Source organism: Cupriavidus sp. YAF13, assembly GCF_052113425.1.
GTDB lineage: Bacteria > Pseudomonadota > Gammaproteobacteria > Burkholderiales > Burkholderiaceae > Cupriavidus.
Genome location: NZ_JBFRDD010000012.1, coordinates 1 through 56,212 on the forward strand (window position 1 = coordinate 1; position 56,212 = coordinate 56,212).

At 66.2% G+C, this 56,212-nt stretch carries 51 protein-coding genes (1 of these 51 cut by a window edge); 29 read left to right on the forward strand and 22 right to left on the reverse strand.

Features of this window, described 5'->3' with window-relative positions; genetic code table 11:
• Positions 1-189 precede the first annotated feature (189 nt).
• From AB4061_RS12240 to pdxR, 6 genes are all read left to right on the forward strand, one after another.
• On the forward strand, positions 190-1,551 hold the full coding sequence (locus AB4061_RS12240; RefSeq protein WP_441634266.1) for an amino acid permease: 1,362 nt from the start codon (positions 190-192) through the stop codon (positions 1,549-1,551).
• A gap of 310 nt (positions 1,552-1,861) precedes the next feature.
• Positions 1,862-2,272: a nuclear transport factor 2 family protein gene (locus tag AB4061_RS12245; protein ID WP_441634031.1), complete on the forward strand. Its 411-nt coding sequence runs from the start codon at positions 1,862-1,864 to the stop codon at positions 2,270-2,272.
• A 37-nt stretch (positions 2,273-2,309) separates the two neighbouring features.
• A complete protein-coding gene (locus AB4061_RS12250; protein WP_043356390.1) occupies positions 2,310-3,749 on the forward strand; it encodes an NAD(P)/FAD-dependent oxidoreductase in 1,440 nt (479 codons plus the stop codon).
• A gap of 110 nt (positions 3,750-3,859) precedes the next feature.
• Positions 3,860-5,116 (forward strand): SorA family sulfite dehydrogenase catalytic subunit, encoded by a 1,257-nt coding sequence (gene sorA, locus AB4061_RS12255; protein ID WP_441634033.1) that lies wholly within the window; start codon positions 3,860-3,862, stop codon positions 5,114-5,116.
• Between the two features lie 11 nt (positions 5,117-5,127).
• Positions 5,128-5,787 carry a SorB family sulfite dehydrogenase c-type cytochrome subunit gene (sorB, locus tag AB4061_RS12260; RefSeq protein WP_441634035.1) on the forward strand — a complete coding sequence of 220 codons (660 nt, stop codon included), beginning with the start codon at positions 5,128-5,130 and terminating at the stop codon, positions 5,785-5,787.
• A 136-nt stretch (positions 5,788-5,923) separates the two neighbouring features.
• Positions 5,924-7,438, forward strand: a complete 1,515-nt coding sequence (gene pdxR, locus AB4061_RS12265) for a MocR-like pyridoxine biosynthesis transcription factor PdxR (RefSeq protein ID WP_441634037.1) — start codon at positions 5,924-5,926, stop codon at positions 7,436-7,438.
• A gap of 46 nt (positions 7,439-7,484) precedes the next feature.
• On the opposite strand, the gene AB4061_RS12270 is transcribed toward pdxR, so the two are convergent.
• The 4 genes from AB4061_RS12270 to AB4061_RS12285 form a co-directional block, all read right to left on the reverse strand.
• Complete coding sequence (locus tag AB4061_RS12270) at positions 7,485-7,790, reverse strand: NIPSNAP family protein (RefSeq protein ID WP_441634039.1); 306 nt, start codon at positions 7,788-7,790, stop codon at positions 7,485-7,487.
• An 85-nt stretch (positions 7,791-7,875) separates the two neighbouring features.
• On the reverse strand, positions 7,876-8,430 hold the full coding sequence (locus AB4061_RS12275; protein ID WP_441634041.1) for a cysteine hydrolase family protein: 555 nt from the start codon (positions 8,428-8,430) through the stop codon (positions 7,876-7,878).
• Between the two features lie 81 nt (positions 8,431-8,511).
• A complete protein-coding gene (locus AB4061_RS12280) occupies positions 8,512-9,840 on the reverse strand; it encodes an SGNH/GDSL hydrolase family protein (RefSeq protein WP_441634043.1) in 1,329 nt (442 codons plus the stop codon).
• Between the two features lie 48 nt (positions 9,841-9,888).
• The gene (locus AB4061_RS12285; RefSeq protein WP_441634045.1) at positions 9,889-11,091 is read right to left on the reverse strand and encodes an MFS transporter; all 1,203 of its coding nucleotides are present in this window, start codon (positions 11,089-11,091) and stop codon (positions 9,889-9,891) included.
• A 151-nt stretch (positions 11,092-11,242) separates the two neighbouring features.
• On the opposite strand from AB4061_RS12285, the gene AB4061_RS12290 reads away from it, so the two are divergent.
• From AB4061_RS12290 to AB4061_RS12300, 3 genes are all read left to right on the forward strand, one after another.
• Complete coding sequence (locus AB4061_RS12290; protein ID WP_441634047.1) at positions 11,243-12,151, forward strand: LysR family transcriptional regulator; 909 nt, start codon at positions 11,243-11,245, stop codon at positions 12,149-12,151.
• A gap of 108 nt (positions 12,152-12,259) precedes the next feature.
• On the forward strand, positions 12,260-15,724 hold the full coding sequence (locus AB4061_RS12295) for an adenylate/guanylate cyclase domain-containing protein (protein ID WP_441634048.1): 3,465 nt from the start codon (positions 12,260-12,262) through the stop codon (positions 15,722-15,724).
• The gene (locus AB4061_RS12300; RefSeq protein WP_441634050.1) at positions 15,721-16,368 is read left to right on the forward strand and encodes an HD domain-containing protein; all 648 of its coding nucleotides are present in this window, start codon (positions 15,721-15,723) and stop codon (positions 16,366-16,368) included. Before AB4061_RS12295 ends, AB4061_RS12300 begins: the two co-directional genes overlap by 4 nt.
• Here the strand turns inward: AB4061_RS12300 and AB4061_RS12305 are convergent.
• Both AB4061_RS12305 and AB4061_RS12310 read right to left on the reverse strand, forming a co-directional pair.
• Complete coding sequence (locus tag AB4061_RS12305; protein WP_441634052.1) at positions 16,349-17,380, reverse strand: patatin-like phospholipase family protein; 1,032 nt, start codon at positions 17,378-17,380, stop codon at positions 16,349-16,351. The two genes, AB4061_RS12300 and AB4061_RS12305, sit on opposite strands and share 20 nt — an antisense overlap.
• 137 nt (positions 17,381-17,517) lie before the next feature.
• Positions 17,518-17,769 (reverse strand): MerR family DNA-binding protein, encoded by a 252-nt coding sequence (locus tag AB4061_RS12310; protein ID WP_441634054.1) that lies wholly within the window; start codon positions 17,767-17,769, stop codon positions 17,518-17,520.
• Between AB4061_RS12310 and AB4061_RS12315 the strand changes: the two genes are divergently transcribed.
• The gene (locus AB4061_RS12315; RefSeq protein ID WP_441634277.1) at positions 17,674-17,943 is read left to right on the forward strand and encodes a hypothetical protein; all 270 of its coding nucleotides are present in this window, start codon (positions 17,674-17,676) and stop codon (positions 17,941-17,943) included. The two genes, AB4061_RS12310 and AB4061_RS12315, sit on opposite strands and share 96 nt — an antisense overlap.
• A 22-nt stretch (positions 17,944-17,965) precedes the next feature.
• On the opposite strand, the gene AB4061_RS12320 is transcribed toward AB4061_RS12315, so the two are convergent.
• Positions 17,966-18,739: a TetR/AcrR family transcriptional regulator gene (locus tag AB4061_RS12320; protein WP_441634056.1), complete on the reverse strand. Its 774-nt coding sequence runs from the start codon at positions 18,737-18,739 to the stop codon at positions 17,966-17,968.
• A gap of 114 nt (positions 18,740-18,853) precedes the next feature.
• Between AB4061_RS12320 and AB4061_RS12325 the strand changes: the two genes are divergently transcribed.
• From AB4061_RS12325 to AB4061_RS12345, 5 genes are all read left to right on the forward strand, one after another.
• Entirely contained in the window at positions 18,854-19,150 is a 297-nt protein-coding gene (locus tag AB4061_RS12325; protein WP_441634279.1) for a hypothetical protein, read from the forward strand.
• Positions 19,122-19,184 carry a hypothetical protein gene (locus tag AB4061_RS12330; protein ID WP_441634267.1) on the forward strand — a complete coding sequence of 21 codons (63 nt, stop codon included), beginning with the start codon at positions 19,122-19,124 and terminating at the stop codon, positions 19,182-19,184. Before AB4061_RS12325 ends, AB4061_RS12330 begins: the two co-directional genes overlap by 29 nt.
• A gap of 34 nt (positions 19,185-19,218) precedes the next feature.
• Entirely contained in the window at positions 19,219-19,650 is a 432-nt protein-coding gene (locus tag AB4061_RS12335) for a VOC family protein (RefSeq protein ID WP_441634058.1), read from the forward strand.
• Between the two features lie 151 nt (positions 19,651-19,801).
• Entirely contained in the window at positions 19,802-22,309 is a 2,508-nt protein-coding gene (locus tag AB4061_RS12340; protein WP_441634060.1) for a GcvT family protein, read from the forward strand.
• Positions 22,309-22,704: an ACT domain-containing protein gene (locus AB4061_RS12345; protein ID WP_441634062.1), complete on the forward strand. Its 396-nt coding sequence runs from the start codon at positions 22,309-22,311 to the stop codon at positions 22,702-22,704. Before AB4061_RS12340 ends, AB4061_RS12345 begins: the two co-directional genes overlap by 1 nt.
• Before the next feature lie 61 nt (positions 22,705-22,765).
• Here the strand turns inward: AB4061_RS12345 and AB4061_RS12350 are convergent, their stop codons facing one another.
• Together AB4061_RS12350 and AB4061_RS12355 are read right to left on the reverse strand one after the other, a co-directional pair.
• Complete coding sequence (locus tag AB4061_RS12350) at positions 22,766-22,966, reverse strand: hypothetical protein (RefSeq protein WP_441634064.1); 201 nt, start codon at positions 22,964-22,966, stop codon at positions 22,766-22,768.
• A 132-nt stretch (positions 22,967-23,098) separates the two neighbouring features.
• Positions 23,099-23,449, reverse strand: coding sequence for a hypothetical protein (locus AB4061_RS12355; protein WP_441634066.1), 351 nt, complete (start codon positions 23,447-23,449; stop codon positions 23,099-23,101).
• A 416-nt stretch (positions 23,450-23,865) separates the two neighbouring features.
• Here AB4061_RS12355 and AB4061_RS12360 point away from each other — a divergent pair, with 416 nt between their 5' ends.
• Positions 23,866-25,176, forward strand: a complete 1,311-nt coding sequence (locus AB4061_RS12360; protein WP_441634068.1) for an MFS family transporter — start codon at positions 23,866-23,868, stop codon at positions 25,174-25,176.
• A 28-nt stretch (positions 25,177-25,204) separates the two neighbouring features.
• Here AB4061_RS12360 and AB4061_RS12365 read toward each other — a convergent pair whose 3' ends face one another.
• Positions 25,205-26,122 (reverse strand): pyridoxal-phosphate dependent enzyme, encoded by a 918-nt coding sequence (locus tag AB4061_RS12365; RefSeq protein WP_441634269.1) that lies wholly within the window; start codon positions 26,120-26,122, stop codon positions 25,205-25,207.
• A 159-nt stretch (positions 26,123-26,281) separates the two neighbouring features.
• Here AB4061_RS12365 and AB4061_RS12370 point away from each other — a divergent pair, with 159 nt between their 5' ends.
• From AB4061_RS12370 to AB4061_RS12380, 3 genes are all read left to right on the forward strand, one after another.
• Positions 26,282-27,208: a LysR family transcriptional regulator gene (locus AB4061_RS12370; protein ID WP_441634070.1), complete on the forward strand. Its 927-nt coding sequence runs from the start codon at positions 26,282-26,284 to the stop codon at positions 27,206-27,208.
• A gap of 1,458 nt (positions 27,209-28,666) precedes the next feature.
• Entirely contained in the window at positions 28,667-30,331 is a 1,665-nt protein-coding gene (locus AB4061_RS12375; RefSeq protein WP_441634071.1) for an MASE1 domain-containing protein, read from the forward strand.
• Complete coding sequence (locus AB4061_RS12380; protein ID WP_441634073.1) at positions 30,318-30,977, forward strand: response regulator; 660 nt, start codon at positions 30,318-30,320, stop codon at positions 30,975-30,977. The genes AB4061_RS12375 and AB4061_RS12380 overlap by 14 nt, the downstream gene beginning before the upstream one ends.
• A gap of 245 nt (positions 30,978-31,222) precedes the next feature.
• Here the strand turns inward: AB4061_RS12380 and AB4061_RS12385 are convergent, their stop codons facing one another.
• Genes AB4061_RS12385 through AB4061_RS12400 form a run of 4 tightly spaced genes read right to left on the reverse strand, consistent with a single transcriptional unit; the run spans position 31,223 to position 35,890 of the window.
• Complete coding sequence (locus AB4061_RS12385; RefSeq protein ID WP_441634075.1) at positions 31,223-32,674, reverse strand: efflux transporter outer membrane subunit; 1,452 nt, start codon at positions 32,672-32,674, stop codon at positions 31,223-31,225.
• Positions 32,671-33,588, reverse strand: a complete 918-nt coding sequence (locus AB4061_RS12390; RefSeq protein ID WP_441634077.1) for an efflux RND transporter periplasmic adaptor subunit — start codon at positions 33,586-33,588, stop codon at positions 32,671-32,673. Before AB4061_RS12390 ends, AB4061_RS12385 begins: the two co-directional genes overlap by 4 nt.
• Complete coding sequence (locus tag AB4061_RS12395; RefSeq protein WP_441634079.1) at positions 33,585-33,797, reverse strand: DUF1656 domain-containing protein; 213 nt, start codon at positions 33,795-33,797, stop codon at positions 33,585-33,587. The genes AB4061_RS12390 and AB4061_RS12395 overlap by 4 nt, the downstream gene beginning before the upstream one ends.
• Positions 33,791-35,890 (reverse strand): FUSC family protein, encoded by a 2,100-nt coding sequence (locus tag AB4061_RS12400; protein WP_441634081.1) that lies wholly within the window; start codon positions 35,888-35,890, stop codon positions 33,791-33,793. Before AB4061_RS12400 ends, AB4061_RS12395 begins: the two co-directional genes overlap by 7 nt.
• Positions 35,891-36,008: 118 nt before the next feature.
• Between AB4061_RS12400 and AB4061_RS12405 the strand changes: the two genes are divergently transcribed.
• Positions 36,009-36,902, forward strand: coding sequence for a LysR substrate-binding domain-containing protein (locus AB4061_RS12405; protein WP_441634083.1), 894 nt, complete (start codon positions 36,009-36,011; stop codon positions 36,900-36,902).
• Between the two features lie 21 nt (positions 36,903-36,923).
• Here AB4061_RS12405 and AB4061_RS12410 read toward each other — a convergent pair whose 3' ends face one another.
• Complete coding sequence (locus AB4061_RS12410) at positions 36,924-37,826, reverse strand: LysR family transcriptional regulator (RefSeq protein WP_441634085.1); 903 nt, start codon at positions 37,824-37,826, stop codon at positions 36,924-36,926.
• 144 nt (positions 37,827-37,970) lie between these two features.
• Here AB4061_RS12410 and AB4061_RS12415 point away from each other — a divergent pair, with 144 nt between their 5' ends.
• From AB4061_RS12415 to AB4061_RS12430, 4 genes are read left to right on the forward strand one after another with little or no spacing between them, the layout of a single operon-like run.
• Entirely contained in the window at positions 37,971-38,957 is a 987-nt protein-coding gene (locus tag AB4061_RS12415; protein ID WP_441634087.1) for a 2Fe-2S iron-sulfur cluster-binding protein, read from the forward strand.
• Between the two features lie 41 nt (positions 38,958-38,998).
• On the forward strand, positions 38,999-40,255 hold the full coding sequence (locus AB4061_RS12420; RefSeq protein WP_441634089.1) for an aromatic ring-hydroxylating dioxygenase subunit alpha: 1,257 nt from the start codon (positions 38,999-39,001) through the stop codon (positions 40,253-40,255).
• Between the two features lie 3 nt (positions 40,256-40,258).
• The gene (locus AB4061_RS12425; protein ID WP_441634091.1) at positions 40,259-40,732 is read left to right on the forward strand and encodes an aromatic-ring-hydroxylating dioxygenase subunit beta; all 474 of its coding nucleotides are present in this window, start codon (positions 40,259-40,261) and stop codon (positions 40,730-40,732) included.
• A gap of 22 nt (positions 40,733-40,754) precedes the next feature.
• Positions 40,755-41,066 (forward strand): non-heme iron oxygenase ferredoxin subunit, encoded by a 312-nt coding sequence (locus AB4061_RS12430; RefSeq protein WP_441634093.1) that lies wholly within the window; start codon positions 40,755-40,757, stop codon positions 41,064-41,066.
• A 59-nt stretch (positions 41,067-41,125) separates the two neighbouring features.
• Here AB4061_RS12430 and AB4061_RS12435 read toward each other — a convergent pair whose 3' ends face one another.
• Both AB4061_RS12435 and AB4061_RS12440 read right to left on the reverse strand, forming a co-directional pair.
• Positions 41,126-42,490, reverse strand: coding sequence for an MFS transporter (locus AB4061_RS12435; RefSeq protein ID WP_441634095.1), 1,365 nt, complete (start codon positions 42,488-42,490; stop codon positions 41,126-41,128).
• A gap of 79 nt (positions 42,491-42,569) precedes the next feature.
• Positions 42,570-44,303, reverse strand: a complete 1,734-nt coding sequence (locus AB4061_RS12440) for an IlvD/Edd family dehydratase (protein WP_441634097.1) — start codon at positions 44,301-44,303, stop codon at positions 42,570-42,572.
• 244 nt (positions 44,304-44,547) lie between these two features.
• Here AB4061_RS12440 and AB4061_RS12445 point away from each other — a divergent pair, with 244 nt between their 5' ends.
• Entirely contained in the window at positions 44,548-45,522 is a 975-nt protein-coding gene (locus AB4061_RS12445) for a LysR family transcriptional regulator (RefSeq protein ID WP_441634099.1), read from the forward strand.
• Between the two features lie 90 nt (positions 45,523-45,612).
• On the opposite strand, the gene AB4061_RS12450 is transcribed toward AB4061_RS12445, so the two are convergent.
• The 3 genes from AB4061_RS12450 to AB4061_RS12460 all read right to left on the reverse strand — a co-directional run bounded on the left by AB4061_RS12450 (position 45,613) and on the right by AB4061_RS12460 (position 49,731).
• Complete coding sequence (locus tag AB4061_RS12450; protein WP_441634101.1) at positions 45,613-46,623, reverse strand: Bug family tripartite tricarboxylate transporter substrate binding protein; 1,011 nt, start codon at positions 46,621-46,623, stop codon at positions 45,613-45,615.
• Positions 46,624-46,713: 90 nt separating this feature from the next.
• Positions 46,714-48,690 (reverse strand): aconitase family protein, encoded by a 1,977-nt coding sequence (locus AB4061_RS12455; RefSeq protein ID WP_441634103.1) that lies wholly within the window; start codon positions 48,688-48,690, stop codon positions 46,714-46,716.
• 138 nt (positions 48,691-48,828) lie between these two features.
• Positions 48,829-49,731 (reverse strand): LysR family transcriptional regulator, encoded by a 903-nt coding sequence (locus tag AB4061_RS12460; protein ID WP_441634105.1) that lies wholly within the window; start codon positions 49,729-49,731, stop codon positions 48,829-48,831.
• A gap of 445 nt (positions 49,732-50,176) precedes the next feature.
• Between AB4061_RS12460 and AB4061_RS12465 the strand changes: the two genes are divergently transcribed.
• From AB4061_RS12465 to AB4061_RS12475, 3 genes are read left to right on the forward strand one after another with little or no spacing between them, the layout of a single operon-like run.
• On the forward strand, positions 50,177-53,011 hold the full coding sequence (locus AB4061_RS12465) for a xanthine dehydrogenase family protein molybdopterin-binding subunit (protein ID WP_441634107.1): 2,835 nt from the start codon (positions 50,177-50,179) through the stop codon (positions 53,009-53,011).
• Entirely contained in the window at positions 53,008-53,559 is a 552-nt protein-coding gene (locus AB4061_RS12470; protein ID WP_441634108.1) for a (2Fe-2S)-binding protein, read from the forward strand. Before AB4061_RS12465 ends, AB4061_RS12470 begins: the two co-directional genes overlap by 4 nt.
• 11 nt (positions 53,560-53,570) lie before the next feature.
• Entirely contained in the window at positions 53,571-54,866 is a 1,296-nt protein-coding gene (locus AB4061_RS12475; protein ID WP_441634271.1) for a c-type cytochrome, read from the forward strand.
• Positions 54,867-55,005: 139 nt separating this feature from the next.
• On the opposite strand, the gene AB4061_RS12480 is transcribed toward AB4061_RS12475, so the two are convergent.
• Positions 55,006-55,413, reverse strand: coding sequence for a hypothetical protein (locus tag AB4061_RS12480; protein WP_441634110.1), 408 nt, complete (start codon positions 55,411-55,413; stop codon positions 55,006-55,008).
• Positions 55,414-55,642: 229 nt separating this feature from the next.
• Here AB4061_RS12480 and AB4061_RS12485 point away from each other — a divergent pair, with 229 nt between their 5' ends.
• On the forward strand, positions 55,643-56,008 hold the full coding sequence (locus AB4061_RS12485) for a hypothetical protein (protein WP_441634112.1): 366 nt from the start codon (positions 55,643-55,645) through the stop codon (positions 56,006-56,008).
• Positions 56,009-56,172: 164 nt separating this feature from the next.
• Here the strand turns inward: AB4061_RS12485 and mdeB are convergent, their stop codons facing one another.
• Positions 56,173-56,212, reverse strand: partial view of an alpha-ketoglutarate dehydrogenase gene (mdeB, locus tag AB4061_RS12490; protein ID WP_441634114.1) — the final stretch only. Its footprint extends 2,636 nt past the window's final position; the window shows 40 of its 2,676 coding nt (coding positions 2,637-2,676); its start codon lies off the right edge, out of view; it ends in the stop codon at positions 56,173-56,175.

The following is a 56,212-nucleotide window of genomic DNA, read 5'->3' on the forward strand; positions in this document are numbered from 1 at the left end:
GCCTGCCGCAACCCGCTCCGGTGTCATCGAGCGCAACCACGGCCCCCGCCGGCGAGCCATTCGCCGACCTACGAACTACTATATAAGCCGTGGCGCGCGACCCCTGGGCATAGCAGGAGACAAAGCAAAGTGATTCACCCTCAGCAGCAGCAATCCAGCGGCCTGAAGCACGGGCTGAAACAGCGCCACATGACCATGATCGCGCTGGGCGGCGTCATTGGCGCGGGCCTTTTCGTCGGCAGTGGCGTCGTCATCAAGTCTGCCGGCCCCGCGGCTGTCATTTCCTTTCTCATCACCGGCTTGCTGGTGGTGCTCGTCATGCGCATGCTGGGCGAAATGGCGTGCGCGCTGCCCACCGTGGGCTCCTTCTACGAATACGCCCGCGAAGCCTGGAGCGACCGCCCGGCCATGGGCGAGCTGGCGGGGTTCCTGACCGGCTGGATGTACTGGTATTTCTGGGTGATCGTGGTCGCGCTGGAGGCCGTGGCCGGGGCCAGCCTGGTGCAGTTCTGGCTCCCGGACGTTCCCGCGTGGAGCATCAGCCTGGTGCTGCTGGTGATGCTCACGCTCACCAACCTGATCTCGGTGAAGTCCTTTGGCGAATTCGAGTTCTGGTTCGCCTCGATCAAGGTGGCGGCCATTGTGGTGTTCCTGTTCCTGGCCGGGCTGTTCGTGCTCGGCATGTGGCCGGGCGCTACCGCCAGCGTGGCGCACCTCACCGTGCATGGTGGCTTTGCGCCTAACGGGATCATGCCGGTGCTGACCGGCGCGGTAGCGGCGACAGGGTTCTACTTCGGCGCCGAGATCGTGACCATCGCCGCGGCGGAAACCGCCGAGCCGCAAAAGGCGGTGGCCAAGGCCACCAGCTCGGTCATCACCCGCGTGCTGGTGTTCTATGTGGGCTCGGTGCTGCTGGTGGTGTGCCTGGTGCCTTGGAACTCCGCCGGCATCGCCACGCCGTATGTCAGCGCGCTCAATGCCATGCGCATCCCGGCGGCGGCGCAGATCATGAACGCCGTCGTGCTCACCGCCGTGCTGTCGGCGCTGAACTCCGGGCTGTACGCCTCGTCGCGCATGCTGTTCGCGCTGACCAAGCGCGGGGACGCGCCGCAGGCGCTGGCCAGGCTGAGCCGCAACGGCGTGCCGGTCAGGGCCATCCTGTTCGCCACGCTGTTCGGCTACGGCGCGGTGGTGATGTCCTATGTGTCGCCGGACAAGGTCTTTGCCTTCCTGGTCAACTCCTATGGCACCGTCGCCATCTTTGTCTACATCCTGATCGCCATCTCGCAGCTGCGCCTGCGCGCCCGCCTGGAGCGCGAGGCGCCGCACCGGCTCAAGGTGCGGATGTGGGCTTTCCCCTACCTGACCTGGGTCGCCATCGCGGGCATGGTCGGGATCGTGGTCGCCATGGCCTTTATCCCCGACCAGCGAACCCCGCTGCTGCTCGGCGTGGCCAGCCTTGGCATCCTGGTGCTGGCGTACGCGATGCGCCATCAGCTCCGAAAGCACGCCGCCGCCGCGCCGCTGGGCGAGGTGCGGCGGGCTGACTGACACGCCCAGCGCCTGAACCGGCTTGCCGCGATGCGTGCCATCGCGGCCTTGCCTCCCACCCAACGCTTCGCAGGCCGCCGCGGCCATCTTCCGCGCCGGCCTGCCCGCGCCTGCCCGCGCTTGCCCGCGCTTGCCCGCGCTTGCCCGGCAGGTGTACCTGATGCGCAGCATTTCGGGAGCGCACTGGCCCAAGCGATTCATGGGATCTGGCCCTACAGCATTGCGCGTCACCTCTCTATGCTGCAGTCATAAGCCGCACAGGTCCGGCGCCCGGATCACCAACACCATCAAGAACATCAAGGAGACGCAAATGGCAAACCCCTCGGTAACCGCAGCCACCCTGCAAGCTTTCAGCGACGCGTGGAACCGCCACGACATCGAAGCGCTGATGGGCTTCATGGCCGAGGACTGCGTGTTCCACGCCGTGGCCGGCAGCGAGCTGTTCGGCCGCAGCTTCGAAGGCCGCGCCGCGGTGCGCGAGGGCTTCCAGCTGGCCTGGCAGGCGTTCCCCGACGCAGCGTGGCTGGATGGCGAGCATTTCGTCGCCGGCGAGCGCGGCGTCAGCGAATCCACCTTCCGCGGCACCAAGGCGGACGGCACGCGCATCGAGGCGCGCATGGTGGATGTGTTCACCTTCCGCGACGGCAAGATCGCGGTGAAGAACGCGTACCGCAAGGATCGCCCGCCCGTTGCCGCCGCCGGCTCCGGCGCCCCCAACTGATTCCAGCCCCGCCAGAGGGCATTTGAGGATGACAAACATGGACGCCACCGCCGCAAGACTGATCCTGCCCGAAGGCCACGCCACCGCGCCGTCGAAGCCGTACGACCCGGCCTACGACCCGCTGGTCGCGCCCACGCCCGGCCAGGGCCGCGAGTACGCTCCCACCTACTGGATCGGCACGGCCGGCGAGCCGCCGCCCGACGATGGCCCGATCACGCACGATATCGACGTGGACGTGGCTATCATCGGCTCCGGCTTCACCGGGCTGACCTGCGCGATCTTCCTCGCGCAGGAGCACGGCATCAAGGCGACCGTGCTGGAGGCCAACCGCGTGAGCTGGGGCTGCAGCACGCGCAACGGCGGCCAGGCGCAATGCGCCTCGGGCCGGCTCAAGCGCTCGCAGTGGATCCAGCGCTACGGCCTCGATACCGCGCTGCGGCTGCACGAGGAGGTGTGCGACGGCATGGAGACCTTCAAGGGGCTGATCAAGGACATCGACTGCGAACCGCAGCCCGGTGGCCACCTCTACATCGCTCACCGCGCCAAGGTCATGCCCGCGCTGGAAAAGGAAGCCAAGGTGCTGCGCGACGTGTTCAAGTACGACGCGCGCATCCTGGATGCCGACACCGTCAAGCGCGAGTATGTCGACGACAAGGAAGCCGCCGGCGCCATGCACGAGCCCGAAGGCATCGGCATCCATGCCGGCAAGCTGGCCTTCGGCTACCTGCGCCGCGCGCGCGCGCTGGGCGCCAAGGTGCATCCCTCCAGCCCGGTGCTGAGCTGGGAGACGCGCGGCGGCGTGCATTACCTCAAGACGCCTGGCGGCATCGTGCGCGCCCGCGCGGTGGGCGTGGCCACCGGCGGCTATACCTCGCCGAGCCTGCACGCGCAGCTCAAGAACCGGCTATTCCCGATCCTGTCGAACTCCATCGTCACGCGAGTGTTGACGCCCACGGAGCGCGAGGCGTGCAATTTCCGCACGACGCAGGTCATCACCGATACCCGCATCCTGCGGCACTACTACCGCCTGATGCCGGACGGCCGCCTGCAGATCGGCAGCCGCAGCGCCATCACCGGCAACGATGCGCCGCAGCATAAGTACAAGGACAAGCTCATTGCCGACCTGCACCGCAAGTTCCCTGCGCTCGAAGGCATCCAGATCGACTATTCTTGGTGGGGCTGGGTCGATGTGAGCCACGACATGATGCCGCGCATCTTCCAGCCGGACCCGGCCCAGACCATCTACTACGCGATGGGTTACGGCGGCAACGGCGTGATGTATTCCGCGCAGGCGGGCAAGCGCATGGCGGCGTTGATCGCGGGCAAGAGCGCGGGGCCGGAACTGCCGATCTTCCGCTCGGCGCTGCCGTTCCCGAATGTGCGCGAGATGGTGGAAGCGCAGGCGTTCGCGCCGTTCCGCCGCTTCGGGCAATGGTTCCTGTATCGCTGGTATCACATGAAGGATGAGGTGATCTGAACCTGGAAGGTTGAAGGTTGAAGGTTGAAGGTTGAAGATAAAAGGTTGAAGGTTGATAAAAGCGGAGTCCCCCAAGAACCGCTATCCCCACTAAAGACGAGGAGCCAGGCATGGGCCGAGGCCATCAATCCGTACCCCCGCAGCCAGGCCGCCGCGGCGTGCTGCGCTCGCTCGGCGCACTCGGCGCCGGCGCCGCGCTGACCCACCCGGCGCTGCAAGCGCTGGCGGCCACCGCCGCCAATGCGCGCATCGAGATGCCGTTCGAGAACGGCGAGCGCGAACTGGTGGCCTTCCCCCAGAAGCGCCCGCTGATCCTGCTGACCAGCCGGCCGCCACAGCTGGAGACCCCGTTTGGCGTGTTCAACGAGGGCCCGATCACGCCCAACGATGCCTTCTTCGTGCGTTACCACTGGAGCGGCATCCCCACCAGCATCGATCCGCAAACCTACCGGCTGCGCGTGGGCGGCAAGGTCAACGCCCCGCTGGAACTCTCTCTGGACGAGATCAAGCGCCTGGCCACCCCGGTGGACCTGGTGGCGGTCAACCAGTGCTCGGGCAACAGCCGGGGCTTTTTCTCGCCGCGCGCCAACGGCGGGCAACTCGGCAACGGCGCCATGGGCAATGCGCGCTGGACCGGCGTGCCCCTGAAAGCCCTGCTGGATAAGGCCGGCGTGCAGGCCGGCGCCATGCAGGTGAGCTTTGACGGCATGGACCGCCCGCCGCTGGAAGGCGGCCCGGACTTCGTCAAGGCACTGGCCATCGACCACGCGCTCGACGGCGAGGTCATGCTCGCCTGGGCCATGAACGGCGCGGACCTGCCCATGCTCAACGGCTATCCGCTGCGCCTGATCGTGCCAGGCTACTACGGCACCTACTGGGTCAAGCACCTGGCCGATATCCAGGTGCTGGACAAGCCGTTCGACGGCTTCTGGATGAACGCGGCTTATCGCATCCCCGACAATCCCTGCGCCTGCGTGGCGCCCGGCACGGCGCCCGCGCGCACGGTGCCGATCAACCGCTTCAACGTGCGCTCTTTCATCACCAGCGTGGCCGATGGCGCCAGGGTGCAGGCCGGCCGCCAGACCGTGCTGCGCGGCATCGCCTTCGACGGCGGCCATGGCATTGACGAGGTGGCCCTGTCGACGGACGGCGGGCGCACCTGGCGCGCCGCGCAACTGGGCAAGGACCTGGGCCGCTACTCCTTCCGCGAATGGACGGCGGCGTTTACGCCGCCAAGGAAGGGCGAGTACGAACTGAAGGTGCGCGCCAGCAACCGCATCGGCCAGAGCCAGCCGCTCACCGCGCTATGGAACCCCGCCGGCTATATGCGCAACGTGGTGGAAACCACGCGCGTGGTGGCAGCATGAAGGAGGCCGCCATGCAACTCGCCAAGCCCTTGCGCCGCCATGGCGCGATACTCGCCCTTGCCCTGTGCGCCGCCGGCATGGCGAGCGCCGCGCTGGCACTGGAAATCACGCTGCCGCCGGAGACCGCGCGCTACACGCCGAGCGACCTGCCCGGCTATCGCCTGGTGCAGCAAAACTGCATGGCCTGCCACTCCGCGCAGTACGTGCTGACGCAACCGCCATCGTCGCCGCGCAGCTACTGGGAGGCGACGGTCAGGAAGATGAAGAAGCCCTTCGGCGCGCCGTTCGCGGATGAAGACATCCCCGCCATGGTCGACTACCTGACCAAGACCTATGGCGCGGAGCGCACGGCCTACGCTGGCGCGCCCGCCGCGCAAGGCAGCGCACCGGTGCCGGCCGCCCCTGCCACGATCGCCGGCAACCATGATCCCCAAGCCTTGCTCACGTCCAATGGCTGCACCGCCTGCCACGCTGTCGACAAGAAGGTGGTGGGACCCGCGTTCAAGGAGGTCGCGGCAAAGTACGCGAACCAGCCGGGCGCCGCGGCGCTGGTGGCGCAGAACATCCGCGCGGGCGGCGCGGGCAAGTGGGGGCAAGTGCCAATGCCGGCCTATGCCGCGCTCTCCAAGGAAGACCTGCAAAGCCTGGCGGGGTGGATCCTCGGCCGCTGAGAAGCCGTGGCGCCGGACTGCGGGCAACCCGCATTTCCCCGGCGCGCGGCTTCGCCCATAATCTGCCGCACACGACAACGGCCCGGCATACGCTCACCAAGGCGTCCACGGCATTGGCCACAGCAACGGGAGCGGCATGGCAAGCGTAGGCAAGGCAAACACTTTCTGGAACCGGCTGCTGCAGCTTTCCTCCGATTCCGGCGTCAGCCTGCAGGCGCAGTTGCGCCAGCAGCTGGTGTCGGCCATTCTCGCCCGGCAGCTGCCGGAAGGCAGCGCCCTGCCCTCCAGCCGCGAACTGGCGGTCACGCTGGGCATCGCCCGCAACACGGTGATCCTGGCTTTCCAGCAACTGGTCGAGGAACGCTTCCTGGAGACCAAGCCGCGGCGCGGCTACTTCGTGGTGGAACAGTTGCCCAGCGCCGCCAGGCCTGGCTCGGCGCAGGCCCGGGCCATCGGCGCGGCCATCCCCGAGGACACAGGCGAAGGCCGCCCGGACTGGGACGCGCGGCTGCCGGACATGACCGGCAAACGTGCAATCGTCAAGCCCAACGAGTGGCAAAACTATCCCTACCCCTTCATCTACGGCCAGTTCGACCCCGCGCTGTTTCCCACCGCCGACTGGCGCGAATGCTCGCGCATGGCGCTGGCCGTGCTGGAGATCCGCGGCTGGGCGTCGGACCTGATCGACCGCGACGATCCGCTGCTGATCGAGCAGTTGCAAAAGCACATCCTGCCGCGCCGGGGCGTGTGGGCCAACCCTGACGAGATCATGGTCACCATGGGCGCGCAAAACGCGCTCTACCTGCTGGCCGACCTGCTGATGCAAGGCGCGCGGGTCGGGCTGGAAGAGCCGGGCTATAACGATGCGCGCCACATCTTCGGCATGCGCGCGGGCGAGGTGGTGCCGCTGGCGGTGGACGAGTCCGGCTTGTGCCCCGACGACGCGCTGGCCCAGTGCGACTACGCCTTCATCACGCCCAGCTACCAGTGCCCCACCACGGTCACCATGCCGCTGGAGCGGCGCGAGACGCTGCTGCGCGAAGCCCGCCGCCACGACGTGGTGCTGATCGAGGACGACTACGACACCGAGAACCCCGCACTGACCCAGCCCATCCCCGCGCTGAAAAGCCTGGACCGCGATGGCCGCGTGATCTACGTGGGCAGCCTGTCCAAATCCTTCGTACCCGGCATCCGGCTCGGCTACATCGTCGCCCCCGCCGCCGTGATCCGCCAGGCGCGCGCGCTGCGCCGCTTCATGCTGCGCCACCCCCCCGCCAACAACCAGCGCGCCACGGCGCTGTTCATCTCGCTGGGCCACCACGACGCGCTGCTGCGGCGCGTGGCGCCCATCTTCCAGCGCCGCGCCGAGATCCTGCGCGACATGCTGGCGCGCCACCTGCCGCAGGCGCGCGCGCGCAACTCGCCCGGCGCGTCCTCGTTCTGGGTGGAAGGCCCGCCCGGGCTCGACGCCCGCAAGCTGGCCGCGATCGCGCTCACGCACGGCGTCATCATCGAGCCGGGGGATGTGTTCTTTTCTACCGATGCGCCGTCGCCGCACTTCCGCATGGGCTATACGGCCATTGCAGAAGAGCGGATCGAGGAAGGGGTGAAGCTGCTGGGACAGTTGATCGGGCAGGCGATGGTGCGGTGACCGCGCGCATCGCGGCGGCGCACACGATGCGTTGGCTTGCTCCGCCTTACTCGAACACCGGCCGGAAGAAACTACGCTCGTAGCTGACGATGCATTGCGTTTCCTGCGCGTAGCGGAACGCCGCCTGGCACTCCGGATCGTCGAAGGACTGGTTGCGATACGCCTCGTACAGCGCAAGGCTGGGGAAGGAGAACAAGGCCAGCGCCACGTTGTTGGCGCCTTCCGACGGCAGGAAGTAGCCATGATGCTGGCCGCCGAATTTCTCGACCAGCGGAATCCACAGCTTGCCGTAGTGCTCGAATTCCTTGAGCTTGTTGGGGTCGACGATATAGCGCAGGTAGCAGGTAATCATGGTGGCGTGGTTGTCCTGGGTTGGTTTTGCCTTGACGATGCGGCCTTCTCTTTCTTTTTCTCTTTCTCTGTCTCTGTCTCTTGCCTTAGCCGCCCGCCGCGCCGCCGCCAAACCCGATGACTTCCGACGCCAGTGCCCGGATCGGCCGGCCGAAGCTGGTGATGGCCGGCAGTGTGGCGTTGTGGTGGCGCCGGATCAGCTCGGCGCTGGCGTGCGGCTTGTCGTGCGTGGTATGCGCGTCGGCGGCGAGCGTGATCGAATAGCCAAGCCCGGCGGCGCGGCGCACGGTGGTGTCCACGCAGAACTCGGTGGCATACCCGCAGATGACCAGGTGCTTCGCCCGCAGGCGGTCCAGCAGCGCGGCGAGCTCGGTATGCAGGAAGGAGTCGGGCGTGGTCTTGCGCACGCGGTGGTCGTCGGCCGCGACGACCAGCGTGCGCTCCAGCTCCCAGCCTGGTGAGCCGAACGACAGCGCGCCGCCAGCCTGCTCGTGCTGCACGAACACCACCGGCACGCCGGCTGCGCGCGCCCGTGCCGTGAGGCCGTTGATGTGGCCGAGCACGGCATCGGCATCGCCCGGGCGCGGCGCGTCATCGAACAGGCCACGTTGTACGTCAATCACGATCAGAGCGGTTTGCATCGAATGAATGGCCGGCGGCCCGTGGCTGGATAGCCGCCAGCATAAGCGAGCGCCCGCGCAACCGCAACGCAATGCGCCGGCCTACCGCAACAAGTTCAGGTCGATGGCTTGCGCCATGGCCCGGTAGCCATGATCCCCCGGGTGCAGATGGTCGCCCGAATCATAGGCCGGCAGCATGCGCGTGGGACGCGCGGGATCGCGCAGCAGCGCGTCGAAATCCACCACCGCGTCGAAGGCGCCGCCGGTGCGTATCCAGGCATTGACCTGCTGGCGCAGCGCCTCCTTGTCATCGTTGTAGTAGTTGCCCAGTGGCGTGCCTTGCAGCGCGCCCTCGAACGGCGTCAAGGTTGCGCCGACGATGCGCACGCCGCGGCTGTGGGCGCGCGCGACCAGCTGGCGGTACCCGGCGATCAGCGCCTGTGCGTGCAGGGCAGGTTCGTCCGGCGCAAACAGCGTGCCGGGCCAGCCGATGTCGTTGATGCCCATCAGCAGGATCACTGTCTTCACGCCCGGCTGGGCCAGCACGTCGCGCTCGAAGCGGGCCAGCGCGTTGACGCCCATGCTGTCGCGCAGCACGCGCGCACCGGAAATGCCGGCGTTGAGCAGCGCCACGTTGGCGGGGGCGAGGCGCTCGGCCAGGAAGTCGGGCCAGCGGCGGTCGGTTTCCGGCGTCGCGCCGGCGCCGTCGGTAATCGAATCGCCCAGCGCCACCACGGCGCTTGATGGTGCCATCGCGTCGACCAGGATACTGCTCAGCACGATGCGCGCCGGCGTGGTCAGCGGCGCTGCCAGACGCGTGGACGCCGTGGCGTTGCCGTCGGCGATATAGGCGGTGCGGCGCCCTTCCCAATGAAACGTGTCTAGCCGCGACGGGCCGGGCAGGTACAGGCTGACGGCAAGGCTGGCCAGCGGCACCACGGACAGGTCGACCGCATCGCTGAGCACCGCCGCGCCCGGCGGAAGCGTCACCTCCGGCTGGCCGCCGAAGCGCAGCAGCCGGTCGCTGCCGGGCACGGTTTGCGCATCCGTTGACGCCAGCGCGACACGCGCTTCGCCGATGCGCAGAGGCTCGGTGCCGTACGCGTTCGACAACTCCACCCGCACCCTGCCGCCGCCAAGGCTGAGGCGAGCGACCTGGCGAATGGTCTGCCGCGCGATGCGCTCCGGGATATTGGTGGGGAAGATGAAATCCGCTCCCCAGACCGGCTGCGGGCTGGCGCTCCAGCTGGCCACCCAATGACCGCCCCATTCACCGCCCCATTCACCAGCCAGATTGCCGGATGTGACGGCACGATGTTCTGGCATGGGCTCGCCAGGCGAAGCGCCGGCGGCGGGCGCGGCTGCGGTCAGGGACAGCGTGGTCAGTGCCACGCAGGGCAGCAAGCGTTGCAAGTGTTGACTCGGGGACATGGTTGGCTCTCGATAATCTCGATAAAACAGCTTGTGCGGATCGAAGAATCAATGCACTGGTTGGGACGGCTGCCTGGCCCCGCCGAACGCCTGCGTGCCGCCCGTACCCCGATCGAGCCGAATGGCCAGCAGCGCCACGGCCACTGCGGCGACCGGGACCAGCGCGGCAACCCAGGTCACGGCGCCAAGCCCCGGCCCGCGGGTGATGACCACCCCGCCCAGCCACGCCCCAATGGCATTGCCCAGGTTGAAGGCGGCGATATTGAAGCTCGACGCCAGGCTCTGCCCTGCACCGCTGGCACGCTCCAGCACCCACATCTGCAGCGGCGCCACGGTTGCGAAGGCAGCCACGCCCAGCAGGCCGATGAAGATCACGGACAGCACCTTGCTGTGCAGGACAAAACTCATCAGCCCGAGCACCACAGCCAGCGCCAGCATGCTGCCAAGCACGGTGGCCTGCAGATGGCGGTCCGCCAGCTTGCCGCCAAGCAGGTTGCCGGCCACCAGGCCCACGCCGAAGACCAGCAGGATGGGCGAGACGGCGCTATCGGCAAAGCCGGTGATCTGCGTCAGGATCGGCGCGATATACGTGAACACCGCGAACACGCCGGCATAGCCCAGCACCGTGGTCAGCAGCCCCAGCAGTACCGGCCGGCGCATCAGCGCACGCAGGTCGCGGCGCAGGTCGGGGGCTTGCGGTGCTGCGCGCTCGGCCGGCACCGCCAGGGCAATCACCAGCACCGCCACCAAGCCAACGGCGGCCACCGCCCAGAAGCTGGCGCGCCAGCCGTAGGCCTGGCCGAGCCAGGTGCCGAACGGCACCCCGAGCACACTCGCCACCGTCAGCCCGGTGAACATCACGGCAATGGCCGAGGCGCGCTTGTGCGGCGCCACCAGCCCGGTGGCAACCACCGAGCCCACGCCAAAGAACGTGCCATGCGCCAGCGCGGTGAGCACCCGCGCGGCCATCAACAACGCGTAGCTTGGCGCCAGCGCGCAGGCCGCATTGCCGATGGTGAAGATCACCATCAGGCCCAGCAGCGCCGTCTTGCGCGGCCAGCGGGCGGTCAGCGCGGTCATGACCGGTGCGCCGGCCACCACGCCGAGCGCATAGCCGGAAATCAGCAGGCCCGCCGCCGCGATGGAGACACCGAGGTCGGCCCCAACCTCCAGCAGCAGGCCCATGATGATGAATTCTGTGACGCCGATGCCGAAGGCGCCGGCGGTCAAGGCATAGAGAGCGAGTGGCATAGAAAGTATGTGAAGCGGTATGCGATATGCGAGATGCGATACGGGTTACATGCGATCCAGGAAGCCGGAGCAGCATGCTGCGAAGTATGGGGATGGGAAGATTGGTGCGGTAGACTGCCCGCACGAACAACATTTATGAATTGAATTCACAATGTCGAGGCTCGAAGTCAACCGCTCCGGCGAGATGGAAGTGTTCGTGCGGGTGGTGGAACAGGGCGGTTTCTCCGCCGCCGCGCGCGCGCTGCGCATGACGCCGTCGGCCGTGAGCAAGCTGGTGGCGCGGCTGGAGGCCCGGCTCGGCGCGCGGCTGGTCAACCGCTCCACGCGCCGCATCGAGCTCACGGCGGAGGGCAGTGCCTTCTATGAACGCGCTGTGCGCGTGCTGGCGGACCTGGACGATGCCGAGCGCGGTGCCGCCGCCAGCGCCGCGCCCCACGGCCGCGTGCGCATCAATGCCAACGTGCCCTTTGGCGACCACTTCCTGCTGCCGCTGGTGCCGGAGTTCCTGGCGCTGTATCCGGACATCCAGCTCGATATCGTGCTGACCGACCAGGTCATCGACCTGATGGAGGAACGCACCGACGTGGCGATCCGCGCCGGGACGCTGAAAAGCTCGCAGCTGGTGGCCCGCAAGCTGGGCGAGACCCGCATGGTGGTGGTGGGCGCGCCATCCTACCTGGCGCGTTGCGGCACGCCCCGCGTGCCCGCCGACCTGGCCGGGCACAACTGCCTGAAGCTAGGCTACGCGCGCGCGATCGAAGGCTGGCCGATGCTGGAAGGCGGGCAAGCCACCATGGTGGCGCCGCTTGGCAATGCCATGACCAGCAATGGCGATGCGCTGCGGCGGATCGTGGTCGGCGGGCTGGGGCTGGCCAGGATGGCTGTGTTCCAGGTCCGCGAGGACATCGCCGCCGGGCGGCTGGTGCCGCTGCTGGAGGCGTTCAATCCCGGCGACCTGGAGGCGGTACATGCGGTGTACCTGGGCCAGGGCCGCCACTTGCCGGCGCGGGTGCGGGCGCTGCTGGATTTCCTGGCGGAACGGGTGGAGATGGGGACTTAGGGACGCGGATCCGGCGAGACGCCTGGCTTGCTACAAGAGCCGATCGCGCGTCTAATCATTTAGGGGCTGTTTCGAAATGAGGCGGTCAGGAGGCTGTCAGGAGGCGGTATGCGCTGCACGAATTGCGGCTACGCGAACCTCGCAGGCGCCAACTTCTGCGAGGCGTGCGGGGCGCGGCTTGCGCGCATGTGCCCGCGGTGCGGCGCGGAGGCCACCCTCATTGCCAAGTTCTGCCGCGCCTGTGGCGTTGCGCTCATGGATTCCCCGTCAGGATCGCCTCTGCCTTCCGGGCCAGCAGTCCCGGCCCCTGTCCACTACACGCCACCCCATCTGGCCGAGCGCATCCTGGCTGAGCAAGCGGCCATGGAGGCCCGGGGCGAGACGGCCGGCGAGCGCAAGACCATCACGGCCCTGTTCGCCGATATGGCGGGCTCGACGGCCTTGACCCAGGACCTGGACCCGGAGGAAACGCGCCGCCTCATCGACCCCGTCGTGACGCTGATGATGGAGGCCGTGCACCACTACGAAGGCTACGTGGCCAAGTTCCTGGGTGACGGCATCCTGGCGCTGTTCGGCGCCCCCATTGCCCACGAGGACCATGCCCTGCGGGCCCTGTACGCAGCCCTGCGCATGCAGGAAGCGATGCGCCGGCACAGCGACCGGGTCCGTCTGGAGCAAGGCATACCGCTTCAGATCCGGATCGGCATCCACACGGGCGAGGTCGTGGTGCGCTCGATCCGCAAGGATGACTTGCACACGGACTACGATCCGGTCGGGCACACGATCCACATCGCCTCGCGCATGGAAGGTATCGCTACGCCTGCGTCCATCCTCGTCAGCGAATCCACCCATAAGCTGACGGAGGGATATTTCGAGTTCAAGGCCCTGGGCACCACACATGTCAAAGGCGTCCGGGATGCGCTGGCGGTCTATGAGGTGATGGGCCTCGGGGCAATGCGCACACGCCTGCAAGTCGCGGCGCACCGTGGCCTGGCCAGGTTTGTGGGCCGCCAGGCCGAATTGGAACAGTTGCACAACGCGCTGGCGCTGGCCAAGGCGGGCCGAGGGCAGGTCGTCGCGGTGGTTGGCGAGGCCGGGGTCGGAAAATCCCGGCTGTTCCACGAGTTCAAAGCGAGATCGCAGGCAGACTGCCTGGCACTGGAGACCTTCTCGGTTTCGCACGGCAAGGCCTTCGCCTATCTACCGTTGATCGAGCTCTTGAAAAACTACTTTCAGATCACTGTGCAGGACRGCGACCGRARCTGCCGCGAGAAGGTRACCGGCAGGCTGCTCACGCTGGAGCGTTCCCTGGAAAGCCATCTGCCCTACTTGCTCTATCTGCTCGGGAGCATCGAACCCGGCTCGGCACTGCCGACCATGGACGCTTCGATCCGACGTCAGCGCACCTTCGAAGCGATTGCTTGCCTGCTGGTCCGCGAAAGCCTGAATCAGCCCCTGGAGGTCATTTTCGAGGATCTGCAATGGCTGGACAGTGAAACCGAGGCCTTCCTCAACCTGCTGATCGACCATGTGCCGGGGGCAAGGATCATCCTGCTGGTCAATTACCGCCCGGAGTATTCCCATGACTGGGGCCCCAACGGCAACTACACCCAGCTGAGCCTGCAGCCATTGGGCCCGGCCGAAGCCCAGGGACTGCTCACCGCGCTGCTCGGTGATGATCGCAGCCTGGCGCCCCTGAAGCAACGCATCCTGGACAAGACCGAAGGCAATCCGTTTTTCATGGAGGAAGTGGTCCAGACGCTGGTCGAGGAGGCCGCCTTGCTCGGCCAGCCCGGCTGCTACCGCATCGAGAAGGCGCCCGCCTTGCTGCACATCCCCACCACCGTCCAAGGCGTGCTCGCGGCCCGTATCGACCGGCTCCCGCTCGCTCAGAAGGAACTGCTGCAGACCCTGGCCGTGATCGGCAAGGAGTTCCCGTTGAGTCTCATCCTGCACGTCACCAGCCTGACCGAAGGCAAGCTGCGCCCGCTTCTGGCCGACCTGCAGGCGGCGGATTTCATTTACGAGCGGCCCGCGTTCCCGGAAGTCGAGTACGCCTTCAAGCACGCCCTGACGCAGGAGGTTGCCGGCAATTCGCTGCTTACCGAGCGGCGCAGCGCGCTGCACGAGAGTACGGCCCAGGCCATCGAGGCCCTCTTCCATGGCCGGCTCAAAGACTACTGCAGCGAGCTCGCGCACCACTACAGCCATAGCGGCAATATCCCGAAGGCTGTCGCCTACCTCCACTGTGCCGGCCAGCAGGCCCTCCAGCGTTCAGCCCAGACTGAAGCGATCCGGCACCTGAGTACCGCCATCGAACTGCTCAAGCGGATGCCGGACAACCCCGAACGCACGCGCCAGGAACTCACGCTGCTGCTCACCCTCGGCCCGGCCCTGATGGCCGCTCGCGGCCAGGCCTCCCCCGAGGTGGAAGCAAACTACAAGCGCGCGCTGGCCTTGTGCGAGCAGGAGAGGCAAACACCCTACGCCTTCTCGGCTCAGCTCGGACTGTGGGCGTTTTATCAGCTGCGTGCGCAGTACGAGATTGCGCACCCCCTTGGGGAACGGCTGCTTGGCCTGGCCCTGGAAACGCAAAAGCCTAAGCAGCTTGCCGAGGCGCATCGCGCGATCGGCGCCACGGTGTTCCGCCTTGGCAAGCTGGACATGGCCCGCAACCATATAGAACAGGTGCTGGCATTGCAGCGCCCGGACCCGCCGGTGTATGACTTTCTGATGGGATACGGGCGGGATCCGGCCGTCCATGCCACGAGCACATTGGGCTGGATCCTGTGGTACCTCGGCATGCCGGACCAGGCCCGCACGCGCAGCCAGGAGGCCCTGGCGATGGCCAGGACACGCCCGGACGCCTTTAACCTCGCACTTTGCCTTGTCTTTGCCGCTGAAGTGCACCTGTGCCGCAGGGAAGTGCAACTGACCCGCGAGTACGCCGAGGCCGCCATCGCGGTCTCGTGCGAGCAGGGATTCCCGATCTACCTGGCGTGGGGAACCGTCCTGCTAGGCTGGGTGCTGGCCGAACAGGGGAATCACGAGGAGGGGATAGCCCAGATACAGCGGGGCCTGGCCGCCTATCAGGAGACCGGCGCGGCGCTAGGACAGCCAAATCTCCTGGCCCTGCTCGCGGATGCCTACGGAAAGGCGGGGCAAATCCATGCCGGACTCGATGCGCTGGCCGAGGCGCAAGCTTTCGCGGAAGAGACGGGAGAGCGGCTTGACGAAGCGACGCYGTATCGCCTCAAGGGAGAACTGATACTCCGGCAGTCAAGCCAGGCGCCCTTCCCGCCCACCGGCTGCGATGAAGCCGAAGCGTGCTTTGAGAAGGCGATCGCGGTCGCCCGCAGCCAGGGCGCCCGGTCACTGGAACTGCAAGCCGTGCTGAGCCTGGCCGGCCTATGGCGCCAGCAAGGAAAGCTGAACGCGGCGCGCCATGCGCTGGCGGCGATCCATGGCAGCTTCAGCGAGGGCGCCGATACCGCCGACTGGCAACAGGCCAAGGCCCTGCTGGATGATCTGACGCGGCAGGATGGCACGTCCCCGGTGCCTTCTCCCGAATGACCCGGATGCAAACCCGCTTCCTGGCACTGTGGTCGCGTTCAGGCGGCACGCAGGCTACGGAGGCCTATGCGGATCTTGCGCGCTGCTACGCCGAGCCGGCACGGCACTATCACACGCTCCACCATGTTCGCCGCTGCCTGCGCGATCTGGACTGGGCGCGCAGCGCGATTCCCGATACTGACGCCGTCGAGCTGGCGCTCTGGTGCCACGACGTCATCTATGTTCCCGGGGCGCAAGACAATGAGCAGCGCAGCGTTGAGTGGCTCCGCTACTGGGCCCGAGGCCGGATTGCCGCAACCGAACGCATCGCCGGGATGATCCTGTGCACCTCACATGCCGGCATGGCCAAGAATCTGGCAGGCCAGTTTACCGCCGATATCGACCTTGCCGTGCTGGGTTGTGCCCGCGCGCGCTTTCGCCAGAACGGCGCGAACTTGCGGGCCGAGCGTCCCGACCTGGATGAGGCTGCCTATGATTGCGCCGAGCGGGCTTTCCTGCGCGCCCTGCTTGATCGCCCTCGCATCTATCACACCGATCTGTTCCATGCTCGCTATGAAGCTCGCGCACGCCGCAACCTGGCGTGGCGGCTTGCGCAGCCGGCGGTATCGGGGGCCTCGTCCTGCGTCAAAGAAATTCCCCTCTGATATCAATGGTCGAACGCTGGCCGATGTGTTCGTAGTGCGCCTCCAGCCACGTCCCGGCCTCAGTCCTTCCCTTGTCACGCAGCGAACAAAGAAAGGCCCAGTCGGCGTTGTACTTGCTCGACACGCCCAGCGCGGCCATCGTCTCATCGGACCGGATCGAGTGGATCATCATCTCCTTCATTTCACTCCGGTCGATCTTGCCTTGCTGGATAAGCGAAGTCACGAATGCGATGGCGCGCATCTCTCGGATAAGAGATGAGTTGAAGCTGACTTCGCTGACGCGATTGAGGATGTCCGCGGCCGTGGTCGGCACACCGCGGCGCACGATCGGGTTGATGTGAACAATCACGACATCGTGGGTATTGCAGTGATAAATCAGCGGGAAAATTGCCGGGTTGCCAACATAGCCGCCGTCCCAATAGTGCTGGCCATCGATAGCCACCGCCTGGAACAGCGTTGGCACGCAGGCTGATGCCAGTACCGCGTCGATGCACAGGTCCTCGCCTGAAAAGATGCGTATCCTTCCGGTCTCGATATTGGTCGCGCACAGGTAAAGATGAATGGGGCAGCGCTGGCGCAACGCTTCGAAATCGACCTGCTTCGCCAACACATCCCGCAGCGGGTTCATGTTGTTGGGATTGAACTGGTATGGCGACAGGAGACGGAGAACGATGTCGGCCATCGCATACAGCGGAGAATGGTCCAGGCCCAGGGTATGGGTCCCCTTGATCCACGGCACCCAGCGCAATGGACTGTACTTTGCAGCCGATTGGGCGATAGCGAGCCAGAAGTCGTGCAGCGCCTGGCGCGCGCCGTCGCGCCCGCCCTGCAACAGCCCATAAGCCAGCACGGCGGCATTCATGGCGCCCGCACTCGTCGCGCTGACGCCCTCGATGCCGAGCCGCCCGTCCTCGAGCAGCCGGTCGAGGACCCCCCATGTAAACGCGCCATGCATGCCACCGCCCTGCAATGCAAGGGCCACAGCTTTCTGTTCCCCATTGTCAGGACTCATGCCGATGCCCCCTCCTTCCATCCCTGACACAAAAGATATTTGAAGTTAACACCCTGATGCGCAATTTGTTAGGGCTTCTTCGTCTTTAAGAGGAGGGAGGGGACTGCCGCGCCGGATACGCTGGCTTCGCGCCGCTTTCAGGCCCGGAACGGACAAGCTGCGCCAATGCGCGAGGCAATCTCGGCGCGCAACGCCGTCAATTCCGCCAGACGGACATCCACCAGTTCGAGTTTCTCCTGCAGCAAGGCGGAAAGCGCGTGCGCCGGGTCGGGCGCATTGCGTAGTTCGGTGCCGTGCCGTGCCACCTGCGCCAGCGAAAAACCAACCTGCTTGGCTCCGTCGTGGTGGTCTGGTCGCTGGTGCGCATCCTGGGCGCGCGCGTGTCGCACGGCTTGTTCGACGCCGCAGCGCGAGTGCTGTTCGCCTGCTGGCAGGCCTATGTGCTGGCGCACGGCGCGAGCCTGGTCATCCTGCCTTTCCTGGCTTTCGAGGTCTTCTGGGGCGTGGCGCAGTTGGCGCCCTGGGCCGGCAAAGTCCCGGTGCGAACGGCCGCGGCGAACTAGCCCGGCGCTTTACCGGTCACCGTCAGCGGTCACTGGCCGCCTGCAGCCCGTTCTCCACCATGTCCAGCAAGCGTTGCCCGATCTCGTACGCATGCCCCGGCGAGGTTGCCACCATGCGCAGCGGCCCGTCGATGACCAGCATGGACAAGCCATGCACGGCGGACCACGCGAGGTATTCGGCGCCGGGACGGCGCGCGGCGGGCAGCACGCCCGCCGCCACCATCCGGTCCAGCGCAGCGCCTAGCAACTGGTAGGGGTTCAGGCCGCTGTCGCCGGCCTTGTCCGGGGCCGGCACGCCTTCGCGCTCGTCCGGCACCGAAAAGGCCGTGCGAAACAGGCCGGGCTCGGCGAGCGCGAACTGCATGTAGCCGGTGCCGACCGCGCGCAGGCTGGCGCGGGCGAAGTCCGCGGGCGCCGCGCTGGCGTCCAGCGCGGCGAGTTCGGCCTCGATGGCCTGCGCCAGCGACGCCAGCGCGGCGGCGCGTACCGCCTGCAGCAGGTCCTGGCGGCCGGCGAAGTGACGGTAGGCGGCATTGGGCACGACCCCGGCGCGCCGGGTGGCCTCGCGCAACACGACCGCATCCGGGCCTCCATCGCGCGCCAGTTCCATGCCAGCGTCGAGCAACGCGCGGCGCAGGTCGCCGTGCCGGTAGGTGCTGCGTAGCGCTGGGGGGGTGGCTACCGCCGCATCCGCGGGAACGGCGGGAACGGCAGTGCTGCCGCCGCCGGCCGAATCTGTTGAGCTCGCGGTGCGCGTGGTACGCGAGATGCTTGAAGAGCGCTTTGCGCCGGTCATTTCCTCACCATGTGGACAGCGTCTATTTTCTTTACTATTGTAGTGGACAGTGTACACAATGATTGACCGGATCGCCGCCATGACACCGCGGCCCCCGTCGCTCAAGGAGCAAGGATGGCAAATGCCACATCGCCCACATTGTTCTCCTCGGCCTCGTCACATCTTGCCAGCGAAGCCGAAGTGCGTGCCCTGGTCGACACCTGGGTTAAGCCCGTGCTTAACATCGTGCTTAACGCCGTACTTAACGCCGTACTTAACGCCGTGCGTGCGAAAGACGCCGTTGTCATGATGCGCAACTATGCTGAAGACGCGGTCGTCTTCGATGTGGCGCCGCCCGTGTACTTGCGGAGCCTGGATGCGCGCCACCGTTTGTTTTTGCAAGATCGCTGGCCGATGGCTGGTGGTGCATGAGCACGCATCGATGCCGGTGAGTTTCACCCCCTGACGCGTTTCAACCCTGGAAGTGGAAAGGAGACAAGATGCTAGTCCAACCCTATCTGTTCTTTGAAGGCCGTTGCGAGGAAGCGGCTGAGTTCTACAAGCGCGCTGTCGGCGCCGAGGTGGTCATGATGATGCGCTTCAAGGAGGCGCCCCCGCCGGAATCTCCCCCGCCCGAGGGCGCTTGCGCGCCAGCGGCAGGCACCGAAGAAAAGATCATGCACATGTCCATGCGCATCGGCGAGACCACGGTGATGATGTCCGATGGCCGGTGCACGGGCAAGGCCGATTTCCAGGGCTTCTCGCTGTCCGTGACCGTGCCCGATGTGGCCAGCGCCGACCGCGTGTTCAACGCCCTGGCCGAGGGCGGCCAGGTGATGATGCCGCTGGGCAAGACGTTCTACTCGCCACGCTTTGGCATGACGACCGACCGCTTCGGCTTGCTGTGGATGGTCATCGTCCTGGAGGCCTGAGCCGCGCTGCATCAGACTGATGCCAAGCCACGCCGGTCACTCCGGCGTGGCTTTTTCATTGCTCGTTATGTTGCATATTGTGTTTTTTATTGGCAAACTGTGGCAAAACAATCCCGACGCCTTCCAGCGCGCTTTCCACACAGGTGCCTCCATGTCTGCCTCTCCCCGCCGCCCCGCTCCCGAGCACGCCCGCGTCGTCATCATCGGCGGCGGCATCATTGGCTGCAGCGTGGCCTATCACCTCGCCAAGCTGGGCTGGAACGACGTCGTCCTGCTCGAGCAAGGCCAGCTCTCGTGCGGCACCACCTGGCACGCGGCCGGGCTGGTGGGGCAGCTGCGCGCGCAGGAGAGCATGACCAAGCTGATCCGCTACTCCACGCGCCTGTACAACGAGCTGGAAGCCGAAACCGGGCTGGGCACCGGCTGGAAGCAGTGCGGCTCGCTGTCGGTAGCGCGCACCGCCGAGCGCATGACGCAGCTCAAGCGCACCGCGGCCGTGGCGCGCGCCTACGGCGTGGACTGCCAGGTCATCTCGGCGCGCGAGGCTGGCGAGCTATGGCCGGTGATGCGCACCGCCGACCTGCAAGGCGCGGTGTGGCTGCCGGGCGATGGCAAGGCCAATCCCACCGACCTCACCCAGTCGCTGGCGCGCGGCGCGCGCACCCGGGGCGCGCTGATCGTGCAAGACACCAAGGTCACCGCCATTCATACCCGGGACGGCTGCGCCACCGGTGTCAGCTGGCAAGACAAGGACGGCGCCCGCGGCACCATCGGTGCCGCGATCGTGGTCAATTGCGCGGGCCAGTGGGCCAGGCAGGTGGGCCAGCTATGCGGCGTGACGGTGCCGCTGCATTCGGCCGAGCACTACTACATCGTCACCGAGCGCATCGCCGGCGTGCATCCCGACCTGCCGGTGATGCGCGACCCGGATGGTTTTATCTACTTCAAAGAGGAAGTGGGCGGGCTGGTGATGGGTGGCTTCGAGCCCAACGCCAAGCCCTGGGGCATGCAAGGCATTCCGGAGCCGTTCGAGTTCCAGTTGCTGCCCGACGACTGGGACCAGTTCGAGATCCTGATGCACAACGCGCTGCAGCGCGTGCCGGCGCTGGAAACGGCGCAGGTCAAGCAGTTCTACAACGGCCCGGAATCCTTCACGCCCGACAACAACTTCATCCTGGGCGAGGCGCCCGAGCTGCGCAACTTCTACGTGGGCGCGGGCTTCAACTCCATGGGCATCGCCTCGGCCGGCGGCGCGGGCATGGCGCTGGCCGAATGGATCGTGGCGGGCGAGCCCACCATGGATCTGTGGCCGGTCGATATCCGCCGCTTTGCTGGCTTCAACGGCAACCAAAGCTGGCTGCACGACCGCGTCAAGGAAACCCTGGGCCTGCACTACGCCATGCCTTGGCCCAACCGCGAGCTGGATACCGCGCGGCCCTTCCGCCGCTCCCCGCTGTACGCGCACCTGCACGACGCCCGCGCCAACTTCGGCAGCAAGATGGGCTGGGAGCGGCCGAACTTCTTTGCGCCCGCTGGCGAGGCGCCGGAGATCGCTTATGCCTTCGGGCAGCAGAACTGGCTGCCGTGGAGCGGCGCCGAGCATCGCGCCTGCCGCGAGGGCGTGGCGCTGTTCGACATGAGTTCTTTCTCCAAGTACATCGTCAAGGGCGCCGATGCCGAGGCCGTGCTGCAGCAACTGATGAGCAACGACGTGGCCGTGCCCGCCGGCCAGACTGTGTACACCGCGATGCTCAACGAGCGCGGCACCTACGAGTCGGACCTGACCGTGACCCGGCTGGCGCGCGACCAGTACCTGCTGGTGACCGGCTCGGCGCAGACCACGCGCGACTTCAACTACATCGAGCGGTTGATCCCGGCCGACCAGCGCTGCGCCATCGTCGATGTCACCGGCCAGTACAGCGTGCTGGCGGTGATGGGCCCGCGCTCGCGCGAGTTGCTGCAGAGCGTGTCGCGCGCGGATTTCTCGAACGAAGCCTTTCCGTTCGGCAGTTCGCGCGAGATCGACCTGGGCTACGCCACGGTGCGTGCCACGCGGCTGACCTATGTGGGCGAGCTTGGCTGGGAGCTGTATGTGCCGGTGGAATTTGCGGTGGGCGTCTACGAGACACTGCAGGCCGCGGGCAAACCCCTTGGCCTGGCCAACGCTGGCTACTACGCCATCGAATCCCTGCGCATCGAAAAAGGCTACCGCGCCTGGAGCCGCGAGCTGACCACCGATATCAACCCCTTCGAGGCGGGGCTGTCCTTTGCCTGCAAGCTCGACAAGCCAATCCCGTTCCGTGGCCGCGAGGCACTGCTGAAACTGCGCGCGGCCGGCGGCGCGGCGCAGGTGAAGCGCCGCGTGGCCGTGGTGACGCTCGACGGCGCCAGCCAGGCCATGCTGTGGGGCGGCGAAGCCGTGCTGCGCACTGGCCCGGATGGCGAGGTGCGCCCGGCGGGCTTTGTCACCTCGGCGGCTTTCGGGCATACCCTGGGTTGCCCGGTGGGCATGGCGCTGCTGCAACGCGAAGATGGCGCGGCCAGTGCCGGGTGGATTGCCGAAGGGACGTATCACGTCGACCTGGCCGGCGAGCTGCTGCCCGCCACCGTGCACCTGCGCACGCCCTACGACCCCACCAGCGCCAAGGCCAAAGCGTGATGCGCAGCACAGCCGATAACCCATCCGACAGCGCCAGCTACATCCTGACCCTGTCGTGCCCGGACCGGCCGGGCATCGTCCACGCCGTGGCCAGCCTGCTGTGCGAGGCGGGCGCGAACATCCTCGACTCGGCCCAGTTCGGCGACCGGGCCAGCACGCGATTCTTCATGCGCGTGCACTTCCGGCGCGACTTGCCGGCGGGCTGCGATGCGCACGACGCACTGGAGAGCCTGCGCGCGGCCTTTGCCGGGTTGGGAACGGACCATGCCATGGATGCGGACCAGCTGGCCGCCATCGGGCGCGACGTGGAATGCGTGGCGCTGGCACGCGCGGTGAAATGGCACGCGGAGCACCGCGTGCTGCGCAACGGGGGCCGGACGATGGTGTTCCTATGAACGCCACGCCGAGCCGGCCCACGGGGGAGCGATAACCAGCGATAACGGTAAGCGGTAAGGCTCAGCCTTGCTTGCCGTCGGCGCTGGACGTGGCCGTTGCCTGGTTGGACTTCAGTGCGCAAGGCGTCTGCGCTTGCTGCTTTGCCTGCGCCTGTTTCTGGGCACGCGCGCGTTCGATAACGGTCCAGTCGGGACCGGCAAAGGCGGGCAGCGAGGCGGCGAGGGCGGTGACGCTCAGCAGCGCCAGCACGATGGTTTTCATGATTTGTCTTGAGACAGAAATGACAATGACAATGGCAATGGCGATGACATTGCGTGGAGGAGCTTGATATCTGCATACTTGCCGGTCCGGCCGTGGGTGGAGGGGTCCCAGGGCCGGACCGGCAGCGCCGGATCAGGCGCTGGCCTGGCGGTTGTCCGCCGCGCCATGCGCCGGCGGGGCCGACACACCGGTCAGGTCGCGCCCGGCGAGGTCCAGTGCCGCGGCTGCGCTGCCGTGCGTGCCGTCCGTAAACGGGTCGCGACGGTCGCCAACGCGGGCGCCATCGGTAAAGGGATCGCGGCGGTCACCAACGCGGGCACCGTCGGTGAAGGGGTCGCGCTTGCCGTTGTGGAGTGCGTAGCCGTACTTGTCGCCGGCGTTGGTGCTATCTTTCGGACCCGTTGCGCCGGCTTGCGTTGCAGCCAGGAGGCAGACGCCAAAGGCGGCTGCGGAAACAAGGGTCGTGAAGCGCTTCTTATTCATGATTGCTGCTTAATTCCAGATTGGGCGGCACTTTCCACTGGGTGTGGAGCGGGATAGGCGGATTCTTGCGTCCCGCATGTCGTCTGTTTCGCCTTTTGAGCTGCACCGCGTGTTCGATGCGTTCTATGCGTTGAGCAGCGCGGTACAAGCACACAGTGTAGTCACAGCGAATCATTCCTGTGATGAATTAAACGTCTCGCTTCCAGTCGAATTTTTCACAACACGAAACCGCTCGGGCCGCCCATGAACGGTTGATGGGTCGCTGCACGGCCGCCATCTGTCCATGCAAAACCCGACTGGCCCGCGCGACTTTAAATCATGCTGCCCGCGCGTATGGCATGGGTACACTCTGCACGCCCTTCCCCTGGGCCCAGACCGCCATCACAAAAAACAGAACGCTCCCGGCCGCCCCCTGAATGACAGACTCTCCTCGCCCTGCACCGCTCCAGCCTCCCTCCCCTGAAGACATCCGCAAGCGCATCTACGCCATCGTTGCCGCATCCTCCGGCAATCTGGTCGAGTGGTTCGACTTCTACGTCTACGCGTTCTGCGCCATCTACTTCGCGCCGTCGTTCTTCCCCAGGGCCGACCCCACGGCGCAACTGCTGAACACCGCCGGCGTTTTCGCCGCGGGCTTCCTGATGCGCCCGATCGGCGGCTGGCTGTTCGGGCGGATTGCGGACCGCCACGGACGCAAGAACTCGATGCTGATCTCGGTGCTGATGATGTGCTTCGGCTCGCTGTTGATCGCCTGCCTGCCTACCTACGGCGCCATCGGCAACTGGGCGCCCGCGCTGCTGTTGCTGGCGCGGCTGCTGCAAGGCTTGTCGGTCGGTGGGGAATATGGCACCACGGCCACGTACATGAGCGAGATTGCGCTCAAGGGGCGGCGCGGGTTCTTCTCGTCGTTCCAGTACGTCACGCTGATCGGTGGCCAGTTGCTGGCCGTGCTGGTGGTGGTGGTGCTTCAGCAACTGCTGGATGAGGCGCAGCTGCGGAGCTGGGGCTGGCGCGTTCCGTTTGTGATCGGCGCGCTCACCGCCGTGGTGGCACTGGCATTGCGCCGCACGCTGCGCGAAACGTCATCCGCTGCCACGCGCGGCAACAAGGAGGCAGGCAGCCTCGCCGCGCTGTTCCGGCATCACAAGGCGGCGTTCCTCACCGTCCTGGGCTATACCGCCGGCGGCTCGCTGATCTTCTACACGTTCACCACGTATATGCAGAAGTACCTGGTCAACTCCGCCGGCATGTCCATCAAGACGGCAAGCACGGTGATGACCGGCTGCCTCTTTGTCTATATGTGCATGCAGCCGTTGTTTGGCGCATTGTCTGACCGCATTGGCCGGCGCAGCAACATGCTTGCCTTTGGCGCGCTGGGGACCGCCGCCACCGTGCCGCTCCTGAGCGCCCTGCAGATCGTCTCCAGCCCGCTCGCGGCCTTCGTGCTGATCTCAATTGCGCTGGCAATCGTGAGTCTCTATACATCGATCAGCGGCATCGTGAAGGCGGAGATGTTTCCCCCGGAAGTACGCGCGTTGGGCGTGGGGCTTGCGTACGCAATCTCCAATGCGATCTTTGGCGGCTCGGCCGAGTACGTGGCGCTGGCGCTGAAGTCCGCCGGCCACCAGTCAGCGTTCTACTGGTATGTGACGGCGATGATGGCGCTGGCGTTCGGGGTCAGCCTGCGCCTGCCGCGCCAGGCCAGGCACCTGCGCCACGAGTATTGAAGCGCCGAGGCCGGACACCGGGCTACTGTCAGGCGGCGCGATCCCAGGCCTGCAGCTGTTCGGCTGTGGCACCGGCGCCGCCGCAGACGATGACCAGCACGTCGCTCGCCGCCGTCACCGCGGCGGGATTGCGCTCCAGCGCGGCCAGCGCCGCACCGCACGCCGGCTCCACCACGATCCGGTGCTCGGCCAGAAAGCGCAGGCACGCGCCGACCGCCTCCTTGTCCGTGACCACCTCGCTGACGATCGGATGCAGCTTTGACCACTCGAGCGCCTTGGCGCAAGGGCTCTTGGCACCCAGCGAGGTCGCGATGCTGGTGATGGCGGGCAGCTCGACCTGCGCGCCGGCCGCCAGCGAGGCGGCGTAGGAATCCGCGCCAGCGGTCTCGGCCGCGATGACGGGCACATCGTGCCAGCCATTGCGTTCCAGCCCGGCCAGCACGCCGCACAGCAAGCCGCCACCGCCTACCGATAGCAGCACCGCGCCCGGCTTGACGCCGGCGGCAGCCACCTCGTCGATCATCGTCGCATGGCCTTCCCACAGCAGGGGATCGTCAAAGGGGTGGATAAACGCATACTCCGGGCGCATCAGCGAGAGCGCGTGATCGTTGGCCTCGCTCCATGCAAGTCCGTGCACCACCAGTTCGGCGCCTTCCGCCGCGATACGCTCTCGCGCCGCGGCCGAGGTGGTCTCGGGCACGACGACGGTCACCGGCACGCCAAGCAGCCGCCCACTGTAGGCGACGGCAATGCCGGCATTACCGCCCGAGGAGCACACGAAGCGTTTTGCGCCCCACTCCTTGTAGGTCTGGCATGCATGGCCGATGCCGCGCGCCTTGAACGAGCCCGGGGGCTGCAGCGCCTCCATCTTGAACCACACCGAACGCCCCAGCCGTGCCGAGTAGGACGTGGATCGCAGCAGCGGGGTGACGATGTGCAGGCTCACGGGCGGGGCGTTGTCAGCATGGGGCATGGTGGCGCTTCTTGGTTCTGGCATGAAGAACCTGGAATGGTAGAAGCCTGCCGCCTATGCGGTCAAATGCCTATCAATCCCGAAAGCTATACTTACAAGGCATAGCAACATTCAGAGGGCAACCGGCAGAGCATGCGAAACATCGAAACGCGGCACTTGCGCTACTTCATCGCTGTCGCGGAAGAAGGCAGCATCATTGCGGCATCGCGGGCGCTGAACATCACGCAGCCGGCCTTGTCGCGGCAGATCCAGGATCTGGAGGGGGTGATCGGCGCCCCGTTGTTCGAGCGGCATGCCAAGGGCGTGCAACTCACCGATGCCGGCACCAGCTTCCTGCACGATGCGAAGCAGTCGCTACTGCAGCTGGAACAGGCACGCGACCGGGCCCATCGCATAGCACAAGGCCAGACCGGCTCCTTTGCGCTCGGCATCATGCCCAGCTACCTGGCCTCGCCGGTGACGCTGGCGATTCTTGCGCACTTCCGCGAGCACAATCCGGCGATCCTGCTCTCCATCGAGCCGCTGTTGTCATTGCAGCAGGCACAGGCGATCCGCGGCGAAGAACTGGACGGCGGCATCATGGCCTGGCGCACGCCGGACGATGCCAGCCTGAGCGGCATCGCCCTGTACCGCGAGCGCTTTGTGCTGGCGGTGCCGGCGCAGCATGTCGCACCGGCGAAGCGCGCGCGGCGGTTGGCCGACATCGCCGGCGAGCGCTTTGTGTGGTTCAACCGCGAGAAGTCGAGCGCGCAGCACAGCCTGCTGATTGCGGCGTGCGCCAAGGCCGGGTTCACGCCGCATATCGTCCAGATCGGCACCGACACGCCAACCATCCTGGGGCTGGTCGCCGCCGGCATGGGCTGCGCGCTGGTGCCCGCCAGCTCACAGCTGCACGCGCCACCCACCATCGCGTTCATCGCGCTGGCCGACTTGACCGATGGAGTCAATATCGAGTTTGTATATTCGGCGACGCACCGCTCGCCGCGCGTGCAGCGCTTTATCGAATCGGTCCGGCACGTCACCGGCACCAAGGCAAAGCAGGCACGCGGCAAGCCATAGGGCCGCGGCCACTCAGTGTGCCTCGCTGATCCTGCGCTCTGCCTGCCCCGGAGGAATACAGATCGTCAAAACCATCAGCTTTTGGCGTCGTTGCGCGAGAAAATCCTGAAATCATGGGCCTTTCGGCATGCGAGACGGTTTGTCAGCCATCACGGTAGTGGTCGCTACTACGCGTTCTCTTCGAACTCGCACATCTTCGCCGACGCGACATCCAGGTGTCCGGCACCACCTGCAGCGCGTCGCACATGGCCTGCAAGATTTGCGCGCCCCCAAGGAAGAATCAGAAATCAGAATTGTCAGGGCTTCTTGGCGCAAGTGGCTTGGCTCACCGCACAATCTGTTTCAGTCCTGTAACAGCTTGGTGCGGTAACTGACGAAGTAGGCACGCCGCAAACGCTGCCGCCCCTTCAAGTGGCAGCGGCCTGCTGGTTTGACCTGTCTCCGGCGGGGCGGCTGCTGCAAAAAAATCCCCCGAGGCTGTTCCTCGGGGGAGGTGCTTGGTTTGTGGCTGTGGACGCTGAGCGCCGACCACGTATTCAATTGCCGACCATTCTGTCGTTCCTTACAGGCTGCCCTCAACCAGTCCATCGCGGTTGGTGATTCTCGCACCATCGGTGAACGTGTCTCGTCTATCTGTAACTCTCGCTCCATCCGAATAGACGTCAAACTTTGTGCTCCTTCCCCCATCTGAATATGGGTCGCGCGGCCCCATCGCGCTAGCGCCGTCGGTGTATACATCTCGCGCCCCGTTACCGGCATAGGCTACTCCGGCGCCAAGCGCCGCACCCGCCGCAGCGAGCAGTAAGATTGTCTTTACCATTTTCTTCAACTCCTTTTCAGGTGGTTGCAAAAACACCGAAACGAATACTCTTCGCTTCAGCGCCGCAGTTTTGTACGCCTCCAATGTATGTCCTGCCGGTATGCTTATGAATAAGGTCCTTTTCCGAAAAGAGGCTAGGGGATTGCCCTATTGGATGGCAGGGATTGGGCACGGCTGCCAAGGTTGGCGATGTCACGCAAGCGCGTGCATTGCGGCACGGCGAGGAGAGCGACCTGTTCGCCCACGCGCAACTGCATACGCTATCTGGCCTGAGCAATCTGCGGATGATGCGTCATCGGCCGCAGCCAGGTGCCAAGGACCGACTGCGTCCGGATTCTGGCCGAAGACTCGAAACCCGGCCCGACAAGGTCGCATTCGACGGAACCTGGCGTTCAACCCGGGCGGTATAGCTCATCGAATCCGTCGGCCACCCTTACCGCACAGAGGAGTTCTGACGTAGATTCATAGTAATCCCGCGGCACCATGGATTCGCAGCACTCGCCTGGCACCGGCTCGGTGCAAGCTCGTGATTTGCCACAGGTGCATCGGATACCAACGTCCGCAAGCGTACTGTCATTGCGGCTAACGAGAGGATGACTGGATGTGGCAGGGGCTGTCCCCAGAATTTGAAGCGAACCATGTTCATCATTCAGCGCAACTCGAAGCTTAGCCTCTTCGTTCACACCGGATCTGTCGCATTGGCGTACTACGCAGGTGCAAAGCTGGGACTTACCTATGCGGTGGTGGGCGGTGCAGTGTCTCTGGTATGGCCTTCCAGCGGCATCGCCCTCGTTGCGCTGCTCGTTATGGGCTTCGCAGTTGCCCCTGGAATTGCCATTGGCTCCGTCTTGGCCAACATGTCGGTGGGCGTGCCCCTACCAGTGGCCGCGGTGATTGGCCTCGGCGCGACAGCTGCAGCCTTGACGGCGACATTATTGTTAAAGCGGGTAGCCCAATTCCAGATCACCCTGGGCCGCATCAAGGACGTGTTAGCTTTCGTCATCCTGGCTGCGACGGCCAGCACGGCAGTGAGTGCGCTGATCGGTGCGACTGCCCTCTTCGGAGGGGGCTTGGTGTCAGTCGCCGATTACGGCGCTGCCTTTCTGAAATGGTGGCTCGGTGACATGCTGGGGGTGCTCGTGGTAGCCCCGCCGCTGCTCAGCTTGCTCACGTATCCAAGCCCGATCCGCTCCGCAAAGCAGACCGTGGAAGCGTGCGGACTGACCGTTGCGATCTTCTGGGTGAGTTACGTCATCTTCGGCGCCACCGAACTTGCAGGGCACAGCTACTATCCGGCAGCCTTGGCGGTCTTTCCGTTCATTATCTGGGCGGCTCTGCGCTTCGATCACTTGGGTACCAGCCTCTCAACCTTGCTGGTCTCAATCGTGGCCATCTGGGGCACCACGAACGGCACCGGTCCCTTTGCCGCCGAATCTCCGGTGGATAGCCTCGTGAGATGGTGCGCCTTCGCGAATGTCGTGGCAGTAACCGGACTGCTGCTGGTGGCGGCGCATGCTCAGGAAAAGCGCATCCATAGCCTCCTGCTGGCATCCCATGCCGAGTTGGAACGGCGCGTGCAAGAGCGAACCAAAGACTCGGAGCTAGCGAACCATGAACTGAAGCAGGAGATGGCGCGACGTCGTCTGCTGGAAGCAGAACTGATCCGGATCGGCGATCAGCAGCAGAGACTCATCGGCCGAGAACTGCATGACGGCCTCGGGCAGCACCTCACTAGCTTGGGCTTTTACTGTGCCACCTTGAATCAAGAACTACAGACGCATAGCCACCCAGCCGCCGCGAAGGCGGCTACCATCGTCGAATTGGTGAAGCAGGCGTCCTTGATGACTCGCAAGATTGCCCATGGCCTGGACCCGGTCGCCATGGAGGCTGGTGGCCTCATGGTCGCCTTGCAAGGGCTGGCACAGACGACCCGCGCGCTCAATGGCATAGGTTGCACGCTCCGCATCGAGTCAAATGTGGACTTACTGGATCCGCCGATGCAGATCAACCTTTACCGTGCGGCACAGGAAGCCGTCAATAACGCGCTGAAATACAGCCAGGGCCGCCACATTTGGATCGACCTGGAGCGCGAAGGCGGCATGCAGAGGCTTTCCATCAGTGACGACGGGATGGGGGTTGACCTGGAACAAATGGAGCGTGCTTCGGGCCTGGGACTTCACAACCTGCGCCACCGCGCGAGCCTCCTGGGCGGCTCTTGCATGGTCACCCGCAATGCGTTGGGTGGCACCACGGTTGCCATCAGTTATCCAATACCAGAGAGTCCGGGACATGAAGCCATCTAGCCTGGGCGGCGTGACTCAGATCCTGATTGTGGATGACCACCCCATCATCCGGGAGGGGTTAACACACTTGCTGAATCTGCATGAGGATCTGCACGTCTGCTGTGCGGCCGGCAGTGCCGAAGACGCCTTGGCGGTGATGGCCTGCCAGCCTGATATGGCCATCGTGGACCTCAGTCTGCACTCGAACTCCGGCCTGGATCTTGTCAAGACGCTCCGGCAACACTATCCAAAGCTGGCCATCCTCATCCTCAGCATGCATGACGAAACCCAGTTTGCCGAACGCGCGCTGCGGGCGGGAGCAAACGGGTACCTGATGAAACTCGAGGCCACGGAGCATATTATGAACGCCATCCGCGAGGTGCTGGCGGGCAATATCTACCTGAGCGCCGCAATGCATGAAAAGTTGGCGCGGACTCTGACGGTTCCCCAGAAAATTCCGGCGGGCTCAATCGCGAGCCTTTCAGAACGGGAGTTCGAGGTCCTGCACCTGATCGGACTCGGTTTCAGCACCCGCGAGATCGCCGAGAAACTGAGTCGGAGCGTCAAGACCATCGAGGCACATCAGGCCAACATTAAGGAAAAGCTGAATATTCCTAGCGGCAAGGAGCTGATGCGCTTCGCCATTCAGTGGATCGAGAGCCATTAGGGTGGAGCCCTGAAAATCGTATGGAAACGCGCTGACTGAGCTTTGTTCGGGTAAATGTTCCAGTAAATGAAGGATTCCGCTAAGTATCCCGAGCACTCGACCGATCGGATTCTGCGGAGAGTTCGCATTTCCGTGCCGCAAAAGGGCTGGCTGCCGGAAGACGAACTGGATTGGCTCATCCCGCGTCTCGGCGCACTGCTTCTGCGGGCCCGAGCGCGCAGCCAGGAACGGGGATCTGCGAAACCCTATTCTATCCGGGCACGCTCCGCCACCTTCGGGCTGTTCTGCCAGCCGCCGCCCAGCGCCAGGAACAGGTTGATCTGGTTGAGGGCCACCTGGCTGTCCGACGCCGCCAGTGCCGCCTCGGCCCCGGCCAGCGTGCGGTCGGCATCCAGGCTGGACAAATATGGCACGCGGCCGGACTGGTACAGCAGCCGGTGCTGGCGGGCGACCTCGTTGGCGTCGTCGCGCGCCACGCGCAAGGACTGGTTGCGCTCCAGCTCGCGCGTGTAGGCGCTGAGCGCACTCTGGGTCTCCTCCAGCGCCTTGAGCACCACGCCGTCGAAGCGGGCGAGTGCCGCGTCCGCGCCGGCTTCCATGCCGTGGATGCGCGGGCGCACGCCATTGGTGGGCAGGTTCCAGGTGATCAGCGGGCCCATGCCCCAATGCGCGGTCGGGCCGGTGCCGAGATCGCTCAGGATGCCGCTCAGGCCGGCCGACGCCCCGATGCGGACCGAGGGGTAGAGATCGGCGGTGGCCACGCCGATCTTCGCCGTGGCCGCTGCCAGCTCGCGTTCCGCCTGGCGGATATCGGGGCGGCGCTTGAGTAGTGCGGCACCGTCGCCGACAGGCATCGCCTGGCGCAGCGTCGGCTCCTCATGACATTCGGATGCGGCTTGCGGCAGCGCTGCCGGCGGCTGGCCCAGCATGACGGCGAGCCGGTAAGCAGCGCCCTCCTTCTCCGCCTTGAAGCGCGGCAACGCCGCGCGCAGGGTCTCGGCCTGCGCGCGGGCGCGCAGCATGTCGGCAGGCTGGCCACGGCCGGCGGCCACCATCTTGCCGGCAATCTCCACGCCGCGCGTCTGCAGCGCGAGCTGCTGCTCCGCCACCGCCAGCTCGTGCGTGGCGGCGCAACCCTGCACATAGGCCCGCACGGTTTGCGCGACCACGCTCACGCGCGCCATGTCCAGCGCGGCCTGGCTTGCCTGCGCGCTGGCCAGCGCGGCCTCGTCGGCGCGGGCCAGCTTGCCGAAGAAGTCAACCAGGTACGACACCGAGAACCCGACGTCGCCCAGGTTGAAGACCGGCACCTTCTCCTTGAGCAGGAAGCTCTCGCCCGCGATCTGCGCGCGTTCGGCCTTGGCGGAGAAGGCCGCCTGCGGCAGGTTCTCCGCTTCCACCTCGTGGTAGATCGCCACGGCCCGGCGCAGGTTGGCGGCGGCCACGCGCAGGCTGGTATTGGCGCTGAGCGCCTGCTGCACCAGGGCGTCGAGCTTGGGGTCGTCGTACAGGCGCCACCAATCGTCCGGGACCGGCGCCACCGAGACGGCCGGGCCGTCCGTGCCGAGCAAGGGGCCGTTGGCCTCGGGCGCACGCACGGCCGCCTGCTCCGGCACGTGGTAGTCAGGGCCCACGGTGGTACAGGCGAACAGCAACGGGCCCAGGGCTGGCAGCAGGGCAAGGCAGAGCTTGCTCATTGTGTGCTCTCCTCCACGGCCTCGTCGCGCAGCACGGCAATGGTCTTGCGCGGCTGCGCCACGGAGACCGTCGCCGTGCGGCCCGACACCAGCCGCACATCCGCCGGCACGTCGTCCAGCACGATGCGCACCGGCACACGCTGCGCCAGCCGCACCCAGTTGAACGTGGGGTTCACATTGGGCAACAGGTTGGCGCCATTGCTGCGGTCGCGGTCCTCGATGCCGGCGGCGATGCTCTGCACGTGGCCATGCAGGATCGTGCGCTCGCCCATGATGCGCACGGAGACCGGGTTGCCAATGCGGATGCCCCCCAGCTTGGTTTCCTCGAAATAGCCTTCGACGTGGAAGGAGTTCAGGTCAACCATCGACAGCACCGGCCGGCCCAAAGTCACATAGTCGCCCAGGCGCGGCAGGCGGTCGTTGAGAACGCCATCGACGGGGCTGGCCACCCGGGTGCGGGCAAGGTTGAGCTTGGCCAGCGCGACCGCCGCCTCCGCCTGCGCCAGCGCCGCCTCGCCCTGCTGCACCCGCGCCTGCCCTTCTTCCACCACCTCGGTGGCGACCACGTCGGACAAGGCGTGGCTGCGGGCGGCCTCCCGGCGCGCCTGCGCCAGCGTGGCGCGCTGCGCGGCGGCACTCGCCATGGCCTGCTGCAACGCCAGCTGGTAGCGGTCCTGGTCGATCACGAACAGCACCTGCCCGCGCCGCACGCGCTGGTTGTCCTTGACGAGTATCTGCGTCACCAGCCCCGAGACATCCGGTGCGACCTGCACCACGTCGGCCCGCACGTGGCCGTCGCGCGTCCATGGCGCCACGGTGTAGTAATCCCACAGATGCTTGCCGACAGAGAGCGCGGCCACGGTGGCCAGCAGGGTCAGCATCACGGGGACCAGCAAACGGAATTTGAATTTCATGATTGCAGCCAGCGGGCCATGGCGGCCACGCCACCCAGCACGATGACGTAAAGAGCCAGATTGAAAAGCGACCGGTGCCAGACCAGCCGGTAAAAGCCTGCGCGCGCAAGGGCTGCGCGCAGGCAGGCGGTGATGGCGAAGGTGAGGAGCATCAACGCCAGCAAGCCGGGCACGAAGACGCCGTAGAGATCGATCTCCGCGCTTAGCATCGGGGCTCCGCGCGTAACGGGAGGGGCACGGCCCGCAACGGCTGCACCTGCGGCGCCGCGGCTTGCGGCAGCGTGTGTGCCGGGTATAGCGTGACCCGCAATGCAATCAGCGCACCCAGTGCACTGCACGCATGCTCGCCGGGACTTTGCGATGCGCCGCTTTGCATGGCCACCTCGCGCAGCGCCTTGTCGATCCGCTCGGATAGCGCATCCGGCGGCGCCATTGCGTGGCCGGCCTTCAGGCGCGCGCGGAAATGCAAGGCAACCGCGTTGAGCACCCTGGCCACGGCGCGGCGCGCGGCCGGGCGCAGCCCGGGCAGGCTGCGCTGCAGCGCCAGCGCGCCAAACCCGACCTGCAGCTCGGCAAAGCCATCCGAGGCCATCTGGTCGTCGCTGGCCGCAAGCCTTGGCACCAGCTGGCTGAGCCGGTCCAGCATGCGGCCCCCGAGCCTGGCGTGCTCGCCCGGCTCGCGCCGCGTGGCGGCTTGCGCGAGATCCTTCCAGCTCGCGCGGATCAGCCGGTGCGCCGCCACGCGCGCGCCGAACGGCCGCGTCGCCATGGCCCATAAAGGCGCGAACAGCATGCCGCCGATGCTGGCCAGGCTGCCGTTGAAGGTGGTCAGGAAATTCGTGTCGTAGACGCTCTGCACATTGGCGAACGACGCCGTATTGACCGACAGCAGCATGGCGATCAGGTTGAAGCCGGGCCGCGATATCAGCATGCCGATGCCCATGTAGGGCAACGCCAGCATGCCTACCAGGGTTTCGAAGTTGTGCGCGTTCGGCACCACCAGGAACAGGTAGAACGACGATACGGCAAAACAGAATCCGCTCCAGCGCAAGAACGAATGCGCGACCGGCCGGGGCTCCTCGATGGTGGCAAAGAAGCAGCAGGCGATGGACGCCACCGCAACCGATCCCGCGCCGTCCTCCCATCCCGAGGCGATCCACAGCATGCCCGCGCAAAACACCGCCAGGCTGGTGGAGCAGGCATAGAACAGCAGCATCGCGTGATCGTGGTGATGCGCCCGGCCCGCGCGCTCGGCGCCGCGCCCAAGCGCGCGCACGGAGGGCGCGGCGGCGCTGGCCGCCTGATCGCCAATGCCATGCTGCAGGGCGTGGCAGTCTTCGCACAGCGCGGCCAGCGTGCGCAACTGATCGTTGGCGGTGGCGACCAGCCCGCCATGCCAGCCCGGCGCGCGCGCATAGTCCGCCCACGGGCCCGCTTCCGGCTCCGGCGCAGGCGCCGGGCCGTCGAAGCCCGCGCGAATCCACGCGGACATGGCGGCCATATGGCGCGCCAGGCTATCCGGTATGCCCTCGGCGTGGCGCCGCAATGCCTGCAGCACGCCGGCCAGCGACGACAGCACGGGCAGCAGCATCGTCATGCGCTCGCGCAAGGCGCGGGCGTGGCGCAGCGTATGCGCGCTTTCCGTGTCGTAGGAGAGCTGGGTGATGAGCTGGTCCAGCGCGAGGATGTCGGCGGCCAGCCGGTGGCGGCTGCCGTGGCGCGTGGCATTGGCGTCAGGCTCTGCGGACAGCATGTCGGTGGCCCACAGTGCCGCGTCGGCCAGCCAGGTGGCGGAGCGGGCGCGCAGCGCGGGCGCTACCTTGGCCGGAAAGACGATGGCGCCCACCATGCCGGCGCACAAGATGCCGATGACAATCTCCTCGATGCGCGCCACGGCAATGTCGAAGACTTGTGCCGGCTCGCTGACAGACGGCAGCGCCACGATCGGCAGCGTATAGGCGGCCAGCAGGAAGACATAGCTGCGCGGCGTGCGCTGCAACAGCGAGAAGTAGAGCAAGCCCCCCGTCCACAGGGCGATCGCGGCCATCAGCAACACCGGCGCGTTGACCAGCAACGGCACCGTGACCACCGCTGCCGTCGCGCCCAGCACCGTGCCCGCCACGCGATAAGCGGCCTTGGAGCGGGTGGCGCCAGTCAGCGGGTGAGAAACAAAATAGACGGTTGCCATGGCCCAGTAAGGGCGGGGCAAACCTAGCGCGAGCGCGATATAAAGTGCCAGCATCGAGGCGGCAAACGCCTTCAGTGAAAAGAGCCACTGTCGTGCGCTGGGCCAGCTAGCCATGACGCGAATATCCATTGGAAAGAGCGTAGGCCCGAAGTGTAGCCAACTGGCGGACATTCCTGGCATGATTTAAAATTACAAATCACATTCGCTTTTTTCATGGCAAAGGAAGTGGCCAATGCCCATCGATATCCGCGCGCTGCGCTACTTCGTTGAAACCGTTCGCCTGAAGAGCTTCACCCAGGCGGCGACGTCCCTGTTCGTCACGCAATCCACCATCAGCAAGATGGTGCGGCAACTGGAAGACGAGATCGGCCAGCCACTGCTGATCCGCGAAGGCAAGCAGGTGCGGCTGACCGACGTGGGGCGCGTGGTCTACGAGCGCGGGCAGGAAGCGCTTGGCGTGGTGCACCGGCTTACGCTGGAAGTGGCCGATCTCTCGTCGCTAGGCCGTGGCCAGCTGACCGTGGGAATCCCGCCCATGGCCAACCTGTTCTTCTCGCCGGCCGTCAGCGCCTTCCGCCAGCGCTATCCGAACCTGGAGCTCAGCCTGGCCGAACACGGCGGCCATATGGTGGAGCAGCAAGTGGCCAATGGCGAACTCGAAGTCGGCGCTACCGTACTGCCCCGGGACAGCGGCCTGGAACTGGCCACACGTGAGTTCGCCAAATACCCGATCTGGGTCGCGGGCCCCCGCAAGGCCAGCTGGGCCAAGGGCAAGACCGTTACCTTGGCCGCGCTGCGCGACGAGCCCCTGCTGATGCTGACTGAAGACTTCTCCCTGACCCGCAAGCTGCGGCAGGCCTTTCTCGACGCCCGGCTTGAGCCCCGCATCGTGGCGCAAAGCGGGCACTGGGACTTCCTCGCCTCGATGGCCGCGGCCGGGCTGGGCACCACCTTCCTGCCGCAACCACTGCTGGACAAGCTCGATATCCGCGACAAGCTCGCCGTGGCACGGCTCACGGAGCCAGCCATGGACTGGGCGCTCGCCCATATCTGGTCGCCCGGCCGCTACCTATCGCATGCGGCGCGGGCGTGGTTTTCGGTCTGCGAGGAAGTGCTGGGGGCGTGACAAACGTACGTATCCACGCCACTACCTCGAAAACGCCTCAAACACCAACTGCCGCAACCATTGGTTGGCCGGCTCCCGATTGTTCTTGGCATGCCAGAGCACGTTGATCACGATATCGGGAATCTTCACCGGGCACGGCGCCGTCTCCAGCCCGAAGGGCTTTAACGTGCGCTCGGCATAGGCCTGCGGCACCACCGCGATCAGGTCGGTCGTCTGCAGGATATGGCCCACAGCCACGAAGTGCGGGACGTGCAGGCGGACCTGGCGCGGCACGCCGGCGCGCTGGATCACTTCGTCCACCATGCTGTGCCCGGTGCCTGCCGCGACGATCGCTACGTGCTCGGCACTGCCAAACGACTTGAGGGTCATGCCCTCGCGGGCCAGGGGATGGCCCTGGCGGAACAGGCAGACGTAGCGCTGGCGGAACAGCCGCCGCTGGAAGAAGCCGGCCTTGAGGTCCGGCATGAAGCCGATCGCCAGGTCCACGCGGCCGCTTTCCATTTCCTCGCGCAAGTTCACCGTATGGTTGCGCACCGTGCTGATGGTCACGCCGGGCGCCACCTCGGACAGCCGCTTCATCAGGTCGGGCAGGAAATAGATCTCGCCGATATCCGTCATGGCGATGGTGAAGCCGCGCGCGCTGGTGGCCGGCTCGAACACGGACTGCGCATTGAGCGTGTTGTGGATGGCGCCGAGCGCATAACCGATCGGCTCCGCCAGGTTCTCCGCGAACGGCGTGGGCACCATGCCCTTGGCGGTGCGCAGGAATAGCTCGTCGCCCAGCAGCTTGCGCAGGCGATTGAGCGCGTTGCTGATGGCCGGCTGCGAAGTGCCCAGCGCTTCGGCCACGGCGGACACCCGCCTCAGGCGCAGCAGTTCATTGAACACGACCAGCAGGTTCAGGTCGATCTCCCGCAGCTCCATCTCAGACCCCTTTATCACTTAGAGTGATATGACGTATCACCTTCCTTCTATTTATTAATTCTACCTGCGGCGCCAACATACGCCCATCGGCAAACGGCAAACGGCAAACGGATGCCAGGTAGAACTAGTTGGAGACGCCCCCCCATGGAAGTATCCATCCACCCGCTGGACAGAACGCTGCACGCGCAAGCCGGCGACAACCTGCTGGACGTGCTGCGGGCCAACCAGGTACCCATCTCGTATAGCTGCATGGCGGGACGCTGTGGCACCTGCCGCTGCAAGGTCCTGGCCGGCCGCACCCAGGCGAGCGGCCCCGAGGATTCGCGCGCGCCCATGGCCGCCGGCCAGTCGGTGCTGGCGTGCCAGACCRCGCTGGTAGAGAGCTGCGCGATCGAGATCCCGGAACTCGACGAGGTCGTGGTGCATCCCGCCAGGATCCTCAAGGGCACCGTGACCGCTCTGGACGACCTGACCCATGACATCAAGCGGGTCCGCGTGGCGATTCCCAAGCCGCTCGACTTCTCGCCGGGACAGTACGCCACGCTGCAGTTCACGCCGCGCCATATCCGGCCTTACTCGATGGCGGTGGCGCACGGCGCGGGCGAGCTCGAATTCCATATCCGGCTGGTGCCCGGCGGGCGCGTGACGTCCTATGTGGCGTCGGAACTCAAGGTTGGCGATGCCATCCGCGTCAGCGGCCCGCTGGGCACGGCGTACCTGCGGCGCAAGTTCGACGGGCCCGTGGTGTGCATCGCGGGCGGCACCGGGCTGGCCCCGATCCTGTCGATCCTGCGCGGCATGCTCGACGGCGGCATGCGCAACGAGGTGCACGTTTATTTTGGCGTTCGCACGCATGCCGACCTCTATGGCCTGGAATGGCTGCGCGAGCTGCAGGCGCGCCATGCCGCAATGCATGTGCACGTGGTGGTGGCATCGGCCGGCGACGGCAACGGCTACCGGGGCGGCGTGGTGACCAAGGCGGTGGCCGACGACTGGGCCCACATGCAGGGCTGGCGCGCCTACCTGGCGGGCGCCCCGGTCATGGTCGACGCCGCCTCCATCCTGCTCCGCCAAAGAGGCATGGACCCCGACCACATCCATGCCGACGCCTTCCACGCCAGCGGCGTCTGACCCGTTGCGTCCCCACATCACGAACATCGCGGAGACAAACCATGCGCGAGCAAGCTGTTGTATTCAAGAAGAAGGAATGGAAGGACGAAGGCTCCAGCCGGATCCCCTTCTGGGCCTATACCGATGACGACGTCTACCGGCAGGAGCTGGAGCGCTTCTTCTACGCTGGCCACTGGTGCTATATCGGGCTCGAAGCGGAAATCCCGAACGCCGGCGACTTCAAGCGCACCGCCATCGGCGAGCGCTCGGTCATTGCCAGCCGCACGGCGGATGGCGAGATCTACGTGGTGGAGAACGTCTGCGCGCATCGCGGCGTGCAGTTCTGCCGCGAGCGCTCCGGCAACCGCAAGGACTTCACCTGCCCCTATCACCAGTGGAACTACGACCTCAAGGGCAACCTCGTTGGCGTGCCGTTCCGGCGCGGCGTCAAGCTCGACGGCAAGGTCAATGGCGGCATGCCCGCCGACTTCGACCCGAAGGCGCACGGCCTGACCAAGCTCAAGGTGGCGCGCCGCAACGGCGTGATCTTCGCCTCGTTCGACCATGAGGTGCCGGCGCTGGAGGACTATCTCGGCCCGACCATCCTGGCCTACTTCGACCGTGTCTTCGACGGCCGCAAGCTGACCATCCTCGGCTATAGCCGCCAGCAGATTCCCGGCAACTGGAAGCTGATGCAGGAGAACATCAAAGACCCATATCACCCGGGGTTGCTGCACACGTGGTTCGTGACCTTCGGGCTCTGGCGCGCCGACAACAAGTCGGCGCTCAAGATGGACGAGCACTTCCGCCACGCGGCGATGATCTCCACGCGCGGCCAGGGCGGCAAGGGCGATGTCACCAGCGGCGTGTCCAGCTTCAAGGAGCAGATGAGCCTGCACGACGACCGCTTCCTCGATGTGGTGCAGGAACCCTGGTGGGGAGAGCCCACGGCGGTGATGATGACGCTGTTCCCCAGCGTCATCATCCAGCAGCAGGTCAACTCCGTGTCGACGCGGCATATCCAGCCCACCGGCCACGGCTCGTTCAACTTCGTGTGGACGCACTTCGGCTTCGAGGGCGACGATGCCGACATGACCCGGCGCCGCCTGCGCCAGGCCAACCTGTTCGGCCCGGCCGGCTTTGTCTCGGCCGACGACGGCGAAGTGATCGAGTTCTCCCAGCAAGGCTTCGAGCAAAAGCCGTTCCACCGGACGGTGGCGGAACTCGGCGGGCGCGAGATCGGCGATACGGACCACATGGTGACCGAGACACTGATCCGCGGGATGTACAACTACTGGCGCCGCGTGATGGAGGCCTGAGACATGCTCGACTTCGAAACCTACACGCAGGTGCTGGCGCTGTACGCGGACTACGCTGCCGCGCTGGACAACAACGAATGGGACAAATGGCCCGGCTTCTTCACCGAGGCCTGCGTCTACAAGCTCCAGCCGCGCGAGAACCACGAAGCCGGTCTCCCGCTTGCCACGCTCTCCTTCGAGAGCCGCGGCATGCTCAAGGACCGCATCTATGGCGCGACCGAGACCATCTTCCACGATCCGTACTACCAGCGCCATGTGGTCGGCATACCGCGCATCCTGAAGACCGACGCGGAGCGGATCGACGCCGAGGCCAGCTACGCGGTCTTTCGCACCAAGCCGGATGGGCAATCCACCGTGTACAACGTGGGCCGCTATATCGATGTGATCCGGCGCACGGAGCACGGGCTGAAGTTCGAGTCCCGGCTATGCGTGTTCGACAGCGAGATGATCGCCAACTCGATCATCTACCCGATTTGAATATTGAGATTTGAGGCAAACCATGTCGAAGCAATGGACCCAAGTGATCCCGCTGGTGGCAATCCCCAAGGACGATGTCGTGGCGGTCAACGCACTCGGCAAGGAAATCGCGCTGTACAGCGTGGGCGACGAAATCTATGCCACGGACAACGCTTGCAGCCATGGCAACGCGCGTCTGTGCGACGGCTTCCTGGACGGGCACGAGATCGAGTGCCCGCTGCACCAAGGCAAGTTCGACGTGCGCACCGGACGGGCGATGTGCGAGCCGCTGACCAGCGATATCCAGGCGTATAGCGTGAAGGTGGAGAACGGCGCGGTGTTCGTGGCGCTGTAGGCACGACGACGCCGGCGAGCCACGCCAGGCACGCCGGCGCAAAAGAACCAACGCCAGCATCAGGACCTTGCCGGCGTCTCCAGCGCCGAGCGCACCACAAACGTCATGATCACCGCGAACACCAGCATGGCGGCCAGGAAGTAGAGTCCCGAGGCCAGCTTGCCCGTCGCATCCTTGATCAGGCCGATCCCGTAGGGGCCAAGGTAGCCGCCCAGGTTGGCCAGCGAGTTGATCGTCGCGATGCCCACGGCGGCGCTGGCGCCGGTCAGGAACTGGCCCGGCAGCGCCCACACCACCGCCTGGATCGAATAGATCGAGAACGCAGTCAGGCAGATGAAGAGGAACTGCAGCGCGGGCGTCTGGACCCAGGCGCTGGCCGCCATCGTGATCGCGCCCATGGCCGACACCACGATGATGTGCCAGTAGCGCTCGCCCTTGCGATCTGAATGCCGTGGCACCAGGTACAGCCCGACCACCGCGAACAGGTACGGTACCGCCGACAGCAGGCCCGTGGTGGCATCCGTCACGCCGAACTGCTTGATGATGGTGGGCAGCCACAGCGACAAGCCGTAGATGCTGAGCGGGAACGGCAGGAACAGCAGGGCCAGCAGCAGCACGCGCTTGTCCTTGAGCGCGCCAAGCGGGTTACCGTGCGCCTTGAGCGCGAACGTGGACTGGTCCGCCGCCAACTCGCGCTCGATCCAGGCGCGGTCCGCCGGCGCCAGCCAGCGTGCCTGCGATGGAGACTCGGGCAGGATGCGCAGTGTGGGCAAGCACAGGAGCACCGCGGGCAGCCCGCTGAGCACGAACAGGGTCTGCCAGTTGGTCAAGCCAAACAGCCCGCTGGTGGACAGCACCCAGCCGGCGATCGGCCCGGTGACGATCAGGGCGATGGGCTGCGCGAGCACCAGCAGGCCGATGATGCGGGCGCGATGGCGCATCGGGAACCACTTGGTCAGGAAGTACAGGATGCCGGGATAGAGGCCCGCCTCGGCTGCGCCCAGCAGGAAGCGCAGCACGTAGAAGGTGCTGGCGCTGTTGATCAGGGCCATCGCCATGGTGATGACGCCCCATGTGAACAAGATGCGCGCGAACCAGCGGCGCGCGCCGAAGCGCTCCAGCGCCAGGTTGCTGGGCACCTCGCACAGGAAGTAGCCGATGAAGAACAAACCCGCGCCCAGCCCGTAGGACGCGTCGCTGATGCCCACCGCCGCATTCATGTGGAGCTTGGCAAAGCCAACCACCGAGCGGTCGATATAGGCCACCACGTAGATCAGCGCCAGGAAAGGAATCAGCTTGCGGGTCAGCATGCTGATAATGCGGTTCTCCTCGCTGGCGGCGCTGACCGGCGCATCGCCAGGCAGACCCGGAGCGCCAGGAAGCGGGACTGGCCGGTCCAGGCCGGCCGTGGGGGTAGTGTTCATCTATGTCTCCTCGAATGTTCCTGCATGTTCTTGTCAGTGGCCGCTGCAGGCATCGCCGGCATTGCCGGCAGCGGCGCAATCAGTGCGAGTGGCGAGGCACCGCGGCGCCGCGGCAGCCCACCAGGAAGTCCAGGTCGCAGCCCTCGTCCGCCTGCAGCACGTGGTCCACATACAGCCGCCGGTAGCCGCCCTCCCCCGCGGCGCGTGTGTCGACGCGCTCGGCCATGCGCCGTGCCAGTTCCTTGTCATCGATGTCCAGGTGCAGCGTGCCGGCCTCGCAATCCAGCTCGATCCAGTCGCCGTCTCGCACGGCGGCCAGCGGGCCGCCGGCCGCGGCCTCGGGCGCCACGTGCAGCACCACGGTGCCGTACGCCGTGCCGCTCATCCGCGCATCCGAGATGCGCACCATGTCCTTGACGCCCTGGCGCAGCAGCTTGGGCGGCAAACCCATGTTGCCGACCTCCGCCATGCCCGGATATCCCTTCGGGCCGCAGTTCTTCAGCACCATCACGGACGATGCATCGACGTCCAGCGTTTCATCGACGATCCGCTCCTTGTAGTGCTCAAGGTTTTCGAACACCACGGCGCGGCCGCGGTGCTTGAGCAACCCGGGCGTGGCGGCGGAGGGCTTGAGCACCGCACCGCGCGGTGCCAGGTTGCCGCGCAGCACGCGGATACCGCCATCCGCTATCAACGGATTGTCCAGCGCGCGGATGACCTCGTCGTTGGTATTGGGCGCGTCCTTCACGTTCTGCCACAGCGTGCGGCCGTTGACGGTCAGCGCGTCCGGGTGCGGCAGCAGGTTTGCCTCGCCCAGCCGACGCAGCACTGCGGGCAGCCCGCCGGCGTAGTAGAACTCCTCCATCAGGAAGCGGCCCGAGGGCATCAGGTCGACGATGGTGGGCGTGTCGCGGCCAATGCGTGTCCAGTCCTCGAGCTCCAGCGGCACGCCGATGCGCCCCGCGATGGCCTTCAAATGGATGACCGCGTTGGTGGAGCCACCAATCGCCGCATTGGCGCGAATCGCATTCTCGAACGCCGCGCGCGTCAGGATCTTCGACAGCGTCAGCCCTTCCTTGGCCATCTCGACAATGCGGATGCCGGACATATGCGCCAGCACGTAGCGGCGCGAATCCACGGCGGGAATGGCGGCGTTATGCGGCAGCGAAGTGCCCAGCGCTTCCGCCATGCAAGCCATGGTGGAAGCCGTGCCCATCGTGTTGCAGGTGCCGGCCGAGCGCGACATGCCGGCTTCGGCCGAGAGGAACTGATGCACATTGATCTCGCCGGCCTTGAGCGATTCATGCAGTTGCCAGACGGCCGTGCCAGAGCCAATGTCCTTGCCGTCCAGCTTGCCGTTGAGCATCGGCCCGCCCGTCACCACGATGGCCGGCACGTCGCAGCTCGCCGCGCCCATCAGCAGCGCGGGCGTGGTCTTGTCGCAGCCGGTGAGCAGCACCACGGCATCGATCGGATTGCCACGGATGGCCTCCTCGACGTCCATCGCCGCCAGGTTGCGCGTGAGCATGGCGGTGGGCCGCAGGTTGGACTCGCCATTGGAGAACACCGGGAATTCCACCGGGAAGCCGCCGGCCTCGTAGACACCGTGCTTGACATGCTCGGCCAGCTTGCGGAAATGCGCGTTGCAGGGCGTGAGCTCCGACCACGTGTTGCAGATGCCGATGATGGGACGGCCATCGAACTCATGATCGGGGATGCCCTGGTTCTTCATCCAGCTTCGGTACATGAAGCCATTCTTGTCGGCGGAGCCGAACCATTGGGCGGAGCGCAGCTTGGATTTGGATTCCGGCATTGGGGGGACTTCCTGAATACGGGGACGATGGGACTGGACTGGGACGCGATGACAGCGGCGGCCCATGAAGGGCGCCTTGGCTACCGTGGGACCGGCGCCAAAGCGGGACGCGTCTGGAGGAGGCTGTCTCTCATCTTGCTTGAATTTGTTTTTGAATATGGCCGGAGTGTACGGCCCGGTTTGATATCCTTCCAATGAAGATTGAGGCCGTATCCATATCACTTCAGGTATCAACGTAAACCCTATGTCAATGCCCAGCCCGTGGTATATCCGCGCCCGGCTCAAGACCCGCCAGCTCCTGCTGCTGGTCGCCCTTGCCGACGAAGGCAACATCCACCGCGCCGCCGCCGTTCTCAACATGACGCAACCGGCCGCATCCAAGCTGCTGCGCGAGCTGGAGGAGATGCTGGAAGTCCCGCTGTTCGAGCGGCTGCCGCGCGGCATGCGCCCGACCTGGTATGGGGAAGCGATGATCCGGCACGCGCGCGCGGTGCTGGGCAGCCTGGACCAGGCGCAGGAGGAAGTGATGGCGCTCAAGGCCGGGCGGCTGGGCCATGTGGCCGTGGGCGCGATCACCTCGCCCGGCGTGAAACTGCTGCCGCCGGCCGTTGCGCAGGTCAAGCGGGAGCAGCCCGGACTGCGCGTGTCGCTGGAGATCGAGAACAGCAACGTGCTGCTGGAACGCCTGGCCCAGGACAAGCTGGACCTGGTGGTCGCACGCCTGTTTGCCGAGCACGACAAGCTACGCCTGCGCTACGAGCCGCTGGCGGGCGAGCCAGTGTGCGCGGTGGCGCGCCTGGGCCATCCACTGCTGGCGCAGTCCGCGCTGACACTGCGGGATGTGGAGGATGCGGCGTGGATCGTGCCGCCGGCCGGCAGCGTGCTGCGTCACCGCTTCGACCTGATGTTCCAACGCGCCAGCCTGATGCCGCCGACCAACGTCGTGGAAACCGCCGCGCTGCTGTTCCTGACACGCATGCTGGAACAGAGCGACATGCTGGCCGTACTCACCGACGACGTCGCGCAGTACTACGCGCAGCATGGCCTGCTCGCGATCGTGCCGCTGCCGCTGCCCTGTCATATGGACGACTTTGGCATCATCACCCGCACGGATCGATTGCTCTCACCCGCGGCCATGCTGATGACGCAAGCGCTACGCACAGCGAGCCACGCGGTGTACGGCGCCGCGCTGGCGCTGGATGCCGGTGCGCCGGCTTAGCACGCTGGCGACCTGAAGCCTGCAATGGCCATGACCGGCGTGAGCGAATGGAAACTGGCGTCGTGGCCCGAGCCGTCCCGCCAGCGCGCCTCACTCCGCCACGATCGACGCGCTCTTGATCAGCGCCTGGCTCCGGCCCAGTTCGTCGCGGATGAGGCGGGCCGTCTCCTCGCCATTGCCGTTCTTCACGACAAAGCCCTGCGCGGCGAACAGCTCCCGCGCCTTGGGCGCGGCCAGCGCCTTGACCAGCGCCTGCTGTAGCCGCGCGCAGATGTCCTTGGGCAACCCGGCGGGACCGACCAGCGCGATCCAGGCATCGTAGGCATAGTCCTTGACGCCCGATTCCGCCAGGGTCGGCACCGCCGGCAGGCTATCGAGCCGCGCCGGCGTGCTGACCGCCAGCGCCCGCAGCTTGCCGGCCTTGATCTGCGGCAGGGCGGACGGCGTGGCCAGGAAAGCAGCGTTGATCTGTCCGCCGAGCACATCGGTCATCAACGTGTTCACGCCCTTGTAGGGGACGTGCAGCATATCGATGCCGGACTTCGATTTAAGCAACTCGCCCGCCAGATGCAGCACGCTGCCTTTGCTTGACGAGCCGTAGCTCAGGCTGCCCGGATGCGCCCGCGCCGCCGCGACCAGTTCCTGCACGGTCTTGTACGGCGAGCCCGCACCCACCACCAGCACCAGCGGCGTGGTGCCGATCAGCCCCACGGCAGTGATGTCCTTCACGCTGTCATAGGGAATATGGCGGTACAGGCCCGGGTTGATGGCGTGGTTGGACGACACCACCGCAAGCGTGTAGCCGTCCGCAGCGGCGGATACGAGTTGCCGCGTGCCGGGAATGCCCGCCGCACCGGGAAGGTTCTCCACGTAGAACGGCTGCCCGAGGTCCTTGCCCATGCCCTCGGCCACCACGCGCGCCACGACGTCGGCGGTGGAGCCCGGGGAATTCGGCACGATCAGGCGCACGGTCTTGGCGGGATATTTGTCCGCAGCGTGCGCGGCGTGTGCGCCGGGCGAGCCGATGACCGGGAATGCGATGGCGGCGACGGCAAGCAGCCGCCCCGCCGCGCGCAGGACGCGCGAGGTATTGGGGAACATCTTTGTCTCCTGTGGATGGCGGCCGGGATCTGTCGCCCGGCTATGGATGCCGCCGCGTCCGCGCTTGCGCGCGGACGCCGGGGTGCGCTGCTAGGGCACGGGCGCGGCGTGGCTTGCCTGCAATTGCCCGAATGTGCGGATCTGCCCCGCCAGCGCGCTCGCGGCCACCGTGTAGGGACTGGCCAGCCAGACCTTCCCCGGCCCAGAGCGGCCGGGGAAGTTGCGATTGATGGCGCTGATGGTGACCTGCTCGCTGGTGGTGGAAGCGCCCGGCCCGCAGTTGGCGCATGAGCCGCAGCCCGGCATGACCAGCGTGGCGCCGGCGGCGGCGAAGGTATCCATGTAGCCGCGCGCTTCGCAGTAGGCCTTCACGCCGAGGGTGCCGAACTGCAGGAACAGCCGGGTGCGCGGCGACACCTTGAGCCCATGCTCCAGGCCCCAGCGCAACACCTCGTGGTAGTAGTCGAAATCCTCCCGCTTGCCTGCGGTGCAGGACCCGCCGTAGGCGATGTCCACCGGCACCGGCTCGTCCAGCGTGTCCGCCGCGATGCCATTGCCAGGATCGCCGGGGCGCGCAACCATGGGCGCGATGACGCCTGCGTCGATGCGGATCACGTCGCGGTAAGTGGCGCCTGCATCGCTGCGCATCCAGTCCTCGATCGCAAAATCGACGCCGCGCCGCGCCTTCAGGAAGGCCACGGTCTTGTCGTCGGGCTCGACGATGCCGGTGAAGCCGCCCAGCTCCGCCACCATATTGGTCAGCGTGGCGCGCTCGTCGATGGACAAGGCCCGCACCGTGCTGCCGGCATATTCGAACACCACGCCGATGGCGCCGCCGGAGCGGATTGCGTCCATCTGCAGCAGGTAGAGCACGATGTCCTTGGCCGTCACGCCCTCGGCCAGCTCGCCCTCGACCTCCACGCGCAGCGTTTCCGGCACCTTGCAGCGCACGTAGCCGGTGACCCAGCTATTGGCGATATCGGTGGCGCCGGCGCCAAACGCCAGGCAGCCGAGCGCGCCGGAATGCGGCGTGTGCGAATCGGTACCCACCACCACCTGCCCCGGCAACGCGTATTGCTCGGCCATCAGCGCATGGCAGATGCCTTCCGAGCCCGGTGTTTCATCCGCAAGCGCGTGATGCGAGCGGACCGGGTAGTCGTGCGCAAAACTGCGATGGCCCTGCATCAGGTTGGCCACCCCTGGCAACAAGCCGTCGCGCACATGTGGGAAGCTCTGGGCCGCCAGCACCAGGTGATCCTGGAACGCGATGATGTGATCCGGCTCATGCAGCTTTGCCGGCTTGCCGAAAGCGCGATGCATCAGGTGCGCGCACATGCCGGTGAAGTAATCGTGCGAGAAGCGCCAGTCCGCCGCCACGAACACGCCCTGGCCGCGCTCAGCGCTCGGCGTGCCAGGGAGCAGATGGCGGGCGATGATCTTTTCCACCAAGGTGCGCGGTGCGGCGTTGCCGGTTGCCTCAGCTGCCTGCGTGCCCTGTGTGCTCCCGCCGGCCGCCGGCCAGTTCGCCGCGCGGCTATAGGCCAGCAGGCCACCGGCGCGGATCACCTGCCGGGTCAGCGCGTCGCGCCCGGTCAGGAACGCCTCGATGGGGATCGCCTCGCCTGCCAGCACCCTGTCGAGCACGGTGAAATCGGTCGTGGTGAGGATGCCGATGTTGTCGCAGTTCTGCTGGTAGATGCGCTCGAAGCTCTCGGCGACGATCAGGCGGATGCCGGCCGAAAGTTCGGCCAGCGGGCTGGACTCGCGCGAGGACCCCTTGCCGTAGCGCTTGCCCGCCACGGTGACCGCGAAGCCGCCGTTGCGGACCGCATCGCGGCCGATCGGCAGCTCAGAGCCGGCCTGAAAGCCCACGTACGGGAACTGCCCCAGGCGCTCGTCATAGGTGAGCATGACCGTGACGGGCGTGATTTCATCGGTGGAGATGTTGTCGCGCAGCGGGCCGGCCTCGGCCAGGGTCATCGGCCTGCCCTCCAGTTGGGCGCGCACGCAGGCGGGGTCTTGCGACAGGTACAGGACGCGGCCGCTGAAGCGGATGGTGTCTTCCATGGTGGGGGTTCTCGTTCTGATGGCCCCACTATATGTTTTGGCGCCGGGCGGGCAAAGTGCGGAGTCGGCATGGCAGGCTTCTCGGTTCGAGACGGCTGGTGCTTGCCGCTATTTGCCACGACTGTCACGCCACTGCGGTCAAGATTGCCGGCAAAGAAATCCCACCAAAGCGGCGGCGCTAGCCGAAAGCTGCTCACGCGACTGGAACACCACCACCAGTTGCCGCGTGGCCCACGCATCCGCCAGGGGCCGCGCGGCCACGTCGAGCGTGTTCAGGTAAAGCTCACCCACCTGACGCGGCACGATGGCGATGCCCAGCCCGACATGCACCATGCGGCACAGTGCGTCCAGGCTGGCCACCCGGATCTTGATCCTGAGCGCTGCCCCCAGGCGCGCGGCCTGATCCGACAACAGCCGGCTCAGCGCGCTTTCATCCCGCAGCGCAACAAACGTCTCGCCCAGCAAGTCCGCGAAGCGCACCGCCGGCGCCGCGGCCAGCGGATGGCCACCCGGCACCAGTACGCAAAGCTGGTCCTCCCGGTAAGGCAACGAGACGAACTGCTCGACGCCCTGGATGGCGTTGCAGATGCCGAAGTCCGCGCTGCGCTCGCCCACCATGCGCAGCACCTCGGGACTGTGCTGCTCCTCCAGCTCGATGCCGACATCGGGATACACACGCCCAAAGGCGGCCAGGTCTTCCGGCAGGAACTGCACGATGGCGCCAAGGTTGCACACCATCCGCACATTGCCGCGTGCGCCGGAGGTGAAGCGCGACAGCTCCGCCCCGAGCGCCTCGATATTGCCGATGATGGCCAGTGCATGGCGCAGCACCGCCTCGCCCACCGGCGTCATCGTGATGCCGCGCGGATGCCGCTCGATCACCGGCAAGCCGATCAGCGCCTCGATCTCGGCAATGCGGCGGCTGACCGCCGACGGCGCAATGAATTCGCGCTCGGCAGCGCGGGCAATGTTCTGTTCCTGGCAAACGGCGACGAACAGCCGCAGCGAGGTCAGGTCGAGTTTTCTGAGCAGGTTGTCCATGGCAGCGATGCTACAACGATCATGCATCGCAGGCGATGCCGGACGACGATCGCGGGCGCGGCGTGGATTTGTGCTCCGCAGCACTACCTCAATGTCACCCCAAACGGAATGACAAGGCCGTGATAAGCATTATTCAGCCCGCCCTGTTGCTACCGCACCCCCGACGGCGCAGAATCCGCGCCCCGGCGTGCACTTCCACGCCTAGAATAAAACCTTGCATTGCCCCACAGATCACCAGCCCAGTCTTGCGTCGTAATCCGCGCCGGTGCCGTACTTCGTGCCCGCGCCCTCATGCACGGAGACCTCGATTGCCGCTGCCCCCGCCMCTCGGTTCCTCCCGTCTCGTTCGCCCGGCTGCCCAGGCCGGACGCGTCAGGTCGCGTCAAGCCGCGTATCTCGCCCGGATGCCGCTGCAGCGGCATCCGCGCATGCTCAAGGAATATCCATGGCTAACTTCAGCCCAACGCGCCGCACTTTCCTGAAAGCCAGCGTCGTGGCCGGGGTGTCGGTGTATATCGCACCGATCGGCGGCAAGGCCTTCGCAGCCCTGTTCGAAGAAAAGATCCTGACCCCGGTCCAGTGGGACCCCAAGACCGGCGCCCCCAGGTTCCGCATCGACGGCATGGCCAAGGTCACCGGCGACAAGGTCTTCGCCCGCGATATCCGCTCGCGCGACATGCCGCACTGGCCCAAGGAACAATCGCATGCCTTCATCCTGCGCACCACCAAAGCGGACCGCAGCTATGCGGGCTTCGACCTGGCGCTGCTGGGCGACGCGCTCAAGCCAGACCGCGTGGTCACCGCTGCCGACCTGGCGCGCGACGGCGTGGCCTTTCCCGCCTTCTACGGCGAGGACATGCTGCTGCCGGAAGGCAAGACGCCTGCCTATCTCGGCCATGCCGTGGCCATCCTGATCTATCACGACTTCGCGCGGTTCCGCTTTGCCAAGGACAAGCTCAAGTTCCACGACGAGATCATCCGCTACGGCGCCGAGACCGGCCCGCTGGAGCGCGATCCGTGGGGCACGTTCCGCTTTGTGCGGGTCGGCGGCGAAACGCCGTTCGACGACGACGTGTTCTCCAGCCTGAAGAACGCGCCGCTGTTCCCCAGCATGATGCGCAAGCACGAGCCGGTCTGGCCGGATGGCAAGGACCACGGCCAGCTTGGTGAGCAAGGCATGTTCCATGCCGGCCAGATCCGCCAGCAGCTGGACCAGCCGCCGGCCGACTGGCTGGTGCTGGAGCGTGAGTACAACACGCAGTCCATCGACACCGCCGCGCTGGAGCCGGACAACGCCAACTGCTGGTACGACGCCAGCACCCAGGCGCTGCACATGGTGGTGCCGACCCAGTCGCCCGTCGAAGTCGGCGACAGCACGGCGGAGATGATGGCCAAGGCCAAGGGCGCGTTCCCGGTCAGGCAGGTGTTCGTCCATCCCTGCTACACCGTGGGCTACGGCTCCAAGGATCACTACAACTTCCCCTTCTACGGCTTGGTGGCGGCGCTCTACGCCGACGGCAAGCCGGTGCGGCTGGCCAACGACCGCTATGAGCAGTTCCAGACCTCGATCAAGCGCCACGCCTTCAAGATGCGCTACCGCATCGCGGTGGACAAGAACACCGGGCTGTTCCAGTCGTTCCAGGGCGACTTCGAGGCCAACGGCGGCGGCCGCGCCAACTTCTCGCCGTCCGTGGCAATGGTGGGCGCCACCGCGGCGCAGTCGATCTATTACTTCCCGAAGAACGACCTGACCGCGGTGGCGATCGCCTCGCGCGCCATCGATGCCGGCTCGGCACGCGGCTACGGCACGCTGCAGAGCATGGCGGCGACCGAGATGATGGTCGACGAGTTCGCCGAGCAGTTGAAGCTCGACCCGATCGAGTTCCGCCTGAAAAACGCGCTGCGCTCTGGCATGAAGAACACGCAGGGCGCGATCCCTGCCGGCGCGATTCGCGTGGATGAGGTGCTGCAGGCGGCCAAGGCCCATCCGCTGTGGACCAACCGCGCGAAGCGGAAAGCGGATTTTGAAGCCAGCCATCCCGGCCGGCGCTACGGCGTGGGTTTTGCCTGCGTGCAGAAGGACTTCGGCACCGGCGCCGAGGCGTCGTTCGCCAAGGTGGAGATGCGCGCGGACGGCACCATCGCGCTGCATCACTGCGGTGCGGAGATCGGCACCGGCATGTCCACCTCGCAAGCGGTAGCCGTGACACGCTGGCTGGGCAAGCCCGCCACCGAGGTGCGCGTGGCGGTCACCGACTGGCCCGACCTGCCCGTCACCGCCACCGGCGATCCGTACATCATGAGCCAGGCCGACCAGGACAAGCTGTCGGCCAACCCGCGCTGGTCGCCGGCGTATGCGTCGCCATCGAGTGCGACCAACTCGGCCTACTACTTCACCCACAGCACCCGTGAAGCCGCCCGCGTGGTCTTCATGCACGGGCTGTGGCCGGCGGCCATGGCAATCTGGAGCCAAGGCTTTGGCGGCGGCCAGGCGGCCTCGCTGGTGGTGCGCGTGGAAGACGCGCGCTGGGTCCAAGGCAGGCTCACCGCCGGCGGCCTGCAAGCCCTGCCCTACGAGCAACTGGCCAGGAAGGCGCACGAGCTCGGCCTGGTCACGGGCGCCACGGTGCACGTGTTCAACCGCTGGCAATGGACCGAAGCCGACTTCGACGTCAACGGCACGGCCACCCGGCTGCCCATCGACGGGCTGTCGGTGCGCTACGGCGACGGCGCCGACGCCGCGCGCAAGGCGCGCATGACCACCAGCGGCGGCTACCAGGTGCTGGACCGCAAGAAGGTCTACATCGCGCCGACCCAGCGCAACAACGCCAGCGTGACCTACTACAGCGCGGTGGGCACGCTGGTTGAGCTGTCCGTGCATGCGGCCACCGGCAAGGTGGAAATCCTCAGCCATCACTCCATCATGGAATGCGGCTCGCAATTGTTGCCGGAGCTGGTGTCCGGGCAGTTGCAGGGCGGCATCGCCATGGGCATCGGCCATGCGCTGCACGAGTTCCTGCCGCTGTATGAGGACGGGCCCGGCAACGGCACCTGGAACTTCAACCGCTACCCGTTGCCGCGCGCCAGCGACGTGGCCGTGTGGACGCAAACCGCGACGGTCCTGCCGCCCGTATCCGAAACCGATCCGCCCAAGGGCATCGCCGAAGTGGTGATGATTCCGGTGGTAGGTGCCATCGTCAACGGCATCGCGCATGCCATCGGCCATCGCTTCACCGCCTTGCCCGTCAGCGCCGAAAAGATTCAGGAGATCCTGGCATGAGCCTCGCCACCCAACCGCTTTCCCTCAATATCAACGGCAAGGACGTTGGCCCCATCGATGTGCCGGAAGGCCTGATGATGATCGACTTCCTGCACGAGTACCTTGCGCTCACCGGGTCGCGCCTGGGCTGCGGCCAGGGTATCTGCCACGCCTGCGTGGTGATCCACGACAAGGCCGACGGCACCAGCGAGGAAGTGCGCGCCTGCATCACCGGCGCGCATTACTTCCAGGGCAAGAAAGTGCGCACGGTGGAGGGCCACGCCAAGCGCAACGACAAGGGCGAGGTGGTGGAACTGTCGCTCGTGCAGCAAAAGTTCCTGGAGCACTTCAGTTTCCAGTGCGGCTACTGTACGCCCGGCTTCGTCAACGGCGCGACCATCCTGGTGGAGCGCCTGAAGCGCCAGCCGGTGGCCAGAGGCAAGGTGGATGAGACCATCACCGCGGCGCTCAACGACCATATCTGCCGCTGCACCGGCTATGTGCGCTACTTCGAAGCCGTGAAGGACGTGGTGGTCAACACCCCGGGCCTGGTAAAGGAAGACAAGTGATGATGAGCCAGATGATGAGCCAGCCCAACTTCCTCCGACACGCGCGCACCACGCTGGCAACGCTGGCCACGCTGGGCGCGGCCCTGGTGGCTGGCTGCGGCGACCACGCCGCCCCGATCGACGCTGCCGCCGACCAGCAACCCGCCACCCGGCTTTCTGCCGCCGACCAGATCGCGCGCGGGCGCTACCTGGTGCGCGCCGCCGATTGCGCCGCCTGCCATACCAGCGCGCAGGGCGCGCCGTTTGCCGGCGGGGTGGAACTGGCCTCGCCGTTCGGCACCTTCTACGGCACCAACATCACACCGGACAAGGACCACGGCATCGGCAAATGGAGCGCCGACGATTTCTACAAAGCGCTGCATGATGGGGTCACGCCAGACAAGCACCTCTACCCGGCCATGCCGTATACGTCGTACCGCGGCCTGTCGCGTGGCGACACCGATGCGATGTACGCCTACCTGATGCAGGTGAAGCCAGCCGCCGTGGCCAACCGGCCGCACGACCTCAGCTTCCCGTACAACATGCGCGTGGCGCTGGTCGGCTGGAACCTGCTGTTCCTGAAAGACCAGCTGCCCGATGCCTCCACCGGCCAGACCCCGGCCTGGCAGCGCGGCCGCTACCTGTCCAACGCACTAGGCCACTGCGCCGAATGCCACACGCCGCGCGCCATGTTCGGCCGCCTGGACGCGGCCAGGCCATTAGCCGGCGCCGCGCTCGGCCGCGTGGCCGCGCCGGACATCACGCCGGCGGGCCTGGCCGCGCGCGGCTGGACGGGGGCCGACCTGCAGACCTTCTTCGCCACCGGCATGGCGCCACAGGGCTCGGCTTACGGCGAGATGTTCCCCGTGGTCCATCTCAGCAGCCAGTACCTGAACAAAGCCGACCTCGCCGCCATGTCCACCTACCTGCTGGGCGACCAGCCACCGCGGCCCCAGCCAGTGAAGCCGGCCAGCGCGGACGCAGCGCGGCTCAAGCCTGGCCGCCAGCAATACCTGGCCGTGTGCGCCGGCTGCCATGGCCGCGAGGGCGAAGGCAAGCCGCATGTGGCGGTGGCCATGCTGGGCAACTCCACCGTGCGCAACGCCGATCCGCACAACCTGATCGTGTCCATGCTCGACGGCATCGAAGCGCAGAAATTCCCCGGGCTGGAGAGCATGCAGGATATGCCGGGCTTTGCCTCGCGCCTGAGCGACGCGGAACTGGCCGACCTGGCCAACTACCTGCGGGCAAGCTATGGCGGACAGCCCGGCGACGTGAGCGCGGACAAGGTGAAGGCGCTGCGCGCGCAGGCGGGCAAGGGACACTGAGGCAGCGCGCCGTTCTGCATGCTCCTGCGCAAGCAAAGGGCTTGGCGACGCATCCAGATATTCCGTTCAACCGAGCGCGCGCGCGATGGGCGCGCGGCCCGCTCGACGCGGACCAGCGCGCAAGAATGCGGATAGGCGCTCAAGCGCCGTCGAGGAAAGGATTGCGCTGGCCAAGGCGCGTTCCGAGCGCATCGGGAGCCAGGCTCATGGTGGCGGGGTCCATTGCCGGATTGGGGCTGCGGGCCAGCGTCGGGTCGGCTGGTGCGCTCGCCATGCCAGCCTGCGCCGGCTGTCCGGCACCCTGCGCATAGGCATCGCGTGCGGCTGGCAGCGCCTCCTGGGCCGACGGCGCTGCCGCCGGCATGGCTTGCATTGGCTGGGCGGATGGCACCGACTGGATGGATTGCATCGGCTGGGCGGATTGCATTGGCTGGGCGGATTGCATCGGCTGGGTCGGCTGAATGGGCTGGGCCTGCTGCGCGAATAGCGGGTAGGACGCGATCATTGCGCTAGCCACCAACAGGGATTTCGCCAGATGTTGCTTCATTCGTGTACCTCCAAAAAACGCCTTCAGGCATGGGAAGGACCACTGTAGCGCCGAGGCACCTGACATTCTGTTCGATTTTGCAACAGTCATTTACCAGCCTTGCCATCGACGCCAAGGCCCGTTAAGTGCGCGCGCGCTCGATCGTTGTGCTGCCGCCAGAGGGCTGGGACGGCTGGACCGATACCGCCTGCGGTATAGTCTGCGCGTTCAATTTCGGCGGAGAGATAGCATGGCTGAGGCAAAGGTGCGGGTGTCGCACATTGCTGTTCCTGGCAACCTGAGTGTTTTGAAACTCAAATCGTATCTCCGGACTGCATTTGCCGATGCGGCAAAGACGAAAAGCGAGGAGGAGGTCCTGCTGGTCAAGGTGCTTGTCCCCCGCCCGCTCGGCTTGCGTGCGGGGGAAAAGTTCTTCGACAAGGTGCTGCAGGGCATGATTGACAAAGATCCGCGTGTTACCCGCGTCTCGGTTGAGTTCGTCGACGGTGAAGTCACGCCGCAGGCGATTGACGCTAGCATGGTGCGGATCCAGAAGGAGCTGGATGAGTTCGGGCATTTGCTGGATGAACCCTCAGCGGATGCAGGCCGGGATTGAGCCACGCTGCATGCGGCAGGCTCGGCTGTTGACGCTCATGGGGCCGTTTGATGGCCCGGTCTCGATGACTCGCCCCCTTCCGCTTCATCGCCATCCTCTGCCTCCCGCGGCTTGCGCACCATGGCTGCGCAAGCCAGACAAGCGGATATCGCGCCGGCGCTGGCTTAACGCGCCCAGGGCGCATCCGCCTCCGTCCTCACGCCA

What these genes read in the sequence shown, in the direction of transcription:
- pdxR (WP_441634037.1), top strand. Translation starts at nt 5,924, where the DNA reads ATGGCAAGCGTAGGCAAGGCAAACACTTTCTGGAACCGGCTGCTGCAG.
- AB4061_RS12325 (WP_441634279.1), top strand. Translation starts at nt 18,854, where the DNA reads ATGGCAAATGCCACATCGCCCACATTGTTCTCCTCGGCCTCGTCACAT.
- AB4061_RS12280 (WP_441634043.1), bottom strand. Translation starts at nt 9,840, where the DNA reads ATGTCCCCGAGTCAACACTTGCAACGCTTGCTGCCCTGCGTGGCACTG.
- AB4061_RS12355 (WP_441634066.1), bottom strand. Translation starts at nt 23,449, where the DNA reads ATGAATAAGAAGCGCTTCACGACCCTTGTTTCCGCAGCCGCCTTTGGC.
- AB4061_RS12435 (WP_441634095.1), bottom strand. Translation starts at nt 42,490, where the DNA reads ATGAACACTACCCCCACGGCCGGCCTGGACCGGCCAGTCCCGCTTCCT.
- AB4061_RS12450 (WP_441634101.1), bottom strand. Translation starts at nt 46,623, where the DNA reads ATGTTCCCCAATACCTCGCGCGTCCTGCGCGCGGCGGGGCGGCTGCTT.
- AB4061_RS12350 (WP_441634064.1), bottom strand. Translation starts at nt 22,966, where the DNA reads ATGAAAACCATCGTGCTGGCGCTGCTGAGCGTCACCGCCCTCGCCGCC.
- AB4061_RS12455 (WP_441634103.1), bottom strand. Translation starts at nt 48,690, where the DNA reads ATGGAAGACACCATCCGCTTCAGCGGCCGCGTCCTGTACCTGTCGCAA.
- AB4061_RS12345 (WP_441634062.1), top strand. Translation starts at nt 22,309, where the DNA reads ATGCGCAGCACAGCCGATAACCCATCCGACAGCGCCAGCTACATCCTG.
- AB4061_RS12420 (WP_441634089.1), top strand. Translation starts at nt 38,999, where the DNA reads ATGCGCGAGCAAGCTGTTGTATTCAAGAAGAAGGAATGGAAGGACGAA.
- AB4061_RS12285 (WP_441634045.1), bottom strand. Translation starts at nt 11,091, where the DNA reads ATGCCACTCGCTCTCTATGCCTTGACCGCCGGCGCCTTCGGCATCGGC.
- AB4061_RS12320 (WP_441634056.1), bottom strand. Translation starts at nt 18,739, where the DNA reads ATGACCGGCGCAAAGCGCTCTTCAAGCATCTCGCGTACCACGCGCACC.
- AB4061_RS12390 (WP_441634077.1), bottom strand. Translation starts at nt 33,588, where the DNA reads ATGAAATTCAAATTCCGTTTGCTGGTCCCCGTGATGCTGACCCTGCTG.
- AB4061_RS12485 (WP_441634112.1), top strand. Translation starts at nt 55,643, where the DNA reads ATGGCTGAGGCAAAGGTGCGGGTGTCGCACATTGCTGTTCCTGGCAAC.
- AB4061_RS12290 (WP_441634047.1), top strand. Translation starts at nt 11,243, where the DNA reads ATGTCGAGGCTCGAAGTCAACCGCTCCGGCGAGATGGAAGTGTTCGTG.
- AB4061_RS12360 (WP_441634068.1), top strand. Translation starts at nt 23,866, where the DNA reads ATGACAGACTCTCCTCGCCCTGCACCGCTCCAGCCTCCCTCCCCTGAA.
- AB4061_RS12475 (WP_441634271.1), top strand. Translation starts at nt 53,571, where the DNA reads ATGATGAGCCAGCCCAACTTCCTCCGACACGCGCGCACCACGCTGGCA.
- AB4061_RS12305 (WP_441634052.1), bottom strand. Translation starts at nt 17,380, where the DNA reads ATGAGTCCTGACAATGGGGAACAGAAAGCTGTGGCCCTTGCATTGCAG.
- AB4061_RS12410 (WP_441634085.1), bottom strand. Translation starts at nt 37,826, where the DNA reads ATGGAGCTGCGGGAGATCGACCTGAACCTGCTGGTCGTGTTCAATGAA.
- AB4061_RS12470 (WP_441634108.1), top strand. Translation starts at nt 53,008, where the DNA reads ATGAGCCTCGCCACCCAACCGCTTTCCCTCAATATCAACGGCAAGGAC.
- AB4061_RS12430 (WP_441634093.1), top strand. Translation starts at nt 40,755, where the DNA reads ATGTCGAAGCAATGGACCCAAGTGATCCCGCTGGTGGCAATCCCCAAG.
- AB4061_RS12270 (WP_441634039.1), bottom strand. Translation starts at nt 7,790, where the DNA reads ATGATTACCTGCTACCTGCGCTATATCGTCGACCCCAACAAGCTCAAG.
- AB4061_RS12480 (WP_441634110.1), bottom strand. Translation starts at nt 55,413, where the DNA reads ATGAAGCAACATCTGGCGAAATCCCTGTTGGTGGCTAGCGCAATGATC.
- sorB (WP_441634035.1), top strand. Translation starts at nt 5,128, where the DNA reads ATGCAACTCGCCAAGCCCTTGCGCCGCCATGGCGCGATACTCGCCCTT.
- AB4061_RS12445 (WP_441634099.1), top strand. Translation starts at nt 44,548, where the DNA reads ATGTCAATGCCCAGCCCGTGGTATATCCGCGCCCGGCTCAAGACCCGC.
- AB4061_RS12425 (WP_441634091.1), top strand. Translation starts at nt 40,259, where the DNA reads ATGCTCGACTTCGAAACCTACACGCAGGTGCTGGCGCTGTACGCGGAC.
- AB4061_RS12385 (WP_441634075.1), bottom strand. Translation starts at nt 32,674, where the DNA reads ATGAGCAAGCTCTGCCTTGCCCTGCTGCCAGCCCTGGGCCCGTTGCTG.
- AB4061_RS12375 (WP_441634071.1), top strand. Translation starts at nt 28,667, where the DNA reads ATGTTCATCATTCAGCGCAACTCGAAGCTTAGCCTCTTCGTTCACACC.
- AB4061_RS12460 (WP_441634105.1), bottom strand. Translation starts at nt 49,731, where the DNA reads ATGGACAACCTGCTCAGAAAACTCGACCTGACCTCGCTGCGGCTGTTC.
- AB4061_RS12405 (WP_441634083.1), top strand. Translation starts at nt 36,009, where the DNA reads ATGCCCATCGATATCCGCGCGCTGCGCTACTTCGTTGAAACCGTTCGC.
- AB4061_RS12245 (WP_441634031.1), top strand. Translation starts at nt 1,862, where the DNA reads ATGGCAAACCCCTCGGTAACCGCAGCCACCCTGCAAGCTTTCAGCGAC.
- AB4061_RS12250 (WP_043356390.1), top strand. Translation starts at nt 2,310, where the DNA reads ATGGACGCCACCGCCGCAAGACTGATCCTGCCCGAAGGCCACGCCACC.
- AB4061_RS12370 (WP_441634070.1), top strand. Translation starts at nt 26,282, where the DNA reads ATGCGAAACATCGAAACGCGGCACTTGCGCTACTTCATCGCTGTCGCG.
- AB4061_RS12395 (WP_441634079.1), bottom strand. Translation starts at nt 33,797, where the DNA reads ATGCTAAGCGCGGAGATCGATCTCTACGGCGTCTTCGTGCCCGGCTTG.
- AB4061_RS12400 (WP_441634081.1), bottom strand. Translation starts at nt 35,890, where the DNA reads ATGGCTAGCTGGCCCAGCGCACGACAGTGGCTCTTTTCACTGAAGGCG.
- AB4061_RS12340 (WP_441634060.1), top strand. Translation starts at nt 19,802, where the DNA reads ATGTCTGCCTCTCCCCGCCGCCCCGCTCCCGAGCACGCCCGCGTCGTC.
- AB4061_RS12300 (WP_441634050.1), top strand. Translation starts at nt 15,721, where the DNA reads ATGACCCGGATGCAAACCCGCTTCCTGGCACTGTGGTCGCGTTCAGGC.
- AB4061_RS12465 (WP_441634107.1), top strand. Translation starts at nt 50,177, where the DNA reads ATGGCTAACTTCAGCCCAACGCGCCGCACTTTCCTGAAAGCCAGCGTC.
- AB4061_RS12240 (WP_441634266.1), top strand. Translation starts at nt 190, where the DNA reads ATGACCATGATCGCGCTGGGCGGCGTCATTGGCGCGGGCCTTTTCGTC.
- AB4061_RS12335 (WP_441634058.1), top strand. Translation starts at nt 19,219, where the DNA reads ATGCTAGTCCAACCCTATCTGTTCTTTGAAGGCCGTTGCGAGGAAGCG.
- sorA (WP_441634033.1), top strand. Translation starts at nt 3,860, where the DNA reads ATGGGCCGAGGCCATCAATCCGTACCCCCGCAGCCAGGCCGCCGCGGC.
- AB4061_RS12275 (WP_441634041.1), bottom strand. Translation starts at nt 8,430, where the DNA reads ATGCAAACCGCTCTGATCGTGATTGACGTACAACGTGGCCTGTTCGAT.
- AB4061_RS12440 (WP_441634097.1), bottom strand. Translation starts at nt 44,303, where the DNA reads ATGCCGGAATCCAAATCCAAGCTGCGCTCCGCCCAATGGTTCGGCTCC.
- AB4061_RS12380 (WP_441634073.1), top strand. Translation starts at nt 30,318, where the DNA reads ATGAAGCCATCTAGCCTGGGCGGCGTGACTCAGATCCTGATTGTGGAT.